A 55888-nucleotide genomic window follows, 5' to 3' on the forward strand; every position below is an offset into this window, starting at 1 on the left:
CAGCGGGCCCTGGGAGCTGCGATGGTCGGTTTTTCCTCCGAAATCGGAGCCGCCCTGGTAGCCGAAGGGATCGAGACCGAGGCCGAGCTCGCAGCGGTCACCAAGCTCGGCATGACTGCAGCCCAGGGCTACCTGCTCGGCCGCCCCTCACTCAGGCCGGAGGACTGGGCGGGATGGGGGTAGCGATGGCCGCTAACCCTCCGGCTGATGCGCCGTGACCAGCCCATCCGGCTGCCGCGCGCCAACTCCCTCAGTTGTCTCCACCGGGAGCCCGTTTCGCGCCCAATACTCGATGCCGCCGATCATTTCGCGCACCGGGTACCCGAGCTCGGCGAATGCCAGGGCCGCGAAGGTGCTTCCGTTGCAGCCCGGTCCCCACGAATAGACCACTACTGAGCTCCCAGCAGGGATCAGTGCGGCCGCCCGCGCGGGTATCTCCGCGGTCGGAAGGTGCATTGCGCCGGGGATATGTCCGTGGTCCCACGACGACTGCCTGCGAGTATCCACGAGCACGAAACTGCCGGCAGCCGCATCCGCAACGTCCATGACGTCGATCTCGAAGTGCAACTTCGCGCGGAAGTAGGCGCCTGCCGCACCGTCCGCCCCAACTCCAGCGCCGGCGTCGTTCATTGGCTTTTCCATCTGCCCTCCTAGGCCAGCTTCGCAAGTTTGGCGTTGGCACGCCGGGATCCCAGCTTTGCCGAGATGCGTAGGCTGGTTTCGGCGGCCATGGGACCTACTTCGCGGACGCGCTTGGCGGTCATGCGGGACGACAAGGAGGAGACGCTGAGGGCGGCAACCACGTGATCGTCGTGACCGAAGATCGGGGCGGCGACGCACCGGACCTCGGGTTCGTTTTCGCGGTCGTCGATCGCATAGCCTCGGCGACGGATTGCGGCGAATTCAGCCCGCAACTGCTCCGGGTCCGTGATCGTCCTGTCGGTGATCGGCGCCAGCTCACCGGCCAGGATCGGCGCCACCACTTCTTCCGGGCTGAACGCCAACATGGCTTTGCCGACTGCGGTGCAGTACGCCGGCATGGTCGCCCCGACGCGCGATGCCATACGAACTGTAGCCTCGTCTTCCACTTTGTCGAGGTAGACCACATCATGGCCGGACAGGACAACCAGGTGGCACGTACTTTCCGTGGCCCTCATCAGCAGTCTGAGCTCGGCGTTGGCGACGCTGCGCAAATCGAGCCGGTCCAAATATGACTGTCCCAAACGCAGGCAACCATGGCCCAGCCGGAAGCGGCCGCTCTCGGCGTCGCGTTCCAGCAGGTTTTCGTCCAACAAGGGCGCGGCCAGCCTTAGGACCGTGCTCTTGTTGAGCCCGGAGAGCTTGGTCAACTCCACCAAGGCGAGTCCGTCCGCGCTCACCGGATGCTCCGCAACCACCGCCAGCAAAGCCAGCGCCTTACGCAACGAAGCCGAGGAGTTCCGGGCCTCCGTGCCTTCAGTACCCACGTGTGTCCTATCCAGCGGCGATGCGCTGCTCGGCGTCGTAATCGCGTTTCCAGCCAACCACGCCAGGCCTCAACTGCCAGGGATGCGGTCCCGACAGCGGCCGGTATTCCACTCCCATGGCCTCCAGGCGCTCCAGATGCGCGCCTTCGAGCCTGGCCAGGAAACCATCGTAGTCCCGGTTCTCCGCCTGGGACCAGAGCACCTCCGCCACGGCGCTCAGCCGCGGAAACGCGGCGAAGTGGACCCGTCGCGGGGAATCCAGGTGTTCCGTCCAGATGTTGGCCTGCGCGCCGAGGAGCGTGCCCGGGAACGCCTCACCCGCACCCGCGGGCAGCGGTTCGAAGCCGTAGACATCCCGCAGGCTGGTGATAAAACCGACGGGCACGGGTTCGTCGTCGCCGTCGGCCTGGCGGTGGTCCAGGTACAGCTTGTGCTCGGGGCACATGACCACGTCATAACCGCTTCTGAGCGCGCTTAGTCCGCCTTCATAGCCCCGCCAGGAAGCCACCAACGCTCCATCCGGCAGCTCGCCGTCGCCGATTTCGTCCCACACGGAAGTCGCTCGCCCGTGCCCGTCAAGGTGCTTCGCCAACTGCCCCACAAACCAGCTGTGCAATCCCGAAACGTCCGGCAATCCGAGTTCGGCGGCTTTGGCCTGTGCCTGGGCGCTGGATTGCCACTGGGTGAGCGGAACTTCGTCACCGCCCAAGCTGATCCAGCGGGCGGGGAAGATCTCCACGACTTCATCGAGAACCTTGCGGTAGAACTCCAAAGAGGTTTCCGAGACTTCCAGAACGATCTCGTTGATTCCCCAGCGGGTCCAGACCTCTGTATCCGCGCCCGCACCCAGTTCCGGGTAGGCGGCGATGGCGGCCTGGCTGTGTCCCGGAACATCGATCTCCGGGATGACGGTGATGTGCCGCTCGGCAGCGAACGCGACCACTTCGCGGAGATCGTCCTGACTGTAGAAACCGCCGTGCGGAAGCCCGTCGAAAACCCCTGCCCGCCAGGAACCAAGCGACGACTCCCGCCGCCACGCCGCGGTCTCGGTGAGTTTCGGGTAGCGGTTGATCTGGATCCGCCAGCCTTGGTCGTCCGTGAGGTGGAGGTGGAGGACGTTGAGCTTGTGCATGGCCATCACCTCGATGAACCGCAGCAGGTTGTCCTTGGGCATGAAGTGCCGGGCCACGTCCAGCATGGCCCCGCGGTACCCGAAACGCGGCTGGTCCTGGATGGATACCTTGGGAACCGGCCATGTGCCATCCGTTTCCGGAACGGGCGCTTGCCTCAGCGCGGCGGGTCCCATCAGCTGTAGGAGGGTCTGGGCAGCATAGAAGGCTCCGGCCGGACCGCCCGCATGAATCACGACGGCGGTGCCCACGTGCAGGCGGTACCCCTCGGCGTCGAGCTCCTGGTCAAGCCGCAGGCTGATGCCCGCATCGGCTACCGTGTCCAGGGACAGGTCCCAGCCGGTGGCCGCGCTGAGGGTCCGGGCGAGCCAGCGGCGCGCGCTGTTGAGCTCCGGATCGGCGGCCAAGGTGGTGGCTGGGTCCAGTTCCAGGAAACCTCCGTGCGATTCCACCGAGCACGGCACGGGAACCAGCAAATGCGCGGCGCTCATCCCTTCACCGCCCCGGCCAGCCCGGATACGAGTTTTCGCTGCACGGCTATGAAGAAGATCAGCACCGGAATGGTCATGATCACGGAACCGGCCATGATGGCACCCCAATCGTTCTGGTCGGGCTTGAAGAAGGTCAACAATGCCATGGGCAGGGTCTGGTTCTCCTGGGCGGAAATGATGAATGTCTTGGCGAAGAGGAAGTCGTTCCACGTGGAGATGAACGAAAACACGGAGCACGCCACCACTCCGGGCGCCACGAGCGGGAAGAGGATCGAGCGGACAAATCGGAAACCACTTGCCCCGTCTATGCGCGCTGCCTCTTCGATCTCCACCGGGACCGCTGCCACGAAGCCACGAAGCATCCAGATCGCGAACGGGATACTGAAGCCCACATGGACCAGAACCAGGGAACCGAGTTGATTCAGACCCACGAGCGGTACTGCCTCCCCGGCATTGCGGAGCAGGAAGAACAGGGGAATCGTGAGCGCTTCGACGGGCACCATCTGGGACACAAGCACTACGATCAGCAACTTGGTGCGCATCTTGAACTGGTAGCGGGTCAGTGCCACGGAGGCCAAGAACGCCAGCACGGTGGAGACGATAACGACGACGAGCGCCACGATCACGCTGTTCAGGAAGTACCTGCCGAAGTTGTTGACCGACAGGACCCGCATGAAGGAATCGAAGGACGGTTCCAGCGTGAACGGCGCCGCATCTCCGGCATCGAGCGCTGTCTTCGGCTTGAGGGCCGAAAGGACCATCCAGAACAGGGGGAACGCGACGAGAAGCGCGATGGCGAGTCCCGCCGCATCGGCGCCGAACCGGCGCCGTCCGCCCTTGCGGAACTTTTGCGGCGCGTCCGGCGCGGGCCGGTTCTTGCGGAGTGGAACGTCGACGGCGGTCACAGGACTTCTCCCGTTCTCTTGAGGATGCGGAGGTAGATCAGAGTGATGATCATCAGCAACGCGGTCATGATGACACCGAGGGCCGAGCCGAGGCCGTACAGGCTGGCCGCGAAGGCCTGCTGGTAGCCGTAGACATTCAGCACGAGGTTCTGCCCGGCAATACCGCCGCCGTTGGTCATGATGTAAATCTGCGAGAAGATCTTGAAATTCCAGATGATGGACTGGATAGTCACCACCATCACGATGGGCCGCAGCATCGGAAGCATGATGCTGCGCGCGATCCGGGGCATGGATGCACCATCGAGACGCGCCGCCTCAATCACTTCGGTGGAGATCGCCTGGATGCCGGCGTAGACCGTCACGAGCACGAACGGGAACGAACACCACACCACTTCGCTGCCTACGAGCCCGAAGGCGGACCATTTGTCGTAGGTCCAGGAGTAGCCGCTGAACTGCGTGAGGCCCACGGAGACAAGAGCCTTGTTGACCAGGCCCAGGGTGGGGTCGAAGAGGAACAACCACACGGCGCTGCCGGTGACGGCCGGCGTGGCCCAAGCGCCCAGGGAGACTACGAACAATGCGGTCCGGACCCAGGGCCGGAGCCGCGTGGCCAGCACTGCAAGCGACGTTCCCACGAGCAGCGTCAAAACCACGCAGGCCCCCGCGAACAGCACGGTGTTGCCCAGGACGGACCAGAACTCCGGATCGGCGAACAGTTTCTGGTAGTTCTCCAGGCCCGTGAACTGCAATGGCGCCTTGCCGCTGACTTGGGCCTGGCGGTAGTCATACAAAGAGACGTTGATGAGCTGGAAGATCGGGTATCCCAGCAGCGCGATCAGGACAATGAAAGCTGGAGCCAGGTAGAGCCCAGGTTCCAGGCCGCGCTTGCCTAACGCACGACGGCGGGACGTCCCCGCCGTCGTCGGCTTGCGGTCCTGCTTGCGGTTCCGCGTTCCGCTTGCGTCCGCCTTCGCGGACGCAAGCGCCGTCATGCCGCACCGCCTGGCACGGATCCAACGTGTGTCACGAACCCTGTCATTTGGATCCGAACACCTTGTTCATGGCTGCTGCCGCGTCCGCAGTAGCCGTATTGACGTCAGCCTTGCCTGTGACGATCTTCTGGTACATGCCGGTGAAGATGCCCTGGGCGTCGATCGTGGACCAGGTTTCCGTCACGGGGACAAAGTTGGTGCCGGCGGCGAGGGTCTTGATGAAGGGCTCGAGCTGCGGATTGGACGCCGCAACAGACTTCTGGACGTCGCCGAATGTCGGCAAGTTGCCCATGGCGTCGAACATTTTCTGCTGGTACTTCTTGCCCGCGAGCAGCTCGACGAACTCAGCTGCCAGGGTGTGGTGCTTGCTGCTGTTGAAGACGCCCAGGTTGTTGCCGCCGGCAAATGCGGGGGCGATCGAACCGGCCGTATTGCCCGGAACCGGAACCACCGCGAACTTGTCCTTGACGGCGCTGGCCGCGACGGCCTTGTAGTTGAAGTCGCCACCGATGGTCATGGCCGACTTTCCGGCGATGAATTGCTGGACGCTGGCGTTTCCGCCGAATTCGGCGCAGGTCTGGGGCGGGCAGATGTCGTTCTTGAGTAGCCGGGCATAAGCGGAGATACCGTCCCGGGATTCGGCGGAATCCAAACCGGAGACAAAGGTGTCACCCTTCTTCGTGGCAATGTTGCCGCCGTTGGCCCAGAGGTAGGGCATAGCCGAGAACTGCGCGGCTCCACCAATCGAAATGCCGAGCATGTCCGGGTTGGCTGCGCGGACGGCGCGGGCCACGGTTTCGACGTCGGCGAGCGTCTTGGGAGCCCCCAGTCCGAGCTTCTGCAGCAGATCGGTGCGGTAGTAGAGGGCCCGCACGCCGACGTACCACGGCACGCCGTAGTTCTTGGCTCCGACGTCCGTGGTGGCAAGGATCTTGCTGTCCAGGTCCTTGGACTCGCCCCAGGCCTTGATGTCTGCAGTCATGTCGGACAATCCGCCGGATGCAACGTAGCTGGCAAGGTCTGTGTTGCCGAACTCGGCGACGTCGGGAGCACTCGAGGGGTCGTTGAACGCGGCCTTGAACCGTTCCGCCCGGCTGTCTACTGGAATGTACTGGACGTCGACCTTGACGCCGCTATGACTGGATTCGAAATCGGAAACCGCGGCCTTGACTACCGCAGATTTGGGGTCCTGGTTGACTTCCGAGAAGAGCCACACGCGGATAGTGCCTGACTTCTCATCCGAAGATGACGCGGCATTGTTCGACGTGGGCGGGGCGCAGGCCGTCAGCGCGAGGGCGGCGAGGGCAAAGGCAGCCGCAGTGCGTGCGATTTTCAATGGATCCTCCATGGAGAAAAGGGTTCGGTGCCCGGCGGTCCCCCGCTGCGGGTATGGAAGGAAACTTTACAAACATACTTCTGTGAGCGGAAGCACAAGTGGCAAAAGGTTTGCATTGCAAAACCAGAATTTGTAAACAGACGATCTCTCACCAGATGGGTGATACCCCCTGGGGGTACTTGATTCTATACCCCTAGGGGGTATATCTTTACGGCATGAGCACGATCGACGTGGACCCCACAGATTTGAACCCGGTTGACTTGAACATTGGCCAACACGGCTACTCTTCCAACAAGGACGCGTACTTGCGGCGCCTCAAGCGGATCGAGGGCCAAGTACGCGGTATCGCGCGCATGGTGGAAGAGGACAAATACTGCATCGACATCCTCACTCAAGTCTCTGCAGTCACTAAAGCCCTGCATGCCGTGAGCCTCGGGCTCGTGGAGGAACACATCGGGCACTGCGTCGTCGGAGCCGCCTCCGAGTCCGATCCCGTCGTGCGCGCAGAGCAAATCGACATCAAGGTCAAGGAGGCAGCCGATGCCATCGGGCGCCTGTTGCGGTAACGCCTCAAACATTCACCACACCATTCAACTCACCACCAAGGAGCACGCCATGGGCCACACCGCCACCATCCAGACGAACGTCAGCGTTTCCGGCATGACCTGCGGGCACTGCGTTTCAGCCGTCAGCGAGGAAATCGAGTCCTTGGCAGGTGTGGAGAATGTCGAAATCGATCTGAATGCCGGCGGAATCTCCACCGTCACCATCACCTCCACCCAGGAACTGTCCCCGTCCGAAATCGGCGAAGCCGTCGCCGAAGCCGGCTACCTGGTAGTCGCCAACGAGGCCTAGGGGCCAATGTGAGCAATCACGACATCCTGCATCAAACGGGCACCCGCATCATCGAACTCGACATCGAGGGCATGACCTGCGCATCGTGCGTAGCGCGCGTGGAACGGAAACTGGGCAAGCTCGACGGCGTGGAGGCTTCCGTCAATCTCCCCCTCGAATCGGCACAGGTAACAGTTCCGGACAACGTCACGGACCAACAAATCGTGGACACAGTGAACGCAATGGGTTACAAAGCCTGGATCCGCGAATCGAGGCCCAGCCCTACATCCCAGGCCCACGAGCGCGCCCACGAGCGCGAAACCGATATGCTCGGCGCGCTCGCTCCTTCGTCGCTTAGACGCGCGCTGCCGCATACCGGCCCCGCGATCGAGTCCAGCACCGAAGGCAGTGCGGGTGATGACGGCGCAACGGAACATGACCACAGCGATAGCGACCACAACGAGTGGCTCCATGACCACAGTGGCGACGCGGGGGGCATGCGGCAGCGTGCGTCTAAGGTGGGCCCACGCCGGCAGGGTTCCCTGGCCGAGCTTGCGAGGTTAGGGGGCCGGTGGGGCGGAACGACCGAGCACGCAGAGCATGTGTCCCGGAGCGAGCGGACTGAGCACGGCGCGCAAGGCGACCACATGCACCACGGCCCAGCGTCCCGCCAGCTAAGGCCGAGACTGGTCGCCGCTGCCATACTGACCGTCCCGGTCTTCGCCATCTCGATGATTCCGGCCCTTCAGTTCCCGCAGTGGGGTTGGGTCGCCGCGTTACTGGCCCTTCCCGTGGTGACGTGGGCTGCCTGGCCCTTCCACCGGGCCGCCGCCATCAACGCGCGCCACTTCGCCTCGACCATGGACACACTCGTATCCATCGGCGTCCTGGCCGCATACCTCTACTCTGCGTGGCAGCTCTTTGCCAACCCCGTGATGACTGAGCACCCCGGCATGGAGTCCACGGGAGGCATGGGCGGCGGGCTGTACTTCGAAGTTGCGGCCGTGGTCACCACATTCCTGCTTCTGGGCCGCTTCCTCGAGGCCAATGCCAAAGCGAAGGCCGGCGATGCCCTCAAGGCCCTGCTGAATCTGGGAGCCAAGGACGCAACTGTGCTGCGCGACGGCGTCGAGCACAAGATCCCGGCCGAGCAACTCGTGGTGGGGGACATCTTCGTGGTCCGCCCGGGAGAGAAGATCGCCACTGACGGCCTGGTGACGAGCGGTTCATCTGCCGTGGATTCCTCGTTGGTCACCGGTGAATCCGTGCCCGTGGAGGTCGGACCGGGGAGCCAGGTCACGGGCGCCACCATCAACACTTCGGGCCGTTTGCTGGTCCGCGCGACGCGCGTCGGTTCCGAGACGACGCTGGCGCAAATGGGGCGGTTGGTCAGCCAGGCGCAGACGGGCAAAGCCCCGATCGCACGGCTCGCCGATCGTATCAGCGCCGTCTTCGTGCCGGTCGTACTGGTCATCGCCGTGGTTACTTTCGTAGTCTGGCTCGCCCTGAGCGGGGACCTCAATGCCTCGTTCACGGCTGCCGTGGCGGTGCTCGTGATTGCCTGCCCGTGTGCGCTTGGGCTCGCGACTCCCGTTGGCCTCCTGACCGGGACCGGCCGGGGCGCGCAACTCGGCATCCTCATCAAGGGTCCACAGGTGCTGGAAGATACGCGCACGGTGGACGCCATCCTTTTGGACAAGACGGGTACCGTCACGAGCGGCAAGCTGGCCGTTGGACACACCCTGGCCTTGAACGGCCACTCCCCCGCCGACGTCCTGTCTCTCGCCGGCGCCGTCGAGGCAGCGTCGGAGCACCCCATCGCCCACGCCATCGCCGCTGCCGCCAAGTCCGCAATGCCCGACGCCGGCCCGCTCCCCGCTGTGAAGGACTTCAGTTCCGCCCCGGGCGGCGGAGTCCGGGGGATGGTTGCGCTGAACGGAGCCGGAAACAGAGCCGAGCGAACGGTCGTGGCCGGCAGGACCGGCTGGCTGGAAGATAACGGCATTTTCCCTGACGACGCACAGCGCAAGGCACTGGCCACTGAGGAAGCCGGCGGCGCTACCGCAATCTGGGTTGCCGTGGACGGGAGGCCCGCTGGAATAGTCACGCTAAGTGACACCGTCAAACCCGGTTCGGCTGCAGCCATCTCGAAGCTCAAGGAACTCGGGATTCGCCCTCTGCTGCTGACAGGAGACAACGCCGCCGTTGCCGCCCAAGTGGCCACCGCCGTCGGGATCGCCCCGGAAGATGTATTCGCGGGGGTCCTGCCGGAAGGCAAAGTGGACGCGGTGCGGAAGCTTCAGTCCCAGGGGTCCACTGTGGCCATGGCCGGGGACGGAGTCAACGACGCCGCAGCGCTGGCGCAAGCCGACCTTGGCATAGCCATGGGATCGGGCACGGATGTCGCCATCGAGGCCTCGGATCTGACCGTGATGGGCAGCGACCTCGGGCAGTTGGTGCAAGCCATCGAGCTGTCCCGGAAGACGCTCTCCACCATCAAGACAAACCTGTTCTGGGCATTCTTCTACAACGCCATCGGTATCCCGGTGGCAGCCCTTGGTTTGCTCAACCCGATGATCGCCGGCGCGGCCATGGCGGCGAGCTCGGTCCTGGTGGTCGCAAATTCGCTGCGGTTGCGCTCGTTCGCAAAGTAGTCCCCGCCGCCACCCAACTAACTCGCAGTTGTTGTCGTTATCCGGCGTGAGAACGGCAACAACTGCCTGGGCCCACGCCGCCAGGGTTCCCTAGCCGAGCTTGCGAGGCGAGGGTGGCGGTGGGGACAGTTTGAGGAGGCTAGGCCGTTCCGAAACGCACGGCCGCGCGGGCCCTGGCTTTGGCCGCTTCCTCGTCGCGGTTGCGCGCTGGCGCATGGGTCACGAGGGAATCGAGCAGATGCTGGGTGATATGCGCGATCTCGTGGACAGCCTCGGAGAAGGCCTCCTCGTTGGCCTTCGACGGCTTGGTGGTGCCGCTGATCTTGCGCACGTATTGCAGGGCTGCGGCTTCCACCTCCGCGGAGGTGGCTCGTGGCTCGAAATTGTGGAGGGTGTGGATGTTCCGGCACATATCAACATGCTAGGCCCAGGTCCCCCATCAAGGCTCGGTTTTAGAGGACCCTCTCGGAAGGAACCGGCTCGACGTCGTTCGGATGGTCAAGCTCCAGCGAGGCGTGGTCTTCGCCGGGCTCCACGGCGTCACGCTTGTCCGCGCGCAGCTCGTCGATCCGCACCAAGACCACTCCGCACACGATGAGTGCCCCGCCCACGAGCTGGATGGCTCCGGGCAATTCGGCCAGCAACAGCCAGGCCCACACCACGGCGAACAACACTTCCGTGAGCGAGACAAAGGATGCCACCTTGGACCCAAGGCTTCGTGCTGCCATGATCCCCGTGACGTAGGACAGCACGGTGGAGAGGATGACGAGGCCGGCGATCGAGACCCACCACGGCGTGGTCCACGGCCCGAGGTGCGTATCCGCGGTGGCGAAAGTCATGGATACCAAACCGGTCCCGCCGGCAATCCAGATAAGGATTGAGCCTGCCATAAGACCGCCGGAGGCAAGCACGATGGGCGGCAGCGTGTCGTTCTGCTTGGCTGTGATGAAGAAGTAGATGACCAGGCAGACGGCCGCGGCCATGCCCCACAGCACGCCGACGAAGTCCACCTTCACGGCGCCGGTGAGATCGAGCACCAGGACGAGTCCGCCGAGGGAAAGCAGCGTACCGATGGCGGTGAGGGCCCGGGGTCGGCGTCGGCTCGAGGCCCACAGCCACAGGACGATCATGGTTGGCGCGAGGTATTCGAGCAGGAGGGCGACCCCCACGGACAGCCTGGACACCGCATTGAAGTAGAAAAGCTGGCACCCCGCAACGCCAATCACACCGAACAACAGGATGGTGAGCCAGTTGTCCTTGAGCTGGTGCCAACGGCCGCGGAGCGCGACGACGGCCGGGATCACCAAGATGAGTGCAGCACCGCTCAATCGGATGGCAACTGCCGCGCCAGGGGTCCACCCGGTTTCCAGGAGGGACTTGGCAAACGAGCCGGACAAGCCGAAGACCGCTGAGGAAAAGAGCGCGAGCCCCAGGCCCGACGCCATGAAGCCCGCAGCACCAGCCCGGTTTGTTGCAGCTGACACAGCAGCCTCCTGTCAGGAGTAAAATGGGTTACGCTGCTGACACTACTACCGAGAGATGTAAGGAGTCAAAGTGCTTTTTGCACCTGACACTGAAGTGGCGCTTCGAAGTGTGGTCAATTTGATCAATTCGGCCGCCAACGGCACCGAATCCCTGACAAGTGTCGCCGAGCTCCACGCCTTCCTCGACGCGGAAGAATTCACTGGGACCAGGGAAGGGAGCGAGGCCGAATTAGTCAGTGTGAAGCGACTGCGAAGCCAATTGGCTTCCCTGTGGGCGGCCGATGAAGATGCGGCCGCAAAGGATGTCAACCAGCTCCTCACCGACGCACGCGCACTCCCCCAATTGGTCAAGCACGATCATTGGGATTGGCACTTGCACGCCACCACCCCTGAAGCGCCCCTCGCGGAACGCATGGGCACGGAAGCCGCCATGGCACTCGTGGACGTCATCCGCAGCAAGGAAATGGATCGCCTGCGGGTGTGCGCGGCGGACGATTGCGACGCCGTCGTGCTGGACCTGAGCCGCAACCGCTCCAAGCTCTATTGCGATACAGGCAACTGCGCCAATCGGACGCACGTCGCCGCCTACCGGGCCCGGAAGGCCTCAGGTACGGAGTAAGCGGGCGGGCGTCACGCCGTGCAACTTTTCAGGGCGCACGACGGCGGCCTGCCGCGAGTTTCCGGGGTTGCTGCGGTGACAAGCCGGTAAAAAGTTGCGTGGCGTGACGGGCTAAGAGACTAAGACGACCTAGTCGGCGTCGGGCGTTTCCGTTTCGCTGCCCGCATGGGGGGCCGCTGAACCGTGACTCTGGCCCGGTTTCCTGGAACTCAGGTTGACTCCCGAGCCCTTGCCGAGGTGTTCGGCGTTTTCCTTGTGGCTCATGGAAAGCATCGCAGCGAGGACGAGGCTCACAATGAAGGCGATGCCGGCACCGGTGAAGGCGAGGTCAAAGCGCGGAGTGCGGGCGCTGCCGCCGGACGCGAAGATCAGCACGGCGAAAAAGACCAAGACACCCCAAAACGCGGAGAACATCAGCGGTCCCTTAACCGAGGTCCGCATCTTGCGCGGCTCTCCTGGTTTCTGGTCAGCCAAGGTCATTCCTCCAATGTGGGTGCTGGCGCCGTGCGCGCCTTGAGAGTTCTACGCAGGGTAGAACGTACGACTACTAGTTTACGGCCTCGGCGGAGGGGGTTCGCCCATCGTGCCGCAGGCTCAGCCCGGACAGCACCCACAAGACTCCCGAGACGATGGCGCCGCCGCCGGCAACACCGAGGAGCGCGTGCGCTCCAAGGCTGATGAAGAACGGCAGTGCAACGGCGGTGCCGATGCCCACCACACCGGAAATGATCCAGTCGCGGGCAAGCACGTGCTGTCCGCGCTGCCGGAATCCCTTGACCAGCTCAATCGCCCCGAGCACCAGCAATCCTACGAGCGCGGAAACGCCGACTCCTGTATCGGACTGCGTAATCAAGGCACCCACCCCGGCCAGGCCAACGACGGCGGCCGCGGCCGCGGGAACACTCGCAGCAAGGAACGCGGCACCCGCGGTTGCGAGCAGGTAGAGCCCGGTAGCCCAGGCCAGAACGTAAACGGATGGCGAGCCCCAGAAGACGGTCACGGCTCCAAACACCAGCGCAGCACCGGCGCGGAGAAGTACGGGCTTCCAGAGCGCGGCTGCTGTGGGCGTGGATGAAGTCGCTGAAGAGGCGGGGAGAGTCACCACTCCAGTTTAGTGCGAACCGAGGACCATCCATTTGTCAGAGCGGGCCCGCAGCCCCAGAGTGACTCCGCGGGCCAGCATGTAGCCCAGCGCGAACGCTACCCAGAGCCACACGAGCCCCGCCGCGCCGTCGGGCCTGGTCACGTGGACTGCCACCAAAAGCGGCAGATAGACCCCGAGGTTCACGACGCCGGCAATCGCCAGGTAGCGGGCATCGCCCGCGCCGATCAGGACGCCGTCCAGGACGAAGACGTAACCCGCAAGCGGCTGCCCGACGGCGAGTACCCACAGTGCCGCTGTGAGCGCGGACTGAACGCCGGCGTCGGAGGTAAAGAGAAGGCCGGCCCACGGAGCGGCGACTGCCAGGAGCACGCCGGTCACCACGCCGAATCCCACGCCCCAGCGGATCATGGTGCGGGTGAGCTCTCGCGCCCTCGCCGCATGGGAGGCTCCGAGTTCCTTGCCGATGAGGGCCTGCGCGGCAATCGCCAAGGCGTCCAGGGCGAAGGCGAGGAAGGAGAAGATGGTCATCGCGAGCTGGTGCGCGGCGAGGTTCACGGAGCCTTGGGAGGTGACTATCAGGACCGTTGCCAGGATAGCCAGGCGCAGGCTGAGGGTGCGGAGCATGAGCCATGAACCCACGGTGGTCATCGTGCGGATTCCACGCCAGTCCGGGCGCAGCGAAACGCCGTGGCGCCGGGCGTTCCGTCCCACCATGACCAAATAGACGGCGGCCATGGCCCATTGAGCAATGCTGGTGCCGATGGCTGAACCCGCCACGGACAAATGCAGGCCATAGACAAGGAACCAGTTCAGGGCGATGTTGATAGCGAACCCCGCCGTTGCGACCACCAACGGCGTGCGGGTGTCCTGCAGTCCGCGCAAGACGCCGGTGCCAGCGAAGATCAAAAGCATGGCGACGAGTCCTGGCATGGACCAGCGCAGATAGTCGACGGCGTATGCCCGCACCTCGCCGCTGGCTCCAAGCAACCCGACCAACGGCTCAGCCGCGAAGAAGCCGGCCACCGCGAGGACGGTGCCCAGCAGCAAGGCCAGCCAGACGCCGTCGCGCCCTGCGGCCAGCGCCTTGGCGAGCTTTCCGTGCCCGATAGCCCGCGCCACAGCGGGAGTTGTCGAATATGCCAGAAACACCATAAGTCCGACGGCGGTGTACAGCAGGGTGGAGGCCAGCCCCACCCCCGCCAATTGAGGGACGCCAAGGTGCCCCACAATGGCGGAGTCAGCCAAGAGGAAGAGGGGTTCGGCAATGAGCGCCCCAAAGGCGGGGACAGCCAGGCGCAGGATCTCGCGGGCAGTGGAGGGCGTGGTGGGACGGGTCACTGTTTGGGGCATTTTCCCAGCCTAGCGGGGCACCGGCATGTAGCTTGGTGAGGTGTCGCTCAAGCATCCCATCACCGTTTCCGTCGCCCGCACCATCACTCCCGGTTACACCCGCCAAGCCAACGCATGGGCCCACGCTGGCCAGGAACTTGCCCGGGAATGGCCCGGCTACCTGGGTTCAGGGTGGGTGCGCACGGCGGCCGATTCCGATGAATGGCACATGCTTTACCGCTTCGCGGACGCTGAAACCCTGCAGGCTTGGGAGGAATCCGAAGAGCGCCGATGGTGGATCGAAAGCGCCACCGAACTCATGGAGGTCACACGGGTGGAGCGCCGTTCCGGGATCGAGGGATGGTTTTCCCAACCCGGCGACGTGAACCTCGTTGTCCCGGAGACCGCAGTGCCGCCGCGGTGGAAGCAGGCCGTCAGCATCTTCCTGCCGTTCTTTCCTTTGAGCCTGCTGGCCAATTTTCTGCTGCACCCCTTGGTCCTGGGCTGGCCGCTGGTCCTACAGGTTCTGTTGAACATCTGTATCCTGACGCCACTCATGGTCTACATTTTCCTGCCGGTTACCACGCGGCTCCTGAAGCCCTGGTTGGAAGCAAAGCGGAAGGGCCAGTCGTGAACCGCTACGTGCTCTCCACAGACAAAGCCCGGATCGACCGTGACTGGCTGTGGGCCGAACTTTCAACCAAGGTCTATTGGGGCCGGTGGCGGACCCGCGCAGACGTGGAGGCCCAACTGGACAACGCTTGGCGCATAGTGGGCGCCTTCGACGCTCAAACCGGCGCCATGGTGGGTTTTGCGCGCTCGTTTTCCGACGGCGTGGCCATTGCGTACCTGGCCGATGTCTACGTCCATGAATCCGCGCGAGGTCAAGCGTTGGGCAAGGCGATGGTAGCGGAAATGGTCGACGGCGGTCCGGGAGCCAACTTCCGCTGGATGCTGCACACCACGGATGCCCATGGACTGTACCGCCAGTTCGGTTTTGAGGAACCTGATGCGAGGTATCTGGAAAGGCGCGAGCAAAGGTAGCACCAGGCCGCGGTTGTTTGACACTTTCAGCAAAGTTCGAAAGGCTTGGGTTGAAGCTTCAACAAATTAGGCCTTGGCCTTGGGAGCTTCACGACAGCCACCCGCTACCCGAAAACGGTGCAAATACATGAACCAGTCCACCCTGACCAACACAGCCCTTACCGTCCTGCGCGTCATCGTCGGCTTCATCTTCGCCGCGCATGGCTGGCAGAAATTCACCGAGTTCACCATCGCCGGCACACAGGCGGCCTTCGGCAAGATGGGCGTACCCGCCGCCGACGTCGTGGCCCCGATCGTGGCAACCATCGAACTTGCAGGAGGCATCGCCCTCATCGCGGGCGTGCTGACACGTGTCTTCGCCGCCCTCCTCGCACTCGACATGCTCGGCGCCCTGTTCCTGGTCCACGCTCCGGCAGGCCTGTTTGCCGACAAGGGTGGGTACGAACTTGTCTTGGCCCTCGCCGCCGCTGCGGCAGCCGTGGCCCTGACCGGCGCCGGACGGATCTCCATCGATTCCGCCGTCTTCGGCCGGCAGGGTTCCAAGCTGGGCATCCTCGCCTAGGCATCGGCCCGTAAAGCGCGGCCGCGCCGGCGACACCCAAGTGCGCTGCTGATGCCAAAACGGGCTGTCGACTCCGGAATCCGGGCGTCGGCAGCCCGTTTGCGTGTCACTGGTTCGTTTGCGCGTCGCTGGTTCGTTTGCGCGTCGCCAGCCCGTCATACAGCGCATCAGCACCCACGCCGTCGATACACTCACGTCATGAGCGAGCTCCCCTCACACTCCGTCACGCTGCGGTTCCTGGCTTCCCCCACCGACGTCGGACACAGCGGGTCCGTCGACGCCGGCACAGTCCTTGAGTGGGTGGACAAGGCGGCGTACGCGGCAGCTGTTGGCTGGTCGAAGTCCTATTGCGTCACGGCATATGTCGGCAACATCCATTTCGCCGACCCCGTGAACAGCGGAGACATGGTCGAGGTGGAAGCGACCATCGTCTACACGGGCCGCTCTTCCATGCACATCCGGACCACCGTGTCCTCCGGCGATCCCAAGGGCGGTCCGGCCACGATGCGCAGCCAGTGCCTGGTGATCTTCGTTGCTGTCGGTCCCGACGGCCGCCCCGTTCCAGTCCCCCAGTTCGAGCCGTCGACGCCGGAGGAAATCGAGCAGCGAGACAACGCCCTCGCGCGGATCGCCGTGCGGGAAAAGATCGTCGAAGCCATGAACGCACAGGAATATACCGACGCCGGCACAGCCGAGCGCGTCGTTCTCCGCTTCATGGCGGCCCCCACTGACGTGAACTGGGGAGGGAAAGTCCACGGCGGCATCGTCATGAAGTGGATCGATGAGGCCGCGTACGTCTGCGCTTCCCGGTACTGCGGCAAGGACACCGTGGCGGTGTTCTCCGGAGGCGTGCGCTTCTACCGCCCGCTCTTGATCGGCGACGTGGTGGAAGTAGAAGCCCGGCTCGTCTACACAGGCCACAAAGGCATGCATATTGCCGTGCATGTGCGCTCCGGAAACCCCAAGAGCCCTGAGATGAACCTGACCACCCACTGCCTCACGGTCATGGTGGCCAGGGACGAAACCGGCACGTCCGTTCCAATCCCGCCCTGGGTGCCGGAAACGGACGAGGACCGGCGCCTTCATGCCCACGCCCGCGAACTGCTGGAAATCCGCGGACGGGCTCCCGGGAACCGGATGCCGGATCATCTGCTCAACGGCGGTTAGGCGTTCTGTCCGGGTCTGGCGCCGCGAAGTCCGGGGCGGGAAGATGTCCTCATGTTGGCTGAGGAACGGTTCAACGCACTGATCGACGAATTCAGGGCTGTCCCGGGTGTGAGCATGCCCGGCGAACCGGGACAGCATGGATTCGGCTCCTCGGCGTTGAAGGTTCACGGCTCGATTTTCGCGATGGTTTCGGGAGGCAGGCTCGTTGTGAAGCTGCCACGAGATCGAGTCAGCGCCCTGATCGGGACCGGAGCCGGGGCGCCGTTCGACGCCGGAAAGGGGCGTGCCATGAAGGAGTGGCTCACGGTTATGGCCGACGATCAGGAGTCATGGCTCGCCCTCGCCCGTGAGGCCCTGGACTTCGTAGGGTCTACGCACCACTGACCAGCACCACTGACCAGCCTGAGGCTAGAACCCGCCACCGCCGCCAGTCTCGCCCGCCATGTTGGCGAAGCGGGAGTAATGCCCTTGGAAGGCAACCACGATGTCCTTGGTGGGACCGTTACGGTGCTTGGCGATGAGGATGTCAGCCTCGCCGGCACGGGGGGATTCTTTGTCGTAGACATCCTCGCGGTGAAGCAGGATGACCATGTCGGCGTCCTGCTCGATGGAGCCGGATTCACGGAGGTCCGAGACCATGGGCCGCTTGTCCTGGCGCTGTTCGGATCCACGGTTGAGCTGCGAGAGCGCGATGACCGGAACCTGCAGCTCCTTGGCCAACAGCTTGAGGGCACGCGAGAATTCGGAGACTTCCTGCTGGCGGGATTCCACCTTCTTGCCGGAGCTCATGAGCTGGAGGTAGTCGAGGATCACCAGTTTGAGGTCGTGCTGCTGCTTCAGGCGGCGGCACTTGGCCCTGATTTCCATGAGGGACATATTGGGGCTGTCATCGATGAACAGCGGAGCATCGTTCATGCGGCCCATCGTGGTGGCGATCTTGGACCACTGCTCGTCCTTGATGGTGCCCTTGCGCAGGTCCTGGAGGCCAATGGTGGCTTCCGCGGACAGCAGGCGCATCGCGATTTCGTTCCGTCCCATTTCCAGGGAGAACATCACGGTGGCGAGGTTGTGCTTGATGGCAGCGGAACGGGCGAAGTCAAGCGCGAACGTGGACTTACCGACGGCGGGGCGCGCGGCGATGACGATCATCTGACCCGGGTGCAGGCCGTGGGTGAGCTCATCGAGTTCATAGAACCCGGTGGGGACACCCGTCATGCCTTCTCCGCGGTGGCCGGATGCCTCGATCTCGTCAACGGTGGATTCCATGACGTCCTTGAGCGCCACGTAATCTTCCGCCGTGCGGCGTTCGGCCACGGCATAGATCTCGGCCTGGGCCTGGTTGACGAGGTCTTCCACCTCGCCGTCCTGGCCGTAGCCCATCTGGACGATCTTGGTGCCGGCGTTGACGAGCCGGCGCAGGACGGCTCGCTCAGCCACGATTTCGGCGTAGTAGCCGGCGTTGGCCGCCGTGGGCACGGTCTGGATGAGCTCGTGCAGGTAGGCAGGGCCGCCGATCCTGTTGATCTCGCCGCGTTTGGTCAGCTCATCGGACACTGTGACGGCATCGGCAGGTTCGCCGCGGCCGTAGAGATCGATGATGGACTCGTAGATCGTCTCGTGGGCGGGGCGGTAGAAGTCATGGCCGCGGACAATTTCCACGACGTCGGCAATGGCGTCCTTGGACAGCATCATGCCGCCGAGAACCGATTGCTCAGCGGGAATGTCCTGGGGAGGTTTGCGGCTGGCGTCCGATGTCCGGCCGCCCTCGATCGAATCCAAGTGCGTAACTGACAAGCCGTCCTCCATTGTGTACCGCGCAGATAACTGTTCCCGGCGGTGCGGTAGGCCAATGCCCAGGTGTGGGTTGCTCCGACCGCGCCGTTTATGCCGGCTGGTCCAAACTGTTCCGTAGGGCACCGACAATTTTGGTTCCCCGAGATTTCCACAACTTATCCACAGACAAGTCCGCGGGCGCGCTGCTTTTCGACGGCACCGAGGTGTAGTCCACAAGAAACAGGGGTTTTCCAAGTACCTAAAGCGGGTACTCAGCCACGTTAGCCCTGCTTTTCCGAGGCACCAAGCCGGGCCTGTGGATAAAGTGTGGAATAAACGCCCCTACTTGTGCACAGTCTGTGCATGACCCTGTGGAAAGAGAATTTCTTTTTCCGGCAAATGGTCCCTGAGCTGGGGAAACGTTGTTCAAGCCATGTGGATCAAAAGTATTTTCTCCAGGGATCATCCACAGGCCGATTCGCTCAATGCGCACCTCTCCCCTCACTCAAGCGCCCCAGGAGGGATAAATATGCCGAAAATGTGATACTCCCCACAATCTCTCCCGGAATTTGACAGCCGGCTCTCAGAAGCTATGCCGTAGCAGGAATGTGCTGTGGATAACCGCGTTCTGACATAAGCTCAAGGTATGGGTTTCACCATTGGGGATGTACTGCTGGTCGCAATGCCCGTTGTCATCCTTGTGGCTGTGATTTGGGCCCTGACGGAGGCATTCAAGCCACGCAACTCAGGGCTGTCCGACGCCGAGCGCTATCAACGTGAGCTGGCCGCCCGCTCGGCAGCCCACCAGGCCGCCCAAGTGCAGGCGGCGACGGCGGCAAGGGCCCGTATCGATGCGTCCACCAGGCCGAGCCAAAACGCGCAGCAGCAGTCGCAGCAGGACAGCCAGTCGCGGGCCGCGCTCAGGGCGCAAGCCGGGGCCAGCCCGGGGGTCGGCCAGGCCGGCTACAACGGCCCCATTCTGCCCAACGGGCAGTTGAATCCACAGTTCGCCCTGCAATTGCAGGGAATGGTCCGCAGTGGGCAGAAAATCCAGGCGATCAAGCTCCTGCGCCAGCAAACCCACTCGGACTTGTTGACCGCCAAGAACTACATAGATCGGCTTTAGCGCATGTCATCCCTACTCATTCCGGTCTTGATCCTGGCGGCCGTCGTCGTCGGCGTGCTGCTGATCAGCCGCGTGCTCTCCCGCCGCTCTGCGGAACTTCGCGGCAATGCCGCCACGGGCAAAGCGGCCGTGGACCCTGTGGAGCTGGCCCGCGAGGCCGCCGCAAAGCTCAGCGAGGATCAACACCGGCAGCTGTATTCCCTGATCGCCCAAGGTCAGGCCATGGCGGCCATCAAGCTGTACCTCAGCGCCACCGGAGAAGGCCTGCGCGCCTCACGGGACGCCGTCGGCGCACTTGCAGCGCACCCGCAGCCCTTCCGCAAGCCCGAGACTGCCCCACAGGACCTCATGCCCGACGACGACGAGCCGGAGCGCTTCCCGTACCGTTACCGGGCAATCGCCAGCAAGGGCGACGTCACGCGTGAGGTGAGCAGCAATATGCTCAATGACGAGATCTACGGACGGATCCGCACCTTGGCCAAGAGCGGCGACGTCGAAGCGGCAGCGTTGGCCTTGACCAAGCATTCCGATATCAGCATGAAGCAGGCCCGGGAGTTCATCGAGCTGCTCGACGACTAGCGCCAGGTGCGGCTCAGCCCGGCTTGCCTAGCGTCCCGCGGTGATCCCCGCGAGGAGTTGCTCAAACGGCAGGGATTCCATGGCGTCCGCCTTGCGGTGCGGCTGCTCGCCGCTCAGGAGCCGGGTCAGCTCGCCGGCCGCGCGGTCCACGCGGACCGATAGCGGCGACGCTCCGTCGTCGGTGTTTCCCCAATCCTGGGGCCCGGCGAAAACGGACGTCTGGGTTATCCGGGTGCGAAGGTAGGTGAAGAGCGGACGCATGGCGTAGTCGAGCACCATTTGGTGCCGGTCGGTGCCGCCCGTGGCGCCGAGAAGAACTGCCTTGCCGTCCAGGGACTTCGGGTCCAGAACGTCGATGAAGGACTTGAACAGCCCGCTGTAGGAGGCGCTGAAGACGGGCGTCACGGCGATGATGCCATCAGAATCCTCGACGCCGGCGATCACATCCGCGAGGCGCGGTGCGGCATAGCCGGTGACGAAGTTGTTGGCGATATCCACGGCCAGGTCCCGGAGTTCGATAACGTCCACCCGCACCTCGTACCCGGCATCGCCCAGCTGGCGCTTGGCCGACGCAGCGAGCTGGTCTGCAAGAAGCCTGCTCGACGACGGTACGCCAAGTCCGGCGGAAAGGACGGTTATGCGGCGGGTCTCCATGGCGATCTCCTGTTGCTGGGCGGTTCGATGGCTTCAAACCAGAGTACATGCGTTTGCATCTATACTCCCAAACTGTGCCCCTGCCCGTTTTATTCCCCTGCTACAGCCGGACGGTTCCCTGGATGCACATGACCGAGCTCCCGCCTACCCAGATGTCGCCGTCTTCCGCTTTGACGTGGATGCGTCCCGCCCGGCCCAGCACCGTACCCTGCGCGGCGACGTATTGTTCCGGCGCCCGGCCGCTGCCGATCAGCCACTGGGCGGCTCCCGCATTGAAGCTTCCAGTCACGGGGTCCTCCACCATGGCGTCTCCCGGAATGAACGTCCGGACCTCGAAATCGACGCCGGCACCCGGTTCATGGGGACCGATCACACCAACCTTCAGCTCCCCCAAAGCCGTAAGGTCCGGCTCGAGGCCAAGGACCTGTTCGGCCGATTCGAGCAGCACACCGATCCATTGCGGGCCGTTGACCAGCCACGAGGCATCCGAGAGTGCGGTTCGGGGCAGGCGGAGTCCGGCGGCCAACTGTTCCATGATTGCTTCGTCCACGGGCCCGAAGCGGGTCAGTGGCGGCGCAGCGAAGGCGAGGCGGCTGCCGTCGAGCTTTACCTTGACCAAGCCTGCGCCGCATTCCTGCACCAGCATCCCTTCCTGCTTAGGCACTCCTCCGGACGCCAGCCAAACATGCGCCGAGCCGAGCGTCGGATGTCCCGCGAAAGGAAATTCCTCGCTGCCGGTGAAGATCCGGACCCGGTAATCGGCCGCAGGATCACTCGGCGGCAGCAGGAAAGTGGTTTCAGACAGGTTGGTCCAGTTTGCAAAGTGCTGCATCTGCTCCGCGCTGAGCCCTTCAGCGTCGACGACGACGGCAAGCGGATTGCCGAGATACGGCACGTCAGTGAAGACATCCACTTGCGAGAAGGGCCTGATGCGCATCGTTTCAAGGTTCACCCCGGCAGGCTATCAAGTTCCACCGGCCACGGCCCCCAGCCCTGTCTTCTTTAGGCGAACTGGCAGCTAATGCCCCTCACGAGGCCGCCAGAGGGCATCTACTGCCAGTTCGCGGGCCCCGAAACCGCGCAAAGCAAAGGACCCCCGCCTCCGGAAACCGGAGACGGGGGTCCTTCAAGCTACGTCAGAGCTTACCGCTGCGTGATGCCCCCTCGAAGCTTCGCAAGTCCCCACCGACTCCCAGCGTTCGCAAGCTCAGGCTGGGACCCTCGTCGGCGTGGCCCCACAGCTTCCAGGGAACCCTGCATCACTTGCTTGCAACGACCTCGAGGTCGATGACAGCGGAAACGTCCTCGTGCAGGCGGACGTTGGCCTGGTACGAACCAAGTGACTTGATGTGGTTCGGCAGTTCAACGTTGCGCTTGTCGATGGAGCCGAGGCCGGCGGCCTCAACTGCAGCAGCGACATCCGCCGGCTTGACGGTGCCGAAGAGACGACCGGACTCGCCGGCCTTCACTACGAGCTTGACCTTCTTGGAAGAAAGCGCAGAAGCCTGGGCCTGTGCAGCTTCAACCGAAGCGTGGGCACGAGCAGCGCGGGCAGCCTTGATGGACTCAACCTGCTTCTCGCCACCCTTGGTCCAGGTCAGAGCGAAGCCGCGGGGCAGCAGGAAGTTACGTGCGTAACCGTCCTTGACCTCGACAACATCGCCAGCAGCACCGAGACCGGTTACTTCGTGGGTCAGAATGAGCTTTGCCATGTTAGTTAATCCCTTCCTTAGCCGCGGCCAGCGCCGGAGTAAGGCAGCAGAGCAACTTCGCGGGCGTTCTTGATTGCCTGGGCGATTTTGCGCTGTTCCTGCACCGTGACGCCAGTGACGCGACGGGCGCGGATCTTTCCGCGGTCGGAGATGAACTTGCGCAGCAATGCTACGTCCTTGTAGTCGATGACAGTGATGTCAGCGGCCTTCAAGGGGTTGGACTTTGGTTTGGGCTTACGGAGTTCAGCCTTAGCCATCGTGGAGCTCCTTTTCTATGGAGCCCGTGGAATGGATCCACGGGATGGTGGTGCTCGACGGCGGTCGCCACCCGGGTGCCTCGCGGCACGTCCGGCGGGTTCCGGCGTCGAACTTTTATGAGTATTTAGAAGGGAGGTTCGGAATCCGGGCCGTTGCCCCATCCACCCGCATTGCTGACGCCCGGGGTAGCCCAGGGGTCTTCCTGCGGTGCGGATTGGCCGCCGCCCCATGTTCCGCCGGAGTTGCCGCCCTGGTTTGCACCAGCGCCGCCACCTCCGAAGCCGCCGCTGTTGTTGCCGCCGCCGAAGCCGCCCTGACCACCCTGACCGCCGGAGCGCTGGGTGCGGTTGACCTTGGCGTTGGCGTAACGCAGGCTCGGGCCGATTTCATCGACTTCGAGCTCGATAACGGTGCGCTTCTCGCCTTCCTTGGTTTCGTAGGAACGGCTCTTCAGGCGGCCGGAAACGATCACGCGCATACCCTTGGTGAGGGATTCGGCGACGTTTTCAGCTGCTTCGCGCCATACCGATGCGCGGAGGAACAGGGTTTCCCCGTCCTTCCATTCATTGGACTGGCGGTCGAAGGTCCGGGGAGTAGACGCGATGGTGAAGTTCGCTACCGCCGAACCTGACGGTGTGAACCGCAGTTCGGGGTCATTGGTGAGATTACCGATGACCGTAATAGTGGTTTCGCCTGCCATCTACTGCCTCCTTGTTCGTTCCTGCGGGGTAAAGAATGAAAGCCTGGAGCTGAAATTACTCAGCAACGACCTTCTGCTCTTCGGGGCGGGTGATCTTGGTGCGCATGATGGTCTCGTTGAGACTCAGCTGGCGGTCAAGTTCCTTGGCGGTTTCCGGCTTGGCGGTGAAGTTCACCACAGCGTAGATACCTTCGGACTTCTTCTTGATGTCGTAAGCGAGGCGACGGCGGCCCCAGATGTCAACCTTTTCGATGGTTCCACCATCGGTGGTGATGACATTGAGGAACTTCTGAAGCGACGGCTCTACGGTACGCTCTTCGACCTCGGGGTCGATGATTACCATCAATTCGTAAGGACGCATATGTGAACCCACCTCCTTTGGGCTAAGCGGTTACGGCATTTCCGTAACAGGAGGTTCATTTGCGATGAACAGTGCTGCTGACCGCTTCCAGAAGCGGAAGCAGGGCGCAGCACAGACTTCAATATCTTAGTCCATTTCCCGCCTCTAAGCCTATTCGGCGTGTCGGCAAGGTGGAATGAGCGGCGGCGCATATGTGGAAAACCCAGGTATGTGGATAACTCCCGCGGAACCGGCGCGCCAGCCTCAGGCAGACTGAACTCATGACCATCCTCAAATCCGTCGCACTCTTTGTCCTCGCGGCCGTCGCCGAGATCGGCGGGGCGTGGCTCGTGTGGCAATCAGTCAGGGAAGCCAAACCGTGGTGGTGGGCTGGCCTTGGGATCGTGGCCCTCGGCATCTACGGGTTCGTGGCGGCGTTCCAGCCTGACGCACACTTCGGCCGTGTCCTCGCAGCATATGGAGGGGTGTTCATCGCCGGATCATTGGCTTGGGGAATGCTCATGGACGGTTTCCGCCCGGATCGTTGGGACGTCATCGGCGCCATGATCTGCATCCTGGGCGTCGCCGTCATCATGTTCGCGCCCCGGCCGGTCAGCTAAGCCGGCAAGGCAGCTAAGCCGTCACGCTGCGCAACTTTCTGGACCGTCCGACGTCGGGATCACCCGGTTTTCCGCGGCGCAGTTCCACGCCGGACGCTAAAAGTCTGCGTGGCGTGACGCCGGGGCCGGCCAACCCCCGTGCCATGATCTGACTATGAACGCCGCAGCAAAGAACCAACATCCGAAGTCTGCCCGTGCCAAACGTTCCCGATTGCGATTCGGGCTGATGATCCTCACCGGCATCGCTGCCGCGGTGGCGACCGGGATCTGGGGTCAGTGGATTTACGCACCCGCCGCGGGCTGGGCGGTTGCAGCGGTGGTCTACAACGTTTTCGTGTGGACAGTCATCACCCCGATGAAGGCCGATCAGACGAGAAGCCACGCCACGGAAGAGGATCCGCGGCGCTCCACCGCCGACCTTCTCATCCTGTGTGCCGCGATCGGTTCCCTGGCAGCCGTCGTGCTGGTGATGATCGGCGCCAAGGATGCGCACGGATTCGACAAATTCATGCTCGCCTTGCTGGCCCTCGTTGGTGCAGCGGCCTCGTGGCTACTGGTCCACACCCTCTTCACCTTGCGTTATGCCGAGGTGTACTACACGTCCGATCCACCCCAAGGCATCGAGTTCAACCAAAAAGAACCGCCGCAATACACGGATTTCGCGTACATGGCATTCAGTCTGGGGATGACCTACCAAGTCTCGGACACGTCGATCACCACCAGGGCAATGCGGTCCGCTGCTTTGCGGCACAGCCTGCTCGCCTACGTTTTCGGCGTCGGGATTCTGGCCACCACGATCAACCTCGTGGTGAGCCTCGCATCCTGAGCTAGATCGCTGTTCGGAAGAACAACTCCGCCACCGTGGCCAAATGGCGCGGGTCTTCAACGCCACATAGCTCGCGTGCCGAGTGCATCGACAAAAGGGGCACGCCGACGTCGACCGTCCGGATCCCCAGGCGGGTAGCCGTCAGTGGACCGATGGTAGAGCCGCACGGGACGTCGTTGTTGGAGACGAACTCCTGGTAGGGGATGCCCGCCTCGCCGCAGAGCCGGGCCCAGAAGGCCGCGCCGGTGGCGTCCGTGGCGTAACGCTGGTTGGCGTTGATTTTGAGGAGCGGTCCGCCATTGAGGATGGGCCGGTTGGTGGGATCGTGCCGCTCCGGGTAGTTGGGGTGGACGGCGTGGCCGGCATCCGCGGAAACACAGAACGACGCCGACAACGCCTGGCGCCATTGACTCACGGTGGCGCCGAATCCGTCAGAGATCCGGGTGAGGATGTCTTCGAGGATGGGTCCGCAGGCCCCGGAGCGCGAGGCCGAGCCGATTTCTTCGTGGTCGAAGGCCGCCAGGACGGCAATGGGGCCGGCGGTCGGCGCACCCGCGGTTGCGTGCGCGATGAGTGCCGCAAGCCCTGCGTGGGTTGAAGAGAGGTTGTCGAGCCGTCCTGAAGCGAAGAACTCGCCCTTGGCACCGAACTGCTCAGGCGCCTGGGTGTCCGCGACGACGATGTCGTAGCCGCCGATCTGGGCCGGATCCACGGAAGCCCCGGACACGGAGTCCGCCAGGATTGCCAGGACGTCCGCGGAACCGGGATCGCCGAGGCCGAATACCGGGTTCATGTGCTGTTGCTTGTCGAGCGTGAGGCCGTCATTGACAGCCCGGTCCAGGTGGATGGCCAACTGCGGGAAGCGGAGGAGCGGTCCGGTAGCTGTGAGGTGCTGGGTGCCGTACAGCATCACGAGCCGGCCCGCGAGCCGAAGCTCACGATCCAGCCAGGAGTTCAACAAAGGGCCGCCGTAGACCTCCACGCCGGCCTGGAGCCAGCCGAACTTGCCTGTCGTCGGCTTGGGCTTGAGCTTGAAGGACGGAGAATCCGTGTGGGCGCCAAGGATGTTGAACGCCGTAGTCGGAGTTGCGCCTTCGGGCGTCACCCAAGCAATGAGGGCGCCATCCCGGATCACGTAGAAGCGGCCAGCCCCGCCCTCCCATGGCAGAAGTTCATCAAGGGCCGTGAAACCTGCCGCATCGAGGCGGCGCGCGGCCTCGTGTACGGCGTGGAAGCTCGACGGCGATGCGCTCACATACGCGCCAAGGTCCTGGATGTGTGCTGCAGCGGAGTTCGAAGGCATGGCTTCGAGTCTAGCCGCGGCCGCTGACGACGCCGTTTCGGATCGGCGACGCGCAAACGGATCAGCGACCACTGCATCCGGGCATCCCTGGTCCGTTTGCGAGGCGCGAGGCAGTATCCGCGTCGCTAGTAATCCGGGTTGCTCGGGATCACGAGTCCTGTTTCGTAGGCGTAGACCACCACTTGGACCCTGTCGCGCAAGTGCAGCTTGGTGAGGATCCGCCGGACGTGGGTCTTGACCGTTGCCTCGGAAAGAAAGAACTTGTGGGCGATTTCCGCGTTGGACAGCCCTCCCGCGATAGCCTCCAGCATCTCGGTTTCGCGGGGCGTCAATTCTTCGAGCAGCGGATCGCGGGCCTGGGCTGTGGCCTGGCCGGGCACGCGACCCCCGCGGACGTAGGTCTCCAGGAGCCGCTGGGTGACCCTCGGAGCCACCACGGCGTCGCCGCTGGCCACGAGCCGGACGCCCTGGACCAACTCCGCAGGCGCAACATCCTTCAGCAGGAACGCGGAGGCCCCTGCCTGAAGGCCTGAGAAGGCATATTCATCGAGGTCGAAAGTAGTCAGGATGATGATCCTGGCGTTTGACGCCGAGGCCGTGATCCGCCGTGTGGCTTCAATTCCATCCACGGCAGGCATCCGGACGTCCATGAGCACCACGTCCGGTTCCAGTTCCTCGACCTTCCGGACTGCTTCGGCGCCGTCGGAGGCTTCGCCTACGACCTCGAGATCGTCTTCGCCTTCCAGGATCAGTCGAAATCCCATGCGCAGCAAGGGCTGGTCGTCCACCAGCAGAACCCTGATGGGAGCATTGTCAGTCATGATTTCCCCTTGTCGCCATTCCAGTTCAGCTCCGCATGAACGCGCCACCCGCCGTGTATTCCAGGACCGGCATCCACCGTTCCAGCATAGATTCCCGCACGTTCACGCATCCCCGCGATGCCTTGGCCCGTTCCCAGGACCGCCTCTTCGGTGCCCGGATCCCGGGAGCCCCGGCCGTCGTCGAGCACTTCAATGGTGACCGAGTCGCCCTCCCGCACGATCCTCACATCCACTTGGCTCGAGGAACGGCCGTACCTGAGCACGTTTGTCAGGGATTCCTGCACGATCCGGTAGACGGTGAGCTGGAACGCCGGGTCTTCAGGAAGGGCAGGTCCCGTGTGCGAATAGTGCAACGGCAGCCCTGCCGTCCGGAATCCATCGAGCAGCTTGCTTAGGTCGTGCCCGGAAACCAGGGGCTCCAAAGGAGCAGGACGTGCAGAGTCTTCCCGCAGCACGCCGAGGACGCGGCGCATGTCGGCCAACGCAGTCCGGCCCGTGCGGGAGAGTTCGCTAAGCACCTCACCCGCGCGCTCCGGATCCTTCTTGACCACAACGGCGGCGCCGTCCGAGAGGCTGATCATGACTGTGAGGGAGTGGGCCACGACGTCGTGCATCTCCCTGGCGATCCGGTTGCGTTCGGTGACGGAACCCAAGCGGGCCGTGCGTGCTGCCCAGGCCCTGATTTCGCTCTCATGCTCGCGGCGCTGCCGCACCGAAATGCCGATGCCGGTGGCGATGAGGTTGGACAACAAAATGCTGGCCGCGGCGGCGATGTTGCTGATGAGGTGGAAGTTCTCCGGAATCGCCTCTCCGTTGGATGGGGTCGCCGGGCTGGTCCACATGAACAGGTACACGAGGGTCAGCGGCAGGCTCGCCGCGCCAAACACCGTCAACGCGAAGGTCCTAGTCTTCGCCACGGCCACCGCATACAGCGCAAACCACAGTCCCGCGGAGACGTTCGAACCCCAGGGATTCAGCAGCGTCACGGCAACTTCGAGGACCGCAGCGGCCGCAGTGACACTGAGCGGATTGCGGCGTCGAAGGAACAGGATGGCGGCAATGGCGACGAGCAGCAGGGCGGCGAACCACTTGCCGTCCAGGATGCAGCTGATGAACGTGGGCAATGCCAACAGCGAATAGCAAAGCACCACCACCGCGTCCATGACCCGCGGGTGCTCAAAGAGATAGCGGCGGAACCTGCCACGGCGGCGCAGCGTGATTTCAGCAAAGGACGCGTCGGCCACGTGGGCCGACGCGTCCTGTGCTGGCAACTCTTCACTCATGGCTTGAGCCTAGTGGCCTTGCCTGGAGTGGGTGTCCTGGATTCCGAATCAGTCGATCGCGAATCAGACGTCGCGCTTCTTGAGCACAATGAGGGCAGGAACCATGAACAAGATGACGTAGCCAAGGAACACGAGGCCGCCCGCCCATGAATCCAGGGTGCCGTCTACGTGGCCGATCGACAACAAGCGGCCGCCGGCCTCACTGGGCAGGTACTGGGGGACGTACTTCCAGAAGTCTCCGGGTGCGAGGCCGAGGAATTGGCCGGCGAACGGGAGGACGAACATGATGCCCACCAGGACAGTGATGCCGCCGGCCGGGTTCTTCAGCAGTGTTCCGAGCGAGAGGCCGATCAGCGCGACCCCGGAGACGTAAAGGCCGCCGGTGAAAACGCTGTAGAGGACACCGTCCGTGTTCCATCCGAGGTCAAGGCCAAAGTTGGCGAACATGGGCGACGCCACCAGGAAGGTCACGACGCCGGCCACTACCGAAAGGACATACGAGACCACAACCAAGACAACGGCTTTGGCGCCGAAGGTGGAGAGCCGTCCCGGACCCGCGTTCATAGTTGACCGGATCATGCCGGTGGCGTACTCAGAGGCAATGAAGAGTACGGCCAGGGAACCCATGACGAGGATGCCGATGTTGAGTCCGGCGTTCGGCAGGTTGTAAAGATCGAATCCCGAACCTGGCGGGAAGGAGGCTACAGCTTGCTGCACCGTTTCCTTATGACCCTGCCGGCCGACTTCGACCATCTGGTTGATGAAGTTCCAGCGGACCAGGGCGGACAGCAGGCCGATGCCGACAATGGCCACGAAGGTCAGGACCAACAGGAGCTTGGTGCTCATGAGGGTCCGGAACTTGATGGATTCGGAGTTCAGTACCCGGAGGAACGTGACGCCACCGGTCCCGGCTGACGGGATCGCATGTTTCTTGCTGATGGTAGTGGTGCTCATGACTGGATCCCTTCCATGGTGGCAGCGGATGTGGCGCCGACGGCGGCGGGGCTTCCGTCCAGGGGCCCGCCTGCTGCTGCCGGTCCGCCGGTGATGTGCGAGTGGTATTCCACTTCGTCCTTGGTCAGCTGGAAGTAGGCTTCTTCCAGCGACGACGTGAGCGGAGTGAGCTCGTAAACGAGTACCCGGTTGTCGAGGGCGAGCTCGGCGATGCGGAGCGGCTCCACTCCGTACACTTCCAAGGTTTCACGTTCGTTCTGCTCCACCCGGACACCGTCGCGGGCCAGCAACTCGGACAAGCGCGTTGTCTCCGAGGTACGGACCAAAGTGCGCTTGCGGGACTGGCTCTCAATCAGCGCATCCACCGTGGTGTCGGCAATGATCCTGCCGCGACCGATCACAATGAGGTGGTCCGCGGTCTGGGCCATCTCGGACATGAGGTGGCTGGAAATGAAGATGGTCTTGCCCTGGCTTGCCAGGTAGCGTGCAAGGTTCCTGACCCACTGGACGCCCTCGGGATCCAGTCCGTTGACCGGTTCGTCGAGGATGAGCGTCTGGGGGTCACCCAGCAGCGCGTTGGCGATGCCAAGCCGCTGGCCCATGCCGAGGGAGAAACCTCCGGCTTTCTTCTTGGCAACCGCGGTGAGGCCTGTCATCTCGATGACTTCTTCAACGCGCGAGTTCGGAATCCCGTGGGTTGCGGCCATGGCGCGCAGGTGGTTGTACGCGCTGCGGCTGGTGTGCACCGCCTTGGCATCGAGCAGCGCTCCCACTTGGTGGAGCGGGTCTTTGTGCTGGGAGTAATGCTTGCCGTTGACGATGACGTCGCCCGAGGTCGGGCGGTCGAGACCCATGATCATGCGCATGGTGGTGGACTTGCCGGCGCCGTTCGGGCCAAGGAAGCCCGTGACTTTCCCGGGCTGTACGGTGAAGCTGATTCCGTCCACGGCTGTCTTTGCGCCGTAGACCTTCCTCAAGCCTGTTGCCTCAATCATGGAAGCGTTCCCTCCGCTTGCTGCAGCTATGTGGTGACTGTAGGTACAACGCTAGCCACCGGCACGGCGGAATTCGCCGGTCTCAGGGATGATTCAGGGGCCGGTCAGGGTAGTCCCTATGGATGATGCCGGCCGGGCCAGGTCTTCCCGACGCTAGGAAACTCTAGTAAAGCGGCGAATACACCCGCAGCGCCCGGCGCTTTACGGTGAACTCCGCGGTTCGCACACCAGGCAATGGCTCGCCGTCGACCGCTATCACTAGCGGTTCTCCGATCGCCTCGATACTGAGCTCCGCAGCCTCACTGAGGTGGGTCACCTTGGAGGTACCCACCGTTCCGGTAAGGACCGCCCACAGCAGACGAAGCCGCGCAAAAGGCTCATCGGCCGTGACCATGCGGATGTCCAACACGCCGTCGTCAAGCACAGGACGCGTCAGCGGCGCCAGGTCGCGCGGGTAGTAGCGGCCACGGCCCAGGTAGAGGATCCACAACTTGTGGGGGACGCCGTTGATCCGGAGGGTGGTCGGCGTTGCCGCGCCGAAGGTGCGCAGGCCTGCGACGAGTCCCGCGAGGGGCTTCCCCAGGGCGGGCTGCAGCCGTTCGCGTCGCCGCACGAGGTTGGGGTAGACACCGATGCTTGCCGTATTGAGCATGATGAACTCGGTGGTCTCGTCCTTGCCATCGACGCCGCGGCCCGCGCTCACATGGCCCAGGTCTGTCCATGCTGCTGCTCCCGTTTTGGCGGCCTGTAGGGCCCCTTCCAGCGATCGGGCGTCTACGTCACGTGCGAAATGGTTCAGCGTTCCGCCGGGCAGCACCAGTAAGGGCAACGAGTGCTCGACGGCGGCCGCCGCGGCAGTGCCGACCGTTCCGTCGCCGCCCCACACGCCTAAGGCCTTCGTCCCGGGCCGCCCTGCTGCGGCCCGGATTTCTGCAACCACGTCATCACCATCGGAAATCAGGCTTATATGCGACTTGGGGAATATTTCGCGAAGCTGCGTCTCGGTGTCCGGCGAGTAGGAACCGCCGAGGGCGTTGACCGCAATGCTTAGCCCCTCGCCGTCGCCGACTGCGGGGGCATCGGCCGGTGAACGGTCCGTTGCGGGAACCGGGGGCCGGGCCGGCCACCACTTTCGCGTCAGCAGGGCCGCTCCGGCGCCGATCGCCGAGCCGAGCACGACGTCGGAGGGCCAGTGGGCGCCGGTATGAACCCGGGAATACGCCACGCCCGCCGCTACCGGAGCCAGAACTGCACCAAGGCGGGGACTCACCAGCGCGACGCCAAGAGTGAATGCAACGGCGGATGCCGAGTGACCGGAAGGCATCGAGGAACTGGTGGGCTGCGGGTTGACAAAGCGGAAAGCCGGCAGGAGCTCGGGCAATGGCCGCGTCCGCGGAAGAAGCGTCTTGAAACCGAGATTGGTGACGGCCGACGCAACGCCAAGGGCCAGGAGTCCGTGGATCGCCGCGTTTCGGGGTTTACCGGGAAATGCCGCGCAAACGCCAGCGATAGCAAACCAGAGCTTGCCCTTGGTAGCGGCCTCCGAGAGGTTTTTCAGAACGGCGTCATGCGAGCCCTCCGGCCACCGCGAGACCGCTCGGACCGCCGCCCGATCTAGTCCCGTTATCCGGCCTGAGCCCCATCGCAGCATGCCTCGCATTCCACCAGACTATCGGCGGGCTGGTTAGGATGGGGGATACTCACCGTCGTTACCCCTCGCAAGCTCGAGGGAATCGGCACGCCGCGCCGGGCGTCACATAGGGTAAACCATCAGGTAGCACTCGGTCTTCTCCAAGAGAGCGATCATAGTCTTCGGGCATGCTCTCAAAGCCTCAACTCATCAACAGCGGCATCGGGGTGGCCGTTATCGGCATTGCCGCCGGCGCCTTCTTCGTGCTGAACGGCGTGCCGCAAACGGCCGCCGACACCACCGCCCGCACCGTCGCGGTCAGCGCAGCGGACCTCGCCGCCGTCTCTACGGCGAGCGGAAACGTCTCGCCCGCAAGCACCACGGTCATCAACGCGCAGAACTGCACCGGGCCCATCGCCACTGTTTCCGCCGTGACCGGTCAGCAAGTCACGGCCGGGCAGGTGCTGGTGACCATTGATCCGACGAACGCCCAGAACGCCCTGGCCGTCGCCCAGGCCCAACTGGATTCCGCCGCCGCGCAGGCAAACCAACAGCAGGCCTCAGCCAGCAACCAGGTAGCTTCTGCGAATCAGAGCCTGGCCAACGCCCAACAAACGGCCAACCTGGACGCGAGCCAGCAAGCCAGTGCCGTGGCCGCCGCGCAGACAGCCGTGAACAATGACAATGCGACTGTCGCTGCGGCTCAGACCGCTGCCAGCGCCCAGCCCAGCAGCCAGCCGGCCCAGAACGCACTCAATACGGCACAGGCCCAGCTGGCGAAGGACAACCAGGCACTGACCCAAGCCGTCAACCAGCAAGCCAGTTCGGCCCTCAAGGACAAAGAGCAGATCGCCTCGGCTGCGACGGCCCTGAATTCCGCCCAAAGCGGTGGCGGCGCCACATCCAATACGACGTCGGCCCAGATTGCCGTCGACACCGCAACCAAGAACCTGGCGTCCTGCTCACTCGCGGCCCCGGTTTCAGGAACGGTCACCGCTGTGAACGCCGTCGTCGGAGGCAATGCCGGCAGCAGCTCCGGCTCATCCGGGTCCTCGGCTTCCGGTTCTTCTGGAGCTTCCGGTTCCTCCAGCAGCTCTTCCACAAGCGCGGCGAGCACATCGTCCTCCGGACTGATCACCATCAGCGACACCGCGCATCTGCAGGTCATCGCCAACTTCGCCGAATCCGACATTGCCGCCATGAAGACCGGCGACTCCGCCACCTTCACCTTCCCGGCGCTCAAGACCGACCCCTCCGCGGCACCCGTCACCGGAACCATCACGGCAATCGCCCAGAACGCCACAACCACGAACAACGTGGTCAGCTACCCCGTGACGATCTCCATCAAGAACCCCCCGGCTGCCCTCCGGCTGGGCCAGAGCGCAAACATCTCCGTGACGACGGCGACCGCCAAGAGCGCTTTGACGGTGCCTTCGCTGGCCATCACCACCACGGGAACCAAGCAGACCGTCAACGTGATGAAGAACGGGACCTCGACGGCGGTGACCATCACCACCGGGATCACGGACAATGGCCGCACCCAGGTGCTCGCCGGACTCAGCGCGGGCGATCAGATTGAACTCCCGGCCATCTCCTCCACCCTGGACACCACCGGCACTACCGGACGGACCGGGACGGGCGGACTTGGCGGTACGGGCGGATTCGGTGGCACGGGTGGCGCCGGAGTTACGGGCGGCACCGGTGGCACCCGCGGAAATGGCGGGTAAGCAGCCGTGAACGACGCTGTCATCCAACTGGACTCCGTGAGCAAGATCTATGGCAAAGGGGAGGCCGAAGTACGGGCACTCGATTCCGTCAGCATCTCCATTGACCGGGGCGACTTCGTGGCCATCATCGGCGCCTCGGGCTCCGGAAAGTCCACGATGATGAACATCATCGGCTGCCTCGACGGCGCCACCCAGGGGACTTATCACCTGGACGGCATCGATACCGGGACCCTGGACGAATTCCAGCTCGCGCAGATCCGCAACCGGAAAATCGGCTTCGTCTTCCAGAATTTCAACCTGATACCGCGTACGCGGGCCGTGGACAACGTCTCCATGCCCCTCGCTTACGCAAAGGTACACCGCAAGGAACGGCGCGAGCGGGCCTTGGAAGTGCTCGATTCCGTGGGTTTGGCGGAGCGGGCCGACCACAAGCCTTCGCAGCTCTCCGGCGGACAGCAGCAGCGTGTTGCCATCGCCCGGGCGCTCGTGACCAACCCGGTGCTGCTGCTGGCCGACGAGCCGACGGGTGCACTGGACACCAAGTCCTCACACGAAATCCTGGATCTCTTCGAGTCCTTGCACGCCAACGGCCGGACCATTGTGATGATCACCCACGAGGCCGACGTCGCGGCGCGGGCCAACCGCGTGGTGCGCTTCCAGGACGGGCACATCATTGAGGACCACCGGATCCGTGCCGTTAATGCGCACCCTGTAGCGACGGCGGTGCCGGCATGATGATCGCCGAATCAGTTCGCTTCGCCTTGACCGGGGTGATGGCCAACAAGATGCGCTCCATCCTCACCACTCTGGGCATCTTGATCGGCATCGCATCCGTCATCATCCTGCTGGCCGTGGGAGCCGGAACCTCCAACGCCATCAAGGCCCAGATCGGCAAGCTGGGAACCAACGTGCTCACTGTGAGCCGCCAGACGACGGCGGGCGGCCGCGCCGCGGGCGGCGGGCAAGCCGTCACCGGTCCGCGGTCCCGCGGCACCAACCTCACGCTGCAGGACATGGCCGCGCTGACGGATCCTGTCATGGCCCCCGACGTCGCCGCGACGGCTCCGGTGGTCACGGCACAGAACGTCACGGGTACTTACGAGGACGCAACCCACGCGGTCGCAACGTTCGTGGGGACCACGCCGTCGTACTTTTCCATTTCGAACGACACCCTCGCGGCGGGGTCCTACTTCAGCGACGGTGACGCAAGCAGCGGCACCGCAGTGGCCGTGATCGGCAATACCGTGGCGCAGGACCTGGTGGGCAGCTCGGTGACCTCGGCCGTGGGGCAGACGATCGCCCTCAACGGCCAGAACTTCGTGGTCTCCGGCGTCCTGGCCCAAAAGGGATCCTCGGGCCTGAACGATCCAGACGACATTGTGGTGATCCCCTACAGTGCGGCCCAGGACAAGTTCACCGGATACTCGCCCTCCCTCGCCTCCATCACTGTCCAGGCGAAGTCAGCGGACGTCATGAACCAGGCCCAGAACGAGGTTCAGATGATCCTCGATGCCAGGCACAACGTCACCTCCGCCAACCGTGACTACCAAGTGCGGAACCAGGCGCAAATCCTCACGACGGCCACCACCACCACGGCCACACTGACCATCCTTTTGGGCGCCGTGGCAGGCATTTCGCTCCTGGTGGGCGGAATCGGCGTTATGAACATCATGCTCGTCACGGTCACCGAACGTACCCGCGAAATCGGCATCCGCAAGGCGATCGGAGCCTCGCGGGGCAGCATCGTGAGCCAGTTCCTGATCGAATCGCTCATCATTTCGCTGATCGGCGGGGTCCTGGGAATTGCCGCGGGCTACATCGGCAGCGCCTTCCCCCTGCTCGGAACGCAACCCGAAGTCCAGTGGTGGACCGTGTGGCTGTCGTTCCTCGTATCCGCGGCGATCGGTCTGATTTTCGGAATCTACCCTGCCAACAAGGCAGCGAAACTGCGGCCGATCGACGCCCTGCGGTACGAATAACCGCCCACAGTTCCACCTCCAGCAACTAAAAGAAACAGCCAACAGGAGATCCACAAATGTCCTATTCAGCACCGGAGCCCGGCCCCACGAACCAGCCGGAGCCCCAGCAGCCCTACACGCAACAGCCCTACGCCGGACAGCCGACAGCGGTCCTGCAAGCCACCGGCCAGGAACCTACCGGCCAGGGTTGGGGCCAACCCCAGACGCCGGAACCGTTCGTGCCCAAGAAGCGCTTCAAGATGGGTCGCCTGACGCAGATCCTCCTTGCAGTGCTGCTGGTTGCCGTCGGATTCTTTGCCGGCGTCGGCGTCACCAAGCTCATGGATGCCGGCCAGGCCCGTCCCGGCCGCGGCCAGTTCCAGAACTTCAACGGCCAGGGCGGCCAAGGCCGGAACCGGCAAAGCGGCGCTCCGACCAACGGGGCATCGCCGAGCGCAGTTCCTTCGGCTCCCGCCACCTCGGCGCCGTAACCACCCAACTGACTCGCAGTTGTTGTCGTTCTGAGCCTTCAAAACGACAACAACTGCGTGGGCCCACGCCGCCAGGGTTCCCTGGCCGAGCTTGCGAGGCGAGGGTGGCGGTGGGGATCAGTTGCCCTTAACCAGGGGCTTCGCGGCGCCGGCCAGCCACAGTGCGATCAGGATCGGCGCCCCGATGGCAAGCAGGGCCATGTGGATGCCGGTGTGGTCACCTAGGTATCCCAGAAGCGGCGGGCCCGCGAGAAACGCCACATAGCCGATTGTCGAGACCACCGAGACGCGCGCGGCTGCGTGTTTTGGATCATCGGCAGCAGCGGACATGCCCATCGGGAAGGCCAAGGCTGCGCCGATACCCCACAGGGCCGCACCCACCCCGGCAAGGATGAGGTTGCCCGCGAAAACGAAGAGAGCCAGCCCCACTGCTGCGGCGGCCATGCTGACCCGCAGCACGGCTACGCGTCCGAACCTGTCGATCGCACGGCCGCCAAGGAAACGCATCAGGGTCATCGCCGCCACGAAGAGCGCAAACAAAAGAGCGCCTGCCGATTCGGAAGTATTCAAGCCATCCACCGAGGCCTTGGCGATCCAGTCGTTTCCGGCCCCTTCCGTGAGGGTCGCTCCCAGCACCACCACACCGATCAACAGGGTGCGGGAGTCCCGCCAAGCCGACGGACCCTTGACAGGGGGCGCGCCGCCGTCGGGCATTGTTCCTGTGGCTTCGTGGGGCATGAAGTAACGCGGCGCCGTCAAAGTGAGAAGGACCACGACGCCGGCAATCACCAGCAGGTGCTCCGGAAGTCCAACGCCGATCTCGGACAGCCACGCGCCAACCAGCGCACCCACAAAGGCACCCCCGCTAAAAGCGGCGTGGAACTGCGGCATGATGGTGCGCCCGAGCCGGTGTTCGACGTCGGCCCCTTCGATATTCTGCGACACATCCCACAGGCCGACCCCCACACCGAAGAAAAACAGCGCCAGCGCGGTGGCGGCCACGGATCCGGCCATCAAGGAGAAGGCGATAGCCGCTCCGGCGGAGGCGGCCAGGAGCCCCGCGGCGCGGACGGTATTGGCCGTGCCGATCCTGCCTACAATCCAGCCCGCAGAGGGCAGCGCCACAAGGGACCCGACGGCGGTGCACAGCAGGAGTGTGCCCATCTGTCCGGACGTCAGGTGCAGGGTCTGGGTGACGGCGGGTATGCGGGCCGCCCAGCTGGCAAAGACGAGCCCGTTCATGCCAAAAACCAGGAAAGTGGCGATTGCCGCTGCTTTGACGTTCGGAGCGGTTCGGGTGCTGGTGGTCATACGATCACAACTTCCACGGAGAGATTTTCAAGTAAGGTGCGTTCTTCGGTGCTTGGATTTCGGTCCGTCACAATGACATCTACCGCGTCCATGGCTGCAACCAAGGCCACGGCCTGTGCATTCCATTTACTTCCAGTACAGGCCACGATCACCCGCCCCGCCGATTCCAGGCCTGCCCGCTTGATCGCGGCGTCCTCGAGATCGTGAGCCAACAGGCCGTCCTTAAGGTTGATGGCACACGGCGTCACGACGGCGGCGTCAAAGCGCAAGGAGCGGATGTTGGCCTCTGCCATCGGTCCCCGGAATGACTGCTCGCCGGGAACCAGGCTGCCACCGGCCAACAGGAGACCCGGACGCCGCCCAGAGGGAAGGTCCGTCGCCAGGAATTCCACCGCGCGAAGGGACATCGGCATGATGGTCAATTCCCGCGGCGCGAGCCGGCGCGCGATCTCCGTTGCCGTGGAACCGCTGTCCAGCCACACGTGATCGCGGTCGCGGAGCAACCGTTCGACGGCGACGGCGATTCTTTCCTTGGCGTCCTGGTCCTCCAGTTCGCGCTGCCCATAGCCGGGGTTGTCGCCGCGGTCCACGAGGCTGCGGGCGCCCCCATGCACCCGGCGGAGGACACCGTGGGACGCGAGGATTTCCAGGTCGCGTCGAATAGTGGCCCCCGATGCTCCGCATTCGGCAACGAGTTCGTCAACGGTGATCTCTTCGCGCTTGCGCAGCAGCTCGCCAATGAGCCGGTGGCGGTCAACAGTCCTCATGCTCATATGCTATCCGGAAATGATCATCTAATCATCCTTGGTGATCATATGGGCGCCTGGGCGCGGGAACTTAGGCGCCGAAGGCGCCCCGCGTGCCGAACGGCTCAGACGCTCGCTCACTTTTGAGGCGTTTCAGGCCGACGCTCGCTCACTAGAGGTGAGCGAGCGTTCCGTGGCGACCCGTCATAGGTGAGCGAGCGTTCCGAAAAAACGCACCAAAGGGGAGCGAGCGTCTTAGGCCGGGAACGCCGTCGCGCGCGGCCGGAGTCTGCTGGAAGTCAGCGCGCCCGCTCTACCCGGGACTCGTCCCAGACGGGCTCGGCGGATTCGTAGACTTTGCCGTCGGATCCGAAGACGAGGAAACGGTCGAAGGACTTCGCGAACCAACGGTCGTGCGTGACGGCCAGGACCGTGCCCTCGAACGCGTCGATCGCGCGTTCCAAGGCCTCGCCCGAGTGCAGGTCCAGGTTGTCCGTGGGTTCGTCCAGAAGCAGGAGCGTGGCGCCGGACAGCTGGAGGAGCAGGATCTGGAAACGCGCCTGTTGCCCGCCGGAGAGCGACTCGTACTTCTGCTCGGCCGAGCCCACCAGCCCGTAGGAGTCGAGCGCGCCGGAAGCGGCCTCGCGGCCCAGCCCGGAACGGTGTTCGTCACCCCGGTGCAGGATGTCCAGGAGCGTCCGGCCCAGGAGGTCCGGACGGGAATGGGTCTGCGCGAAGAATCCGGGCCGGATCCTGGCACCCAGTTTCACGGTGCCTTCGTGCGGAACTTCAGCGATTTCGACGTCGGAAACCGGCAAATGCTCGCGCTCCGGGTCGGTGCCGCCTGCAGCGAGGAGCCGCAGGAAGTGGCTCTTGCCCGAACCATTGGAACCGAGCACGCCCACGCGGTCCCCGAACCAGATCTCGGTGGAGAACGGCTTCATCAGGCCCGTGAGTTCAAGCTTTTCAGCCACCACGGCGCGTTTGGCCGTGCGGCCTCCCTTGAGGCGCATGTGCACGTTCTGCTCCAGCGGCAGGGCTTCAGGCGGTCCGGCCTCGAGGAACTTGGCGAGTCGTGTTTGAGCGGCCTGGTACTTGTTAGCCATGTCCGAGCGGAATGCAGCCTTGGTCTTGTACATGATGACGAGTTCCTTGAGCTTCAGGTGCTCCTCGTCCCAGCGCTTGCGCAGTTCCTCGAAGCGCGCGTTGCGGTCGATACGCGCTTCCACATAGGTGCCGAAACTCCCGCCGTGCACCCAGGCACCGGCCCCGTTGATGCCGGGCTCAAGGGTCACGATGCGGCCCGCGGCGTTGTTGAGCAGCTCGCGGTCGTGGCTGATGAAGAAGACCGTCTTCTTGGATTCGTTGAGCTTGCTTTCGAGCCAACGCTTGCCTGGAACGTCGAGGTAGTTGTCCGGTTCGTCGAGCAGCAGGAGCTGATCCGGCCCGGAGAACAGGGCCTCAAGCACCAGCCGCTTCTGCTCGCCTCCCGAAAGGCTCGACGCCGGTCGGTGCTGTGCGCGGTCAAAGGGGATGCCGAGCGCGGCCATGCAGACCTCGTCCCAGACGGTCTCGACGTCGTATCCTCCGGCGTCTCCCCAGTCCACGATCGCTTGGGCGTACCGCATCTGGGTTGGCTCGTCGTCGTGCTCCATCATGGCGAGCTCGGCGTCCTCGACCGCCTTGGCGGCCGCGGCGAGGGCCGGCGGCGCGGCGGAAACGAGCAGGTCACGCACGGTGGAATCATCGCGGACCTGCCCGACGAACTGTCGCATGATGCCCATGGTGCCGGAACGGCCCACCACTCCTTCGTCAGGCGTGAGATCGCCGGCGATGATCTTGAACAGGGTGGTCTTTCCCGTTCCGTTGGGCCCGATCAGGGCCGTTTTGCTGCCGTCCGGGACCTTGAAGGTCACACCGTTGAGCAGCTGGGTGCCGTCGGAGAGAAAGTAGTCGATGCCTGAAACGTCAATATGGGCCACTGCCCAATCTTCCCACGGACCGCGGGGGACTCCTCAGCCGCTCGCTCAGGCCGACGGTTCGCCGATTACCGCGCCGGTGAGATAGCGCTGGATTGTTGGCCCTAGCGCTTGGACGACGACGGCGTGCGGGGCCGAAGCGATCGGCTCCAGTTTGATCAGGTAACGGGTCAGGATGAGTCCGGAAAGCTGCGATGCCACCAGGCTTCCGCGCCACGAAGCCTCTTCCGCGGGGACACCAAGGCCAGCGAGCAACGGTTTGATAGCCCGGTTGAGGATGAACTCGCGGACCAGTGCCGCACTCCATTCGTGTTGCATGGCCGTGCGGAGAACCGCGACTCCGGCCGCCCCCGCGGACGAGTCCCAAACTGTCAGGAAGCGCGATACCAACCGCTCCCCGACGCCGTCCCGCGGCCCGTCAAGGACAGCCGTCAGGTGTTCCTTGGGATCCACGGGTGACTCGAGTGCAGCCATGAACAGCTGCTCCTTGGTGCCGAAATGATGGTTGATCATGGATGGATCCACGCCGGCCTCGGCCGCGATGGCCCGGACTGTTGCCGCATCATATCCCTTGCGGCTGAACTGTTCGCGGGCCGCACGGAGAACCGCGTCCCGGCTGCTCACCTGTCCCGGGCGGCGACCCCTGTTCACACCGGTTTCCGATTCACGGCGGGCTTCCGGCGCGCAAAGTCCGGGGCGTGCTCGGGCCGCGGCCCGAAGGCGATCATGAGCGCTGGAAGTTTCCCGAACCAGGGTACGTGGCGGGCGACAAAGACCACCGGACCCGGCGGGCCCACCAACTGGCCCTTAACTGCGGGGCCGAAGACCGCTTTCTGGATGAGGAGCTGCATATTCTGGATCACCACGGTGGGGAACCAGCGGCGCTTCTGCACCGAAGCGAGATCTGCCTCGCCAAGGGTGCCCTGAAGCAATGGGCGGGCGATGCACTGGGCCGCGGCAACGGCGTCCTGGATAGCCAGGTTGATCCCCACACCGCCTGCGGGAGACATCGCGTGGGCGGCGTCTCCGATGAGGAGGAGGCCTGGTTTGTGCCAGGGCTTGATCCGGTTGAGCTTCACATCGAGCAAATGGAGATCGTCCATGGACCTGATTTCATCCACGCGGTCCGCCAGATCCGGGCGGATTCGGGCCACGCGGGCACGGAAGCTCTCCACCCCTTCGGCACGCATTTGCGGGTCCTTGCCCTTCTCCGCGATGTAGCCGATCTGGTAGAAGTCCTTGCGCGTCAGGCTGAGGAGCACATCGGTGCCGGAGAAGCGGGGCATGATCGAGGCCAACTGTCCCTGTTCGTCCGCGCGCCGGGAGAGCCTGAACCACCAGGTGTCGAAGGGCACGGGGAACTCGCGGGGGACCAGTCCTGCCTTCTGCCGGAGCACCGAGCTGCGGCCGTCGCATGCCACCGTCAACGTCGCGCGAAGCTCCCCCGTCCCGGTTTCCACTCCGGACGCCGCGTCCCGGATGCGGTACGCCACCCCGGCGACCTTCCCGCCGTCGTCGTACAGCAGATCCGTGGCCTCGGTGTTCATCCGGAGCGTGAACTGCGGCTCTTGCTGTGCGGCGTCCACCAGGAAATTCAGGAGGTCCCACTGCGGAACCATGGCTACGTAATCGTAGGGTGGCTTGAGGCGATCGAAGTCGACCAGGGTCACTTCCTTGCCGCGCGCGGGGAGTTTGAAATTGCCGAGCTTGCTTTGGGGCAAAGCCCGGAATCCCTCGCCCAGCCCAAGCTCATCCAAGAGACGGATGGTGGAGGGGTGGACAGTGTCGCCGCGGAAGTCGCGCAGGAAGTCGGCGTGCTTTTCGAGGACGGTGACCTCGACGCCGGCCCGGGCCAGAAGGAGTCCGAGCATCACCCCCGCCGGGCCCCCGCCCGCGATGACGCACGTGGTGCTTTCAGGCTGGTTCATGGCCCTTCCCGGGGTTGAACTTCATTTCCGCAACTAATTCAACAAGCGTTGAATTAAGTGTGCACCCGCCAGGGAGACCTGTCCAGAGGAGTGCGCGGCCCCTCCCTGCGACGCTCGCTCACATATATCCCCCTTTCCGGCGACGCTCGCTCACATACGGCCGCAATACTGTTCAGCACAGTCTGGCGCGCTCAGGAATGTTCCGTTTACGTGCCGATGTGGCCCGGGTACGGGGTGTGCGGCAAGTTCGCGATGATCGCTGCGAACAGGACAATGTAGGCGACGAAAAACAGGACCCAAAGGATGAACAGGCCGATCCCCACCCAACCGAGGACCTTTCCTTCCTGCGCCGCTATTCCGAATCCCTCGGCCTTCTTTGCCTGCATGATCGCCAAGGGTCCGAAAACAACGCCCAATGAGAAGATTCCGATCACGCCGAACACAGCCGCCAGGCGCGCGTGCCTCATGCCCTCCATGTACCACTGCAACTGATCCATGCTCACAGGGCGTTGATCGGACGGTGGTGGGTAAGCGGACTGAAATCCTTGCTGCGGCGTCGACATGGGTTCCCCTCGTTGCTGTTGCTCCTTAGCGTTACCTTCCAGCAGAAGGCGCGGCGTGACAGCCTGAGAATACGTCCATCCAGAGAACAAACACCAGCGGTCTGCGGACGGCTCAGCCAGCCGCAGTGAGGAACGATTTGAGCAGCGGGCCGCTGGTTGTCGCACCGAGCCCACCGTCTTCCACGAACACTGCCACCGCCAGATCTCCGTGCACTGCGACAATCCAGGCGTGCGTCTTGGGCGGATTGTCGTTTCCGAACTCGGCCGTCCCAGTCTTCGCGCCAACGGGTGCCCCCGGCACCGACGCGAGGAAACCCGCGTGGCCGGAGGTCACCACAGCCCTCATCATGTCGCTAAGCGCGGCTGCCTCCGCCGGCGTAACCGGCTTGTCGGACGCTGGCGCGGCCGGAGACGCTGGCGCGACGGGGGAGGCCGACGACGACGGCGCGCCGGACGCCGTCGGGGTGGCACCGGCGGAGGGTGAGGCTGAGCCGGGGTTAAGGACGAGTTGCGGCGACACGGGCGCGCCGTGGGCCACCGAGGCGGCCATAATGGCAGCGGCCAGCGGGGAAAGCAGCACTTTGCCCTGGCCGATCATCGAAGCCGCGTGCTCGGTGCCGTCGGCGTTTCCCGGCACGGATCCCAGGAAGGCATCGGCCCCCAGTTTCGGGGCTTGGACTGCCACTCCCAATGAAGTTGCCGCGGATTCGAGCTGGGCTTGGCTGACCTTGTCCCGGGAACTGATGAAGGCTGTGTTGCACGAATGGGCAAAAGCGTCCCGCAAAGCAACCGAGCCGAGCGATGACGCCGGATAACCTTCGGCGTTCTTGAAGGTCCGGCCGTCCACAGTAATTGTCGGCGTGCAGTCCACCTTGGAATCCGGCGTCATTCCGTTGCGGATCAAGGCGAGGGAATCAACGATCTTGAACGTCGAACCCGGCGCGTACTGCCCCAGCATCGCCGTGTTGTAGCCGTTGCTTCCAGGGCCGGAGGCCGCTGCGAGAACGGCGCCGGTGGAGGGGCGGAGCGCCACTATGGCCGAGGCCGGGCCGACGCCGCCCAAGGTGTCTTCAGCGAGTTGCTGCAAACGCGGATCCAGGGTGGTCTTCAACGGATCGCCGGGCTTCACATTGACGGCAAAAAGCAATCGGCGGGGGTCGGGCCTCGCGGCCTTGATCTGGTCGTCGGTCATGCCCTGCGGCCGGGTCTTGATGGAGACTCCATCCTGACCTCGGAGTTGCGCGTCATACTGCTCCTGCAGGCCGCCTGTTCCCACAGTGTCTCCTACCTTGAGGGCACCCCCGGCCTTTTGGATCTGTTCGGCGCTTGCCTCAGCCGCGGTACCCAACACAGCCCGGGCGAAGGTGCGGGTCGGTGCCAAAGGCAGAAAATCTGGAATGCCACGAGCGCCCGGAATCGAGGCGATCTGCTGGTCTGTGACTGTCCGGTTTCCGTCCTCGCGCAGGGTGATGGCGCTGACGAATGCCTGTGGGCCGGATGCCTGGACCTGTTTCACATACGCGGCTTCGTCCACGCCGACCAGTTGGGCAAGTTTCGCCGCCGAAACAGCGGGATCCGCCGATCCAATCGTGGTCTTATCGATGCCCACGTGAACCACTGGACGGTAGCTGACCAATTTCGCGTCCCCAGCGCCGAGGATATCGGCCCTGGACGGGGAAGTGACGGTCTTGTCCAGGACTTCGCCGTCCTTAAGGTCCGGCTCCAAGAGTGTCGTAGTCCATTGGACGGCCCACTTGTCGCCGGATTTCTTCAGCGCGGCCTGGGAGGTGTATTTCCACTCCGCAGTTCCGATCTTCCACGTGAAGTTGAGCGGGACCGACGCCTTGTCGCCGTCGAGCTTCACAGCGCCGCTTTCAACGGACGGCTTGGCCGGATCGAGGGCCGCAAACACGGCCTTGAGCTGCTCGTTCGCCGCTGCGGCGTCTTTGCCGTCAACGGCGAGCGATCCGACGTCGAGCGCTGCCAGGGACGACGCGAGCTGCTTCGCAGCGCCTTCCGCCCCGGAGCGGCCGTCATCACAAGCGGTCAGCGAGCCTGCAATCATCAGGGCGGCAAGCCCCAGGACAAGATTCTTGGTTTTCCCCATTTGCGCAATTATGCCTCCTTGGGCCGACCGGAATGATCCAAATCACAGCACGTTGCGCTTTTGTGATGCTTCAGGCGCCTGGGCTTCCCGCAGATCCTACTGGCTCCGGATGATCCTGCGCTGGGTTGCCGCTGCGATGGCCGCCGTCCGGTTGTCGACGCCCAGCTTGCCGTAAATGTGCACCAAATGGGTCTTGACTGTGGCCTCGGAAATGAAGAGTTGCTTCGCCATCGCACGGTTGCTCATGCCAGTGGCGAGGAGCTCCACGAGTTGGACTTCACGCGCACTCAGGGCGTGCACCGGATTGCGGATCCGCCCCATGAGCCGCGCGGCGACCTCTGGCGCAAGGGCTGTTTGACCCGCTGCCGCAGACACCACAGCCTCCCGGATTTGCTCGGGTGGCGCGTCTTTGAGCATGTATCCGCTGGCACCGGCTTCTACTGCGGCGAGAATGTCGGCGTCGTTGTCGTAGGTGGTCAGGATCAGGACCGGCGGTGGGGGAGTTCCGGCTTCACCGGCTTTGATCTTGCCGGTAGCGGTGACGCCGTCCATCCCCGAGCCCATTTGCAAGTCCATGAGGACCACGTCCACGGGTTCTCCGAGGGTGTGGAGCTTTGCCAGTTCAGCCAACGCGGCGCCCCCGTCGGCCGCTTCCGCCACCACTTGGACGCCTTCAAAATCGGCAAGCATGGCCCGGAGCCCTGCGCGGACCACGGGATGATCGTCAACCAGTAAAACCCTGATGTTGTTGCTCATGGGGATGCCTCCAAAGCCGGGTTGCCAGTACCCAAGGGCAGCCGGATTGCCACCACGGTCCCCTCGCCGGGAGCCGACTCGACGTCGAGCGTTCCTTTCAGGGCCGCAAGCCGCTCGCGCAGGCTTTTGAGCCCGACGCCGGTTCCGTCACCGCGGATTGCCGCGGCAGCGGCCGCCGCGGGATCGAAGCCCGTGCCGTCGTCGAACACGTCCATGGTCACTTCGGCGTCCAGGAAGGACAGGGTGACGACGGCGGTGCTCGCCTGGGCATGCGCCCATACGTTGGCCAAGGAAGACTGCGCCGCGCGCAACAAGGTGGTCTGGTAAGGGTTGGGCAGCGCCACCGGCGTGCCCTGGAGCTCGAAGCGGCAGCGCAACGTGGCTCCGCGGGCGGCGGCCTCTGCCTCGGTCCTTGAGCAGAGGCGACGCAGCGTGTCTGCAAGGGTGGACTCGGCCAGCTCCGGGGACCCGAGGCCGCGGACGAAATTGCGGGCCTCCGCCAGGTTGCTGGCTGCTGTCTCCCGGACGGTCCTGAGCCGGTCGCGGGCCGCAGCGTTGTCACCGGCGTCAAGGGCTTTCTCGGCGGAGCGCCCCATCAGGACGATGCTTGAGAATCCCTGAGCGAGGGTGTCGTGGATTTCGCGGGCGAGCCTTTCGCGCTCGGCCAGCGCACCGGCGTCGTGCTGGCTTTGTGCCAGCTCGGCCCGTGTGCGGCGCAATTCCTCAGCGGCGAGCCGTTGGTTCTCCGCCTCGACGTACAGCGCCCGATACGCCAGGCCGGTGACAACCGCGAAGGCGGCCCCGAAAACAGGCCCGAGAACCATGGCAAGTTGCAAGGCATCCGCCCCGGCACCACGGTTATGGAACCACATGGCCGTGATAAGCAGGGCCGTGCTGGCAGCAATGGCCGGCAGGGAGAAGCGCCGCGGCAAGATATGCAGTTGCAGGAAGAACAACGGGAAGGCTATCCAAGCGAAGTCCGGACTGATGAGCATGAGCAGCAGCCACAGGAAACCCACGACGGCGAGCCACCAGCGCGCGTAGGGCTGCGGATCGAAGCGCTCAGGATTGCCGGCGTGCCTCTTTTCGAGAACCGTCCCCACGAGGTAGACAGCAGCCAGTAGCAGCGCAAGGCCGAGGCCGGAACCGGTGGCCAAAGGGGAAAGTCCCGCCACCGCAAGCCTGAGGACGGCGACCAGCAGAAGCACGGCGAAACCGACGTGCAGGCTCACGCGCAGGACACGCAAAATCATGGCCGAGCCACTGGGCTGCGCCGTCTCTTTGGGCTGCGCTGTGACGCTGGGCTGCGCGGTGGCTTGCGGCAAATCGTCTCCCTGCATGCCCTCCAGCGTAGTCTCGCCCGCCGACACTCTTGCCCCGATTCCGTGGTATTCGGGCCCAATCAACCAAACGGTTGATCCGCGGGTCAACCAAGGCGATCGGATGAGTCCATCCACTTCCTGATGTTTCACGCGCCAACTGCCCGGAGAGTTGAAACAGAACCAGAAGATCGCCTCCGAACCAAAGGAATTCCATGTTTCTCGCAGTGCGCGACATCCGCTTCGCCAAGGGCCGCTTCGCCCTCATGGGAAGCGTCGTCGCCCTCATCACACTCCTTCTCGTCATGCTCTCCGGACTGACCGCCGGCCTCGGCAACCAGTCGACGTCGGCCATTGCAGGCCTTCCAGCGCAGCAAATCGCCTTCGGCGCGCCCGCCGGTGGCGAGGCCAAGGCGTCTTATACGGAATCGGAGGTGTCCAACAAGCAGCTCGAAGCCTGGCGGAACCGGCCGGGTGTTGCTTCTGCCGAGGCCGTGGGTATCAGCCAGACGCGGTTCCAGTCCCTCGATTCCTCCAATAATGCCGCGGGCACCGCCAACGTCGCGGTCTTCGGGGCCGACGGCGGCATCTCGCCAGTGGCGGTCAAGGAGAGCGAGGTGGTGGTCGGGGAGTCCTTGGCGAAGGAACTGAGGCTGACTATCGGGAGCCGGGCGACCGTGGGCGGTACCAGCCTGACGGTTTCGGCCATTACCCAGGACGAGTGGTATTCGCACACGGGGGTCGTCTGGACCTCCCTGGCCACGTGGCAGAAGCTCGCACATATTCCTGCCGGGGAATCGATTGGGACGGTCCTCGCGGTGACGTACGACGCCGGTGCCTCCGTGGACCTCGACGCCGCCAATGCGGTGGCCGGTAGTGTCAGCGCCACCCCCAGCGGCTCATTCCAGGCCCTCGGCTCCTACAAGAGCGAAAACGGCTCCCTGATGCTCATGCAGGCTTTCCTCTACGGCATCTCGGCGCTTGTCATCGTGGCATTCCTGACCGTCTGGACTGTTCAGCGCACACGGGACATCGCGGTGCTCAAGGCCATGGGTGCCTCCTCCGGCTATGTGGTGCGGGACGCATTGGTCCAAGCGGGCATCGTCTTGCTCGCCGGCGCGGGACTGGGTGGGGGCCTTGGTGTGCTGGGCGGCTCCTTCGCCGCCAAGGCGGCCCCGTTCCTCGTGACTCCGCTGACTACGCTCGTCCCGATTGCCGGGATGGTGATCCTCGGCCTTGGCGGTGCAGCGGTTGCCGTACGCAGCATCACCCGAGTGGATCCGCTGATCGCCCTCGGCGGCAACTAGGCCATTCGAACAAGTTAATATTCCACGAAAGGCATATTCATGAACTCCGCACTAAACCTCGTCAATGTCACCCTGGAATACCCCGACGGAGACTCCACCCTCAAGGCCCTGGACGCCGTGGATCTCCGCGTGGACGCCGGCGAATTCTGTTCCCTCGTGGGCCCGTCCGGCTCAGGAAAGTCCTCGCTTCTGGCCGTGGCGGCAACACTGGTCCGGCCAAGTTCCGGGCTCGTCATCATCGACGGCACGGATGCCACCGGACTCAAGGACACAGAACTCACTTCCATGCGCCGGGAAAAAGTGGGCATCATCTTCCAGCAAGCCAATCTCCTGCCGGCACTGACCGCCGTCGAGCAGCTGATCATCGGCGACCACCTCCGGGGAAAGCCCGCCGCTAAGGCACGAAAGCGCGCTACGGAACTGCTCGACGTCGTCGGGCTCGGGACTTCACTCAATAAGCGGCCGCACCAGCTCTCCGGAGGAGAGCGGCAGCGCGTAAACATCGCGAGGGCGCTCATGGGCCAGCCCCGGGTGCTGCTCGTCGACGAGCCGACGGCTGCCTTGGATCACGAGCGCAGCGAATCGATCGTGCGGTTGCTGCGGCAGGTCACGGACGAATTCGCGACGGCGACCGTCATGGTCACGCACGACACCGAGTTCCTGCCGCTCACCGATTCGGTCGCAACCATGCGGGACGGGCGCCTCGGTTTAGGAGTACCCGTCAGCCCAACTAACTCGCATTAGATGTCGTTCTGAGCCCTCAAAACGACACTTACTGCGAGTCAGTTGGCGAAGGCGAGGCGGGTCAGCCGCCGATTAAAGCCTCGTCATGGGCATCGTCATAGGCATCACGGGCCTTGAGAATACTGGGCACGTGGTCCTCCGCCCAGAGACGCAAAAGGTTCAATGGCTCCAAGAGGGAAGCTCCAAGCTCGGTCAGTTCATAGTCGACGCGCGGGGGCACCTGCGCGTGGACCGTCCGGGTGATGAGACCGTCGCGCTCCAGGGTGCGAAGGGTCTGGGTGAGCACCTTGGGCGTCACCACGTGGACCATCTTGCGAAGCTCGGAGAAACGGATGGGGCCGTCCGCGAGGACCTGGACCACCAACGAGGCCCATTTGTCGCCGATGCGCTGAAAGATCACTCGAGACGGGCAATCAGGGTCGAGGATGTTCGCTGGCAGGTCGGTGGTATCCATGAGGTAACTAAGTTCCTTTGAAGCTATCAGTATCAATTAGATACTGTTTTGATATTGCAAGGATAGCAACCCAAGGAGAGTCATGAAAATCGCAGTTTACGGCGCAACAGGCATGGTCGGAAGCCAGATCGTCAACGAATCCCTCACCCGCGGCCACGAAGTCACCGCGATCTCCCGCAAGGGCTCAGAGGTTGCTGGAGCGAAGGCTCTCGCCGCCGACCTCGCTGATGGCCAGAGCTTCGCGGAGATCGCCAAAGAGCACGACGCCGTCATCCTCGCCACCGGCCCGAGCCGCACCGGCGGAGACCACGGAGAATGGCTTGCGGCAATGGACACCGCCTACAGCAACGCCGAGGGCACGCGCCTCATGATCGTCGGCGGCGCAGGCACACTGGAGATCGACGGAGTCCGCCTCCTCGATTCGCCCGACTTCCCTGAGGTCTACAAGGCCGAGGCAACTACAGCGGCCGCAGCTTTCGCTGCCGTCAAGGAAGCTCCCGAGAGCCTCGATTGGACCGTACTCGCACCCGCGCCGGTCATCCAGCCAGGAGAGCGCACGGGAACGTACTCCACTGCCACGGATTCTCCCGCCGGCAACACCATCTCCACCCAGGACTACGCCGTCGCCATGTTGGACGAAATCGAAACTCCGGCCCACCGCCGCGCCCGGTTCACCGCAGCCAACTAACCCAACGCCCGCTCACATATGACGGCGCATTTCCCAACGCCCGCTCACATCTGAATGAACACGCGGATCGCTTGGATACCTATGTGAGCGAGCGTCCGGGATTTTGTCGACATATGTGAGCGAGCGTCGGGGGAGGTTAACTGCCCAAGCCGAGCCCGGGTATCTGCAGGCCGAACATGTCCTTCAGGGCATATTTAGCAGCGTGATACCCGGGCATTCCTGTTACTCCGGGGCCGGGGGGCGTTGAGGAGGAACACAGGTACACTCCTGGAATGGGCGTCCGCCATGGCACCGTTGAAAACACGGGACGCCGCAGCAATCCCCGAATGTCCATCAGTCCTGCGCTGAAGTCTCCACCAACATAGTTCGCGTTGTATTCCGCCAAGCCTGCCGCCGTCGTCGTTTTCCAGCCGATCACCACGTCGCGGAAGCCCGGCGCGAATTCCTCAATCCTGGAGATGACCGCCTCGGCCATGTCCACAGTCGATCCTTTGGGCACGTGGCAATAGGACCAGAGAATGTGCCGCCCGACGGGAGCGCGCCCGGGATCCACAATAGATGGCTGGGCAACAAGGACGTAGGGCTTCGTGGGATGTCGGCCGGCCGCTACCAGGTTCTCGGCCTCGGCCATGGCGTCACGCGTGCCACCTACGTGGACCGTCCCGGCGGCGGCCAGACCTGGAGCTGCCCAAGGCACCGGCCCGGAGAGGATGAAATCCACCTTGCACGCTGCATTCCCGAACCGGAATGCTTCCAGCGACCGCCGATAGCGGTCGGGAATCGCCGAACCGGCCATACGCAGCAGTCCCGGGGGAGCAACGTCCAACAGGATGGCCTTCGCGGGGCGCAGCTCTTCGAGGGAATCGATCTGAACGCCGGTCTCAATCACTCCGCCGTGGGCCTCGATGTCCCGGACCATGGCCTCCGCTATAGCGACAGAGCCACCAACGGGAATGGGCCACCCGCCGGCATGAGCCAACGCACCCAGAAGGAGTCCCGCCCCCGCGGCGGCGAGCGAAGGAAGCGGCCCCACAGCGTGCGCCGCGACCCCGGTCAGGAGTGCGGGAGCCGCTTCCCCGGAGAAGCGCCGGTTCCACCACGGCGAACCCTGCTCCAGGGTCGCCAACCCAAGTCGTAACGCCGCCACCGGATCGGCCGGGATCCTCAGCAGTTGGTTCTGCGTCACATCCAGGACCCCGCCCATGCGCTCCACCAGCGGTCCCATCAGGCGGGTAAACGCAGATCCGTCAGGCCCGAGTTCTGAAGCGGTCCGCTCCAGCGAGCGATACGCGAGGGCTGCCCTGCCGCCGTCGAGCGGAGTTCCGTATTGGATTTCCGGCAATCGCAGCTCCACGCGCCGCTCGAGTTCAAACTCCCGGAAGAAACGCGAAGCCAGCGCCATCGGATGGACCGCGGAACAGACATCGTAGACGTGCCCCGGTTCCAGCAGCTCAGCTGTCCGTGTTCCCCCACCGATCGTCTCGGCGGCCTCATACACCCGCACAGCCAGGCCCGCGCGGGCCATGACTACCGCGGCGGCCAAGCCGTTAGGTCCGGAGCCGACGACGGCGACCTCAGCCATCGCCTTCGGCCTCGCCGCGTGTAGAGGCCACTGAGTCGTGGGAAGGTTTGGGCGTATCGACCCCGGATTGCGCGTCGAGCACGGACTCAGCTTCCACGGCGTTCAAGGCATCGCGCCGCCAAGGCAGCACCGATGCCGCCGGGTTCTTGAGGTCTATCCGGAACCAATCCTCGGCGCCGTTGAACTCACCACCGTGGGGGTCGTCCACACCGTGGACTCGGAGGGGATCCAGGTGGGGTTCCCAGATGTCCCATGCAACCCTCAACATCAAATATGCCGTTGCGGCCATGTGTAGCGTGACGGCCATGACGTAGTACGGCATATCGATGTTGTTCTGCGCGGCCCCGCCGCTGGTCGTCTGGCCCAGATACATCCACGTGGCGGTCCAATGCAACGCCTCGGCCGCCTGCCAGAGCAGGAAATCACGCCAGCGGGGTCTGGCCAAAGCCAGCAATGGCACCAGCCAAAGGACATATTGGGGCGAATAGACCTTATTGCTCAGGATGAAAGCTGCCACTATCAGAAACGTCAACTGGGCCAGCCGCGGGCGCCGCGGCGCTGTCAAAGCCAATCCGGCAATCAAAACGCAGGCAATGAGGAACATGTCCATCGCCAGGGCATTGATGGCCTCCGGGCCAAGCTGGACCAGTTGAAGGCGTTCTGCGACGAGGTTGTAGGCGAACCACGGCGAGCTGTATCCAGCGGGGCGATCACGGGTGTAGTCGAAAAAGTAGCGCCAGCCGGCCGGGTTGACGACTGCGGCCGGGACATTGACTGCGAGCCAGGCTCCCGTGGCGGATAGGGTGGTCACAAACAAGACCCGCAGCCGGCCGCCGCGTAGCGCGAGTAGAAAGATTGCGCCCAGTATGAGCAGCGGATAGAGCTTGGTGGCTGTCCCCAAACCGATGAACAGACCGGCCAGGACGGGACGTTCCTTTGCGAAGAAGTACATCCCCACCGCGAGCATGGCCACGGCCCACATGTCCCAATTGATGACTCCGGCCAGCACGATCCCGGGCGCCAGGGCCACCATGGCAGCGTCCCACGGCCGGCGCCGATTGATGCGCGCGGTGGCCAGGACAACCACGATCCACATGGCCGCAATCAGGGTCGCGTTCACATCGAAATAGCCGAGGATCCGTTCGGGGCTGGCACCGTGCCCCGGTACGAGCCATGTAGTAACACCCGCAATCAGCCCCGTGATCACGGGATATTCGAACAGTGTTTTCTGATCGAAGATCGGAAACACGCCGTCCGCAAGGCCCCGGCTGCTGAAAAGTTCGGGGAAATCCGAGTAGCAGGTGGCGTAGAACTGTTGGGGAGTGTGCCAACCGTTGACGCGGCAATAGCCCTTGATCAAGATCGACAGGAGTGCCGCAACGATCGTGAGGATGATCAGGACCCGCTCAACGGTGAAGAATCCCGGGGAGATTGCCCCGGGGGAGGACCGCCCCCCGAGGGGTCCGCCGATCAACTCGGTGAAGTTCCTGAGCAAGGAATCACTACGGGTGGGAACCACAAAGCGGGCACGCTTTTCCTGGCTGTGCGGCTTCGTCTCCTGCATGGAATCGAGCTTACCTTCAGGCCCGGCGAACAGGTTCCGGCAAGCCGCGGCGGACGGCCCCGCGCCTGACTCCCGCATTAAGAGGCGGAAGCCCACGCATAGCCGCGTGGGCTTCCGAGGCGAACAGTCCGATGTGTGCCATCAGTCCCTCCTGTAATGCAGTGGTGGGGACACTCAGCGGATGATGCCCATTTGGTGCAGGACGACGTAGACGTCTTCCCGGCGTTGGTCCAGCAGTTGTCCGTTGAAAAGGGTCTTGTCTTTGACGACGGGCTTGCCGTTGAAGATCATCAGGTCCTTGAGGCGCTTGGCCAAGGGTTCACCTCCTTTCGCGTTGAAGAGAATTGCCGGAAGTCGGGCATGACAATTAAGCCCCCTGAATTCGAAGAAAGCAGCGGCAGAATTAGGCATGTGAATGCCGGGCAATGATGGGTGGATTAAGCGGATTTATCGAATGACCGTAAACAGTACCGAAGCATGGAGTTCCGGTAGGTGGTATCCAAGGGCAGCCGTCCCCAACAAGAAGCTGGTTCCGAACTATGAGGAAACTGCGCACCACGTCAATCGCGTGATACCGCTCAATGGCAGGCCCAAGCCGGAGCCTGATTGCACATTCAACCCCCCCAAATAATCAGGGGAGGGAGTACATCAGGGGGAGTTAGGCCGCAAAACGGCGTCGAGCAGCAAAGGCCGGGGTGCCAGCAACGGTCATCTTCCATCCGCTAGTCAAAGTAATCATTTTCCCAACCTCCTTTTCTGCCTTGGCACTACCGCAGCTGACTGACTGGGTAGTGCACGCCTCAATCCCGGCGGATCGCTCTGGGATCAAAAATAAAGTTACACCATGAATCGCGCTGTTGACCAGCCAATTACAAACAATTTAGAAATTAATTCTTCCTACAGTCCCCAGCGAAGAATGGCAGGCGTCCGCTTGTCCCAACCCAAAGTGCAAACTTTGGCTGTTCCCAGGACAAAGTGGCGGCCTTCCCGGGCATCCAATTCAAGCCAGCGGGCCGTGAGGATGCGGGAAAAATGCCCGTGGGCCACAATCAGGACGTTGTCCATTCCAGACTCGAGGACGCGTGCAATGATCTTGTCGGCACGGGCTGCCACGGAGTCGAGAGTCTCGCCGTTGGGAACGCCGTCGAACCAGATGAGGTAGTCCGGGTTGTCTTTGCGGATGAGGTCCGAGCTGATGCCTTCGTAGTCGCCGTAGTTCCACTCCACGGCGAGCGGTTCATGAACGGCGTCGGGGAAGCCCGCCAACTCCGCGGTACGCCGGGCCCGGCGCAGCGGCGATGTCAGGACCAGGTCGAAGTCGATGCCTTCCAAGATCTTACGGGCTTCCACCGCCTGCTGTTCGCCTTCCACCGTCAAGGGAAGGTCCGTCAAACCGGTGTATTGGCCGCTCTTGGACCATTCGGTCTCCCCGTGACGCATGATCCAGAGCTGTGGCCGGGAAGGCTTGGCTGCAGGGTTCACTTCAGGACTCCTCTGGTTCGGCGGTGCCTGCTTTGGCATCGACGGCTGGTTCCGATGAAAGTTCGACGGCGGACTCGGGTTGCCCGGCCCACCACGCCACGAGCTTGGACTCGGCATCCTCCTGGGACAGCGGACCGTTTTCCATGCGCTCCTCCAGGAGGAACTTATAGGCGCGGCCAACCACGGGCCCGGGCTTGAGTCCCAGCAAAGCCATGATCTGCGCTCCGTCCAAGTCCGGCCGGATGGCATTGAGCGATTCCTGTTCGGCCAGGACCTCAATCCGTTGCTCAAGGTCATCGTAGGCAAAGGAGAGCCGCTCCGCCTTGCGCTGGTTACGTGTGGTGACGTCGGACCGGGTGAGTCGGTGCAGGCGCTCCAACAAGGGGCCGGCGTCTGCCACGTATCGGCGGACCGCGGAATCGGTCCAGCCCGCGTCCCCATAGCCGTAGAAACGCATGTGAAGCTCTACAAGCCGCGCCACGGCCTTGAT

60 protein-coding genes (2 of these 60 running past the window's edge) are annotated in these 55888 nt (G+C 63.8%); 21 read left to right on the forward strand and 39 right to left on the reverse strand.

What is annotated here, in order from left to right:
* Positions 1-183, forward strand: the end of a protein-coding gene (locus tag AB4074_RS04730; RefSeq protein WP_441412337.1) for a sensor domain-containing phosphodiesterase. It extends 1206 nt beyond the left edge of the window; only the last 183 of its 1389 coding nucleotides appear in the window; its start codon lies off the left edge, out of view; the stop codon is at positions 181-183.
* 9 nt (positions 184-192) lie between these two features.
* Here the strand turns inward: AB4074_RS04730 and AB4074_RS04735 are convergent, their stop codons facing one another.
* From AB4074_RS04735 to AB4074_RS04760, 6 genes are read right to left on the reverse strand one after another with little or no spacing between them, the layout of a single operon-like run.
* Positions 193-642, reverse strand: coding sequence for a rhodanese-like domain-containing protein (locus AB4074_RS04735; RefSeq protein ID WP_441412338.1), 450 nt, complete (start codon positions 640-642; stop codon positions 193-195).
* Between the two features lie 8 nt (positions 643-650).
* Positions 651-1466: an IclR family transcriptional regulator gene (locus tag AB4074_RS04740; protein WP_441412339.1), complete on the reverse strand. Its 816-nt coding sequence runs from the start codon at positions 1464-1466 to the stop codon at positions 651-653.
* Positions 1467-1473: 7 nt separating this feature from the next.
* Complete coding sequence (locus AB4074_RS04745; RefSeq protein WP_441412340.1) at positions 1474-3087, reverse strand: beta-N-acetylhexosaminidase; 1614 nt, start codon at positions 3085-3087, stop codon at positions 1474-1476.
* Positions 3084-3992, reverse strand: coding sequence for a carbohydrate ABC transporter permease (locus AB4074_RS04750; protein WP_345448200.1), 909 nt, complete (start codon positions 3990-3992; stop codon positions 3084-3086). The genes AB4074_RS04745 and AB4074_RS04750 overlap by 4 nt, the downstream gene beginning before the upstream one ends.
* Complete coding sequence (locus tag AB4074_RS04755) at positions 3989-4984, reverse strand: carbohydrate ABC transporter permease (RefSeq protein ID WP_441412341.1); 996 nt, start codon at positions 4982-4984, stop codon at positions 3989-3991. Before AB4074_RS04755 ends, AB4074_RS04750 begins: the two co-directional genes overlap by 4 nt.
* 43 nt (positions 4985-5027) lie before the next feature.
* Positions 5028-6320 carry an extracellular solute-binding protein gene (locus AB4074_RS04760; protein WP_441412342.1) on the reverse strand — a complete coding sequence of 431 codons (1293 nt, stop codon included), beginning with the start codon at positions 6318-6320 and terminating at the stop codon, positions 5028-5030.
* Positions 6321-6535: 215 nt separating this feature from the next.
* Between AB4074_RS04760 and AB4074_RS04765 the strand changes: the two genes are divergently transcribed.
* The 3 genes from AB4074_RS04765 to AB4074_RS04775 all read left to right on the forward strand — a co-directional run bounded on the left by AB4074_RS04765 (position 6536) and on the right by AB4074_RS04775 (position 9808).
* Positions 6536-6886, forward strand: a complete 351-nt coding sequence (locus AB4074_RS04765; RefSeq protein WP_437771911.1) for a metal-sensitive transcriptional regulator — start codon at positions 6536-6538, stop codon at positions 6884-6886.
* A gap of 49 nt (positions 6887-6935) precedes the next feature.
* Positions 6936-7175, forward strand: a complete 240-nt coding sequence (locus AB4074_RS04770; RefSeq protein WP_059388821.1) for a heavy-metal-associated domain-containing protein — start codon at positions 6936-6938, stop codon at positions 7173-7175.
* Positions 7176-7246: 71 nt separating this feature from the next.
* Complete coding sequence (locus AB4074_RS04775) at positions 7247-9808, forward strand: heavy metal translocating P-type ATPase (RefSeq protein ID WP_441412457.1); 2562 nt, start codon at positions 7247-7249, stop codon at positions 9806-9808.
* 139 nt (positions 9809-9947) lie between these two features.
* On the opposite strand, the gene AB4074_RS04780 is transcribed toward AB4074_RS04775, so the two are convergent.
* Both AB4074_RS04780 and AB4074_RS04785 read right to left on the reverse strand, forming a co-directional pair.
* Complete coding sequence (locus tag AB4074_RS04780) at positions 9948-10220, reverse strand: DUF2277 domain-containing protein (RefSeq protein WP_345448205.1); 273 nt, start codon at positions 10218-10220, stop codon at positions 9948-9950.
* A 40-nt stretch (positions 10221-10260) separates the two neighbouring features.
* The gene (locus AB4074_RS04785; RefSeq protein ID WP_441412343.1) at positions 10261-11292 is read right to left on the reverse strand and encodes an EamA family transporter; all 1032 of its coding nucleotides are present in this window, start codon (positions 11290-11292) and stop codon (positions 10261-10263) included.
* Between the two features lie 70 nt (positions 11293-11362).
* On the opposite strand from AB4074_RS04785, the gene AB4074_RS04790 reads away from it, so the two are divergent.
* Positions 11363-11911, forward strand: a complete 549-nt coding sequence (locus AB4074_RS04790; RefSeq protein ID WP_441412344.1) for a CGNR zinc finger domain-containing protein — start codon at positions 11363-11365, stop codon at positions 11909-11911.
* Positions 11912-12040: 129 nt separating this feature from the next.
* Here the strand turns inward: AB4074_RS04790 and AB4074_RS04795 are convergent, their stop codons facing one another.
* The 3 genes from AB4074_RS04795 to AB4074_RS04805 form a co-directional block, all read right to left on the reverse strand.
* A complete protein-coding gene (locus AB4074_RS04795; RefSeq protein WP_441412345.1) occupies positions 12041-12391 on the reverse strand; it encodes a hypothetical protein in 351 nt (116 codons plus the stop codon).
* 67 nt (positions 12392-12458) lie between these two features.
* Positions 12459-13013 (reverse strand): hypothetical protein, encoded by a 555-nt coding sequence (locus AB4074_RS04800; protein ID WP_441412346.1) that lies wholly within the window; start codon positions 13011-13013, stop codon positions 12459-12461.
* 9 nt (positions 13014-13022) lie between these two features.
* The gene (locus tag AB4074_RS04805) at positions 13023-14366 is read right to left on the reverse strand and encodes an MATE family efflux transporter (RefSeq protein ID WP_441412347.1); all 1344 of its coding nucleotides are present in this window, start codon (positions 14364-14366) and stop codon (positions 13023-13025) included.
* 40 nt (positions 14367-14406) lie between these two features.
* Here AB4074_RS04805 and AB4074_RS04810 point away from each other — a divergent pair, with 40 nt between their 5' ends.
* The 5 genes from AB4074_RS04810 (at position 14407) to AB4074_RS04830 (ending at position 17502) form a co-directional block, all read left to right on the forward strand.
* A complete protein-coding gene (locus AB4074_RS04810) occupies positions 14407-14979 on the forward strand; it encodes an antibiotic biosynthesis monooxygenase (RefSeq protein ID WP_441412348.1) in 573 nt (190 codons plus the stop codon).
* On the forward strand, positions 14976-15389 hold the full coding sequence (locus tag AB4074_RS04815) for a GNAT family N-acetyltransferase (protein WP_441412349.1): 414 nt from the start codon (positions 14976-14978) through the stop codon (positions 15387-15389). The genes AB4074_RS04810 and AB4074_RS04815 overlap by 4 nt, the downstream gene beginning before the upstream one ends.
* A gap of 127 nt (positions 15390-15516) precedes the next feature.
* Entirely contained in the window at positions 15517-15951 is a 435-nt protein-coding gene (locus tag AB4074_RS04820) for a DoxX family protein (protein ID WP_441412350.1), read from the forward strand.
* A 198-nt stretch (positions 15952-16149) separates the two neighbouring features.
* Complete coding sequence (locus tag AB4074_RS04825; protein WP_441412351.1) at positions 16150-17118, forward strand: acyl-CoA thioesterase; 969 nt, start codon at positions 16150-16152, stop codon at positions 17116-17118.
* A gap of 51 nt (positions 17119-17169) precedes the next feature.
* Positions 17170-17502, forward strand: a complete 333-nt coding sequence (locus AB4074_RS04830) for a hypothetical protein (protein WP_441412352.1) — start codon at positions 17170-17172, stop codon at positions 17500-17502.
* Positions 17503-17526: 24 nt separating this feature from the next.
* Here AB4074_RS04830 and dnaB read toward each other — a convergent pair whose 3' ends face one another.
* Entirely contained in the window at positions 17527-18912 is a 1386-nt protein-coding gene (gene dnaB, locus AB4074_RS04835) for a replicative DNA helicase (protein WP_345448217.1), read from the reverse strand.
* Between the two features lie 625 nt (positions 18913-19537).
* On the opposite strand from dnaB, the gene AB4074_RS04840 reads away from it, so the two are divergent.
* Both AB4074_RS04840 and AB4074_RS04845 read left to right on the forward strand, forming a co-directional pair.
* Positions 19538-20017, forward strand: a complete 480-nt coding sequence (locus tag AB4074_RS04840; RefSeq protein WP_441412353.1) for a hypothetical protein — start codon at positions 19538-19540, stop codon at positions 20015-20017.
* 3 nt (positions 20018-20020) lie between these two features.
* The gene (locus AB4074_RS04845) at positions 20021-20596 is read left to right on the forward strand and encodes a hypothetical protein (protein ID WP_441412354.1); all 576 of its coding nucleotides are present in this window, start codon (positions 20021-20023) and stop codon (positions 20594-20596) included.
* 27 nt (positions 20597-20623) lie between these two features.
* Here the strand turns inward: AB4074_RS04845 and AB4074_RS04850 are convergent, their stop codons facing one another.
* The 6 genes from AB4074_RS04850 to rpsF form a co-directional block, all read right to left on the reverse strand.
* Entirely contained in the window at positions 20624-21250 is a 627-nt protein-coding gene (locus tag AB4074_RS04850) for an FMN reductase (protein ID WP_441412355.1), read from the reverse strand.
* Positions 21251-21350: 100 nt separating this feature from the next.
* Entirely contained in the window at positions 21351-22187 is an 837-nt protein-coding gene (locus tag AB4074_RS04855; protein WP_441412458.1) for a PhzF family phenazine biosynthesis protein, read from the reverse strand.
* Positions 22188-22509: 322 nt separating this feature from the next.
* A complete protein-coding gene (rplI, locus tag AB4074_RS04860) occupies positions 22510-22962 on the reverse strand; it encodes a 50S ribosomal protein L9 (RefSeq protein WP_234752901.1) in 453 nt (150 codons plus the stop codon).
* Between the two features lie 17 nt (positions 22963-22979).
* On the reverse strand, positions 22980-23219 hold the full coding sequence (rpsR, locus tag AB4074_RS04865) for a 30S ribosomal protein S18 (RefSeq protein ID WP_003800144.1): 240 nt from the start codon (positions 23217-23219) through the stop codon (positions 22980-22982).
* Positions 23220-23344: 125 nt separating this feature from the next.
* Positions 23345-23920, reverse strand: a complete 576-nt coding sequence (locus tag AB4074_RS04870; RefSeq protein ID WP_078107100.1) for a single-stranded DNA-binding protein — start codon at positions 23918-23920, stop codon at positions 23345-23347.
* 55 nt (positions 23921-23975) lie between these two features.
* On the reverse strand, positions 23976-24281 hold the full coding sequence (gene rpsF / locus AB4074_RS04875; protein WP_028267876.1) for a 30S ribosomal protein S6: 306 nt from the start codon (positions 24279-24281) through the stop codon (positions 23976-23978).
* A 260-nt stretch (positions 24282-24541) separates the two neighbouring features.
* Between rpsF and AB4074_RS04880 the strand changes: the two genes are divergently transcribed.
* Together AB4074_RS04880 and AB4074_RS04885 are read left to right on the forward strand one after the other, a co-directional pair.
* Entirely contained in the window at positions 24542-24880 is a 339-nt protein-coding gene (locus tag AB4074_RS04880; protein WP_441412356.1) for a YnfA family protein, read from the forward strand.
* A 154-nt stretch (positions 24881-25034) separates the two neighbouring features.
* Positions 25035-25706, forward strand: a complete 672-nt coding sequence (locus AB4074_RS04885) for a DUF1345 domain-containing protein (protein WP_441412357.1) — start codon at positions 25035-25037, stop codon at positions 25704-25706.
* Position 25707: 1 nt separating this feature from the next.
* Here AB4074_RS04885 and AB4074_RS04890 read toward each other — a convergent pair whose 3' ends face one another.
* From AB4074_RS04890 to AB4074_RS04915, 6 genes are all read right to left on the reverse strand, one after another.
* The gene (locus AB4074_RS04890) at positions 25708-27009 is read right to left on the reverse strand and encodes a M18 family aminopeptidase (protein WP_441412358.1); all 1302 of its coding nucleotides are present in this window, start codon (positions 27007-27009) and stop codon (positions 25708-25710) included.
* A gap of 125 nt (positions 27010-27134) precedes the next feature.
* A complete protein-coding gene (locus tag AB4074_RS04895) occupies positions 27135-27830 on the reverse strand; it encodes a response regulator (protein WP_441412359.1) in 696 nt (231 codons plus the stop codon).
* Positions 27827-29113, reverse strand: coding sequence for a sensor histidine kinase (locus AB4074_RS04900; RefSeq protein ID WP_441412360.1), 1287 nt, complete (start codon positions 29111-29113; stop codon positions 27827-27829). The genes AB4074_RS04895 and AB4074_RS04900 overlap by 4 nt, the downstream gene beginning before the upstream one ends.
* 63 nt (positions 29114-29176) lie before the next feature.
* Positions 29177-30067 carry an ABC transporter permease gene (locus AB4074_RS04905; RefSeq protein ID WP_441412361.1) on the reverse strand — a complete coding sequence of 297 codons (891 nt, stop codon included), beginning with the start codon at positions 30065-30067 and terminating at the stop codon, positions 29177-29179.
* Positions 30064-31062, reverse strand: a complete 999-nt coding sequence (locus AB4074_RS04910) for an ATP-binding cassette domain-containing protein (protein ID WP_441412362.1) — start codon at positions 31060-31062, stop codon at positions 30064-30066. Before AB4074_RS04910 ends, AB4074_RS04905 begins: the two co-directional genes overlap by 4 nt.
* 163 nt (positions 31063-31225) lie before the next feature.
* The gene (locus tag AB4074_RS04915) at positions 31226-32722 is read right to left on the reverse strand and encodes a bifunctional phosphatase PAP2/diacylglycerol kinase family protein (RefSeq protein WP_441412363.1); all 1497 of its coding nucleotides are present in this window, start codon (positions 32720-32722) and stop codon (positions 31226-31228) included.
* Positions 32723-32880: 158 nt separating this feature from the next.
* Between AB4074_RS04915 and AB4074_RS04920 the strand changes: the two genes are divergently transcribed.
* From AB4074_RS04920 to AB4074_RS04935, 4 genes are read left to right on the forward strand one after another with little or no spacing between them, the layout of a single operon-like run.
* A complete protein-coding gene (locus AB4074_RS04920) occupies positions 32881-34419 on the forward strand; it encodes an efflux RND transporter periplasmic adaptor subunit (protein WP_441412364.1) in 1539 nt (512 codons plus the stop codon).
* Positions 34420-34425: 6 nt separating this feature from the next.
* The gene (locus tag AB4074_RS04925) at positions 34426-35154 is read left to right on the forward strand and encodes an ABC transporter ATP-binding protein (RefSeq protein ID WP_234752919.1); all 729 of its coding nucleotides are present in this window, start codon (positions 34426-34428) and stop codon (positions 35152-35154) included.
* A complete protein-coding gene (locus AB4074_RS04930; RefSeq protein WP_441412365.1) occupies positions 35151-36398 on the forward strand; it encodes an ABC transporter permease in 1248 nt (415 codons plus the stop codon). Before AB4074_RS04925 ends, AB4074_RS04930 begins: the two co-directional genes overlap by 4 nt.
* A 56-nt stretch (positions 36399-36454) precedes the next feature.
* Entirely contained in the window at positions 36455-36868 is a 414-nt protein-coding gene (locus AB4074_RS04935; RefSeq protein WP_441412366.1) for a hypothetical protein, read from the forward strand.
* Between the two features lie 117 nt (positions 36869-36985).
* Here the strand turns inward: AB4074_RS04935 and AB4074_RS04940 are convergent, their stop codons facing one another.
* The 9 genes from AB4074_RS04940 to AB4074_RS04980 form a co-directional block, all read right to left on the reverse strand.
* Positions 36986-38179, reverse strand: coding sequence for an MFS transporter (locus AB4074_RS04940; RefSeq protein ID WP_441412367.1), 1194 nt, complete (start codon positions 38177-38179; stop codon positions 36986-36988).
* On the reverse strand, positions 38176-38946 hold the full coding sequence (locus tag AB4074_RS04945) for a DeoR/GlpR family DNA-binding transcription regulator (RefSeq protein WP_441412368.1): 771 nt from the start codon (positions 38944-38946) through the stop codon (positions 38176-38178). Before AB4074_RS04945 ends, AB4074_RS04940 begins: the two co-directional genes overlap by 4 nt.
* A gap of 278 nt (positions 38947-39224) precedes the next feature.
* Positions 39225-40907, reverse strand: coding sequence for an ABC-F family ATP-binding cassette domain-containing protein (locus AB4074_RS04950; RefSeq protein ID WP_441412369.1), 1683 nt, complete (start codon positions 40905-40907; stop codon positions 39225-39227).
* A gap of 45 nt (positions 40908-40952) precedes the next feature.
* A complete protein-coding gene (locus AB4074_RS04955; RefSeq protein ID WP_441412370.1) occupies positions 40953-41528 on the reverse strand; it encodes a TetR/AcrR family transcriptional regulator in 576 nt (191 codons plus the stop codon).
* Positions 41529-41551: 23 nt separating this feature from the next.
* A complete protein-coding gene (locus tag AB4074_RS04960; RefSeq protein ID WP_441412371.1) occupies positions 41552-42832 on the reverse strand; it encodes an FAD-dependent oxidoreductase in 1281 nt (426 codons plus the stop codon).
* A gap of 206 nt (positions 42833-43038) precedes the next feature.
* A complete protein-coding gene (locus AB4074_RS04965) occupies positions 43039-43335 on the reverse strand; it encodes a hypothetical protein (protein ID WP_441412372.1) in 297 nt (98 codons plus the stop codon).
* A 172-nt stretch (positions 43336-43507) separates the two neighbouring features.
* Positions 43508-45502: a penicillin-binding transpeptidase domain-containing protein gene (locus AB4074_RS04970; protein ID WP_441412373.1), complete on the reverse strand. Its 1995-nt coding sequence runs from the start codon at positions 45500-45502 to the stop codon at positions 43508-43510.
* Between the two features lie 96 nt (positions 45503-45598).
* Positions 45599-46258 carry a response regulator gene (locus AB4074_RS04975; RefSeq protein ID WP_441412374.1) on the reverse strand — a complete coding sequence of 220 codons (660 nt, stop codon included), beginning with the start codon at positions 46256-46258 and terminating at the stop codon, positions 45599-45601.
* On the reverse strand, positions 46255-47511 hold the full coding sequence (locus tag AB4074_RS04980; protein ID WP_441412459.1) for a sensor histidine kinase: 1257 nt from the start codon (positions 47509-47511) through the stop codon (positions 46255-46257). The genes AB4074_RS04975 and AB4074_RS04980 overlap by 4 nt, the downstream gene beginning before the upstream one ends.
* 281 nt (positions 47512-47792) lie before the next feature.
* Here AB4074_RS04980 and AB4074_RS04985 point away from each other — a divergent pair, with 281 nt between their 5' ends.
* Complete coding sequence (locus tag AB4074_RS04985; protein ID WP_441412375.1) at positions 47793-48884, forward strand: ABC transporter permease; 1092 nt, start codon at positions 47793-47795, stop codon at positions 48882-48884.
* Between the two features lie 39 nt (positions 48885-48923).
* Complete coding sequence (locus tag AB4074_RS04990) at positions 48924-49628, forward strand: ABC transporter ATP-binding protein (RefSeq protein ID WP_441412376.1); 705 nt, start codon at positions 48924-48926, stop codon at positions 49626-49628.
* A 61-nt stretch (positions 49629-49689) separates the two neighbouring features.
* On the opposite strand, the gene AB4074_RS04995 is transcribed toward AB4074_RS04990, so the two are convergent.
* Positions 49690-50082: a winged helix-turn-helix transcriptional regulator gene (locus tag AB4074_RS04995; RefSeq protein WP_441412377.1), complete on the reverse strand. Its 393-nt coding sequence runs from the start codon at positions 50080-50082 to the stop codon at positions 49690-49692.
* Between the two features lie 82 nt (positions 50083-50164).
* Between AB4074_RS04995 and AB4074_RS05000 the strand changes: the two genes are divergently transcribed.
* Positions 50165-50770: an NAD(P)-dependent oxidoreductase gene (locus AB4074_RS05000; protein ID WP_441412378.1), complete on the forward strand. Its 606-nt coding sequence runs from the start codon at positions 50165-50167 to the stop codon at positions 50768-50770.
* A gap of 136 nt (positions 50771-50906) precedes the next feature.
* Here the strand turns inward: AB4074_RS05000 and AB4074_RS05005 are convergent, their stop codons facing one another.
* The 5 genes from AB4074_RS05005 to AB4074_RS05025 form a co-directional block, all read right to left on the reverse strand.
* Positions 50907-52352: a phytoene desaturase family protein gene (locus AB4074_RS05005; RefSeq protein WP_441412379.1), complete on the reverse strand. Its 1446-nt coding sequence runs from the start codon at positions 52350-52352 to the stop codon at positions 50907-50909.
* The gene (locus AB4074_RS05010) at positions 52345-53916 is read right to left on the reverse strand and encodes a glycosyltransferase family 87 protein (protein WP_441412380.1); all 1572 of its coding nucleotides are present in this window, start codon (positions 53914-53916) and stop codon (positions 52345-52347) included. Before AB4074_RS05010 ends, AB4074_RS05005 begins: the two co-directional genes overlap by 8 nt.
* Before the next feature lie 174 nt (positions 53917-54090).
* A complete protein-coding gene (locus tag AB4074_RS05015; RefSeq protein WP_441412381.1) occupies positions 54091-54231 on the reverse strand; it encodes a hypothetical protein in 141 nt (46 codons plus the stop codon).
* 582 nt (positions 54232-54813) lie between these two features.
* Positions 54814-55398 carry a histidine phosphatase family protein gene (locus tag AB4074_RS05020; RefSeq protein WP_059388855.1) on the reverse strand — a complete coding sequence of 195 codons (585 nt, stop codon included), beginning with the start codon at positions 55396-55398 and terminating at the stop codon, positions 54814-54816.
* A 1-nt stretch (position 55399) separates the two neighbouring features.
* Positions 55400-55888, reverse strand: the end of a protein-coding gene (locus AB4074_RS05025; RefSeq protein ID WP_441412382.1) for a CCA tRNA nucleotidyltransferase. It continues 1008 nt past the right edge of the window; 489 of the gene's 1497 nt are visible here — the last part of the coding sequence; the start codon falls outside the window, past its right edge — the gene reads right to left on this strand; the stop codon is at positions 55400-55402.

The organism is Arthrobacter sp. 2MCAF14 (assembly GCF_052115645.1).
Taxonomy (GTDB): domain Bacteria; phylum Actinomycetota; class Actinomycetes; order Actinomycetales; family Micrococcaceae; genus Arthrobacter.

Bases quoted from the DNA above. Each gene is read 5' to 3' on its own strand.
- AB4074_RS04735 (WP_441412338.1), bottom strand. From the start codon at position 642: ATGGAAAAGCCAATGAACGACGCCGGCGCTGGAGTTGGGGCGGACGGT.
- AB4074_RS04745 (WP_441412340.1), bottom strand. From the start codon at position 3,087: ATGAGCGCCGCGCATTTGCTGGTTCCCGTGCCGTGCTCGGTGGAATCG.
- AB4074_RS04755 (WP_441412341.1), bottom strand. From the start codon at position 4,984: ATGACGGCGCTTGCGTCCGCGAAGGCGGACGCAAGCGGAACGCGGAAC.
- AB4074_RS04765 (WP_437771911.1), top strand. From the start codon at position 6,536: ATGAGCACGATCGACGTGGACCCCACAGATTTGAACCCGGTTGACTTG.
- AB4074_RS04770 (WP_059388821.1), top strand. From the start codon at position 6,936: ATGGGCCACACCGCCACCATCCAGACGAACGTCAGCGTTTCCGGCATG.
- AB4074_RS04775 (WP_441412457.1), top strand. From the start codon at position 7,247: ATGACCTGCGCATCGTGCGTAGCGCGCGTGGAACGGAAACTGGGCAAG.
- AB4074_RS04780 (WP_345448205.1), bottom strand. From the start codon at position 10,220: ATGTGCCGGAACATCCACACCCTCCACAATTTCGAGCCACGAGCCACC.
- AB4074_RS04795 (WP_441412345.1), bottom strand. From the start codon at position 12,391: ATGACCTTGGCTGACCAGAAACCAGGAGAGCCGCGCAAGATGCGGACC.
- AB4074_RS04805 (WP_441412347.1), bottom strand. From the start codon at position 14,366: ATGCCCCAAACAGTGACCCGTCCCACCACGCCCTCCACTGCCCGCGAG.
- AB4074_RS04820 (WP_441412350.1), top strand. From the start codon at position 15,517: ATGAACCAGTCCACCCTGACCAACACAGCCCTTACCGTCCTGCGCGTC.
- AB4074_RS04825 (WP_441412351.1), top strand. From the start codon at position 16,150: ATGAGCGAGCTCCCCTCACACTCCGTCACGCTGCGGTTCCTGGCTTCC.
- AB4074_RS04830 (WP_441412352.1), top strand. From the start codon at position 17,170: ATGTTGGCTGAGGAACGGTTCAACGCACTGATCGACGAATTCAGGGCT.
- AB4074_RS04840 (WP_441412353.1), top strand. From the start codon at position 19,538: ATGGGTTTCACCATTGGGGATGTACTGCTGGTCGCAATGCCCGTTGTC.
- AB4074_RS04845 (WP_441412354.1), top strand. From the start codon at position 20,021: ATGTCATCCCTACTCATTCCGGTCTTGATCCTGGCGGCCGTCGTCGTC.
- AB4074_RS04850 (WP_441412355.1), bottom strand. From the start codon at position 21,250: ATGGAGACCCGCCGCATAACCGTCCTTTCCGCCGGACTTGGCGTACCG.
- AB4074_RS04855 (WP_441412458.1), bottom strand. From the start codon at position 22,187: ATGCGCATCAGGCCCTTCTCGCAAGTGGATGTCTTCACTGACGTGCCG.
- rplI (WP_234752901.1), bottom strand. From the start codon at position 22,962: ATGGCAAAGCTCATTCTGACCCACGAAGTAACCGGTCTCGGTGCTGCT.
- rpsR (WP_003800144.1), bottom strand. From the start codon at position 23,219: ATGGCTAAGGCTGAACTCCGTAAGCCCAAACCAAAGTCCAACCCCTTG.
- AB4074_RS04870 (WP_078107100.1), bottom strand. From the start codon at position 23,920: ATGGCAGGCGAAACCACTATTACGGTCATCGGTAATCTCACCAATGAC.
- rpsF (WP_028267876.1), bottom strand. From the start codon at position 24,281: ATGCGTCCTTACGAATTGATGGTAATCATCGACCCCGAGGTCGAAGAG.
- AB4074_RS04880 (WP_441412356.1), top strand. From the start codon at position 24,542: ATGACCATCCTCAAATCCGTCGCACTCTTTGTCCTCGCGGCCGTCGCC.
- AB4074_RS04885 (WP_441412357.1), top strand. From the start codon at position 25,035: ATGAACGCCGCAGCAAAGAACCAACATCCGAAGTCTGCCCGTGCCAAA.
- AB4074_RS04890 (WP_441412358.1), bottom strand. From the start codon at position 27,009: ATGCCTTCGAACTCCGCTGCAGCACACATCCAGGACCTTGGCGCGTAT.
- AB4074_RS04895 (WP_441412359.1), bottom strand. From the start codon at position 27,830: ATGACTGACAATGCTCCCATCAGGGTTCTGCTGGTGGACGACCAGCCC.
- AB4074_RS04900 (WP_441412360.1), bottom strand. From the start codon at position 29,113: ATGAGTGAAGAGTTGCCAGCACAGGACGCGTCGGCCCACGTGGCCGAC.
- AB4074_RS04905 (WP_441412361.1), bottom strand. From the start codon at position 30,067: ATGAGCACCACTACCATCAGCAAGAAACATGCGATCCCGTCAGCCGGG.
- AB4074_RS04910 (WP_441412362.1), bottom strand. From the start codon at position 31,062: ATGATTGAGGCAACAGGCTTGAGGAAGGTCTACGGCGCAAAGACAGCC.
- AB4074_RS04915 (WP_441412363.1), bottom strand. From the start codon at position 32,722: ATGCGAGGCATGCTGCGATGGGGCTCAGGCCGGATAACGGGACTAGAT.
- AB4074_RS04920 (WP_441412364.1), top strand. From the start codon at position 32,881: ATGCTCTCAAAGCCTCAACTCATCAACAGCGGCATCGGGGTGGCCGTT.
- AB4074_RS04930 (WP_441412365.1), top strand. From the start codon at position 35,151: ATGATGATCGCCGAATCAGTTCGCTTCGCCTTGACCGGGGTGATGGCC.
- AB4074_RS04935 (WP_441412366.1), top strand. From the start codon at position 36,455: ATGTCCTATTCAGCACCGGAGCCCGGCCCCACGAACCAGCCGGAGCCC.
- AB4074_RS04940 (WP_441412367.1), bottom strand. From the start codon at position 38,179: ATGACCACCAGCACCCGAACCGCTCCGAACGTCAAAGCAGCGGCAATC.
- AB4074_RS04945 (WP_441412368.1), bottom strand. From the start codon at position 38,946: ATGAGGACTGTTGACCGCCACCGGCTCATTGGCGAGCTGCTGCGCAAG.
- AB4074_RS04960 (WP_441412371.1), bottom strand. From the start codon at position 42,832: ATGAACCAGCCTGAAAGCACCACGTGCGTCATCGCGGGCGGGGGCCCG.
- AB4074_RS04970 (WP_441412373.1), bottom strand. From the start codon at position 45,502: ATGGGGAAAACCAAGAATCTTGTCCTGGGGCTTGCCGCCCTGATGATT.
- AB4074_RS04975 (WP_441412374.1), bottom strand. From the start codon at position 46,258: ATGAGCAACAACATCAGGGTTTTACTGGTTGACGATCATCCCGTGGTC.
- AB4074_RS04980 (WP_441412459.1), bottom strand. From the start codon at position 47,511: ATGATTTTGCGTGTCCTGCGCGTGAGCCTGCACGTCGGTTTCGCCGTG.
- AB4074_RS04985 (WP_441412375.1), top strand. From the start codon at position 47,793: ATGTTTCTCGCAGTGCGCGACATCCGCTTCGCCAAGGGCCGCTTCGCC.
- AB4074_RS04990 (WP_441412376.1), top strand. From the start codon at position 48,924: ATGAACTCCGCACTAAACCTCGTCAATGTCACCCTGGAATACCCCGAC.
- AB4074_RS04995 (WP_441412377.1), bottom strand. From the start codon at position 50,082: ATGGATACCACCGACCTGCCAGCGAACATCCTCGACCCTGATTGCCCG.
- AB4074_RS05000 (WP_441412378.1), top strand. From the start codon at position 50,165: ATGAAAATCGCAGTTTACGGCGCAACAGGCATGGTCGGAAGCCAGATC.
- AB4074_RS05005 (WP_441412379.1), bottom strand. From the start codon at position 52,352: ATGGCTGAGGTCGCCGTCGTCGGCTCCGGACCTAACGGCTTGGCCGCC.
- AB4074_RS05010 (WP_441412380.1), bottom strand. From the start codon at position 53,916: ATGCAGGAGACGAAGCCGCACAGCCAGGAAAAGCGTGCCCGCTTTGTG.